Annotated in this window: 73 protein-coding genes and 1 tRNA gene (1 of these 74 only partly in view); 25 read left to right on the forward strand and 49 right to left on the reverse strand. The window is 69.6% G+C overall.

All coding sequences use genetic code 11. From position 1 onward, the window contains the following. From ACXJJV_RS02935 to modA, 11 genes are all read right to left on the reverse strand, one after another. Positions 1 to 128, reverse strand: a 128-nt coding sequence (locus ACXJJV_RS02935; RefSeq protein WP_456466849.1) for a DUF2097 family protein, incomplete at its 3' end; no start/stop codon positions are given. A gap of 56 nt (positions 129 to 184) precedes the next feature. After that, positions 185 to 988: a formylmethanofuran dehydrogenase subunit C gene (locus ACXJJV_RS02940; RefSeq protein WP_456466686.1), complete on the reverse strand. Its 804-nt coding sequence runs from the start codon at positions 986 to 988 to the stop codon at positions 185 to 187. A 14-nt stretch (positions 989 to 1,002) separates the two neighbouring features. Next, the gene (locus ACXJJV_RS02945) at positions 1,003 to 2,745 is read right to left on the reverse strand and encodes a formylmethanofuran dehydrogenase subunit A (RefSeq protein ID WP_456466687.1); all 1,743 of its coding nucleotides are present in this window, start codon (positions 2,743 to 2,745) and stop codon (positions 1,003 to 1,005) included. Positions 2,746 to 2,761: 16 nt separating this feature from the next. Then, positions 2,762 to 3,079, reverse strand: a complete 318-nt coding sequence (locus tag ACXJJV_RS02950) for a hypothetical protein (protein WP_456466688.1) — start codon at positions 3,077 to 3,079, stop codon at positions 2,762 to 2,764. A gap of 135 nt (positions 3,080 to 3,214) precedes the next feature. Continuing rightward, positions 3,215 to 4,465 carry a formylmethanofuran dehydrogenase subunit B gene (locus ACXJJV_RS02955; protein ID WP_456466850.1) on the reverse strand — a complete coding sequence of 417 codons (1,251 nt, stop codon included), beginning with the start codon at positions 4,463 to 4,465 and terminating at the stop codon, positions 3,215 to 3,217. Positions 4,466 to 4,569: 104 nt separating this feature from the next. Further along, on the reverse strand, positions 4,570 to 4,971 hold the full coding sequence (fwdD, locus tag ACXJJV_RS02960) for a tungsten-dependent formylmethanofuran dehydrogenase subunit FwdD (RefSeq protein ID WP_456466689.1): 402 nt from the start codon (positions 4,969 to 4,971) through the stop codon (positions 4,570 to 4,572). 14 nt (positions 4,972 to 4,985) lie between these two features. Next, positions 4,986 to 5,225, reverse strand: coding sequence for a 4Fe-4S binding protein (locus ACXJJV_RS02965; RefSeq protein ID WP_456466690.1), 240 nt, complete (start codon positions 5,223 to 5,225; stop codon positions 4,986 to 4,988). Between the two features lie 81 nt (positions 5,226 to 5,306). Continuing rightward, the gene (locus ACXJJV_RS02970) at positions 5,307 to 6,566 is read right to left on the reverse strand and encodes a molybdopterin molybdotransferase MoeA (protein WP_456466691.1); all 1,260 of its coding nucleotides are present in this window, start codon (positions 6,564 to 6,566) and stop codon (positions 5,307 to 5,309) included. Then, positions 6,550 to 7,239, reverse strand: coding sequence for an ABC transporter ATP-binding protein (locus tag ACXJJV_RS02975; RefSeq protein ID WP_456466692.1), 690 nt, complete (start codon positions 7,237 to 7,239; stop codon positions 6,550 to 6,552). Before ACXJJV_RS02975 ends, ACXJJV_RS02970 begins: the two co-directional genes overlap by 17 nt. Then, positions 7,226 to 8,017: an ABC transporter permease gene (locus ACXJJV_RS02980; RefSeq protein WP_456466693.1), complete on the reverse strand. Its 792-nt coding sequence runs from the start codon at positions 8,015 to 8,017 to the stop codon at positions 7,226 to 7,228. The genes ACXJJV_RS02975 and ACXJJV_RS02980 overlap by 14 nt, the downstream gene beginning before the upstream one ends. Beyond that, positions 8,014 to 8,772, reverse strand: a complete 759-nt coding sequence (gene modA / locus ACXJJV_RS02985; protein WP_456466694.1) for a molybdate ABC transporter substrate-binding protein — start codon at positions 8,770 to 8,772, stop codon at positions 8,014 to 8,016. Before modA ends, ACXJJV_RS02980 begins: the two co-directional genes overlap by 4 nt. Positions 8,773 to 8,899: 127 nt before the next feature. Between modA and ACXJJV_RS02990 the strand changes: the two genes are divergently transcribed. Continuing rightward, entirely contained in the window at positions 8,900 to 9,844 is a 945-nt protein-coding gene (locus ACXJJV_RS02990; protein WP_456466695.1) for a DNA cytosine methyltransferase, read from the forward strand. Here ACXJJV_RS02990 and ACXJJV_RS02995 read toward each other — a convergent pair. Together ACXJJV_RS02995 and ACXJJV_RS03000 are read right to left on the reverse strand one after the other, a co-directional pair. After that, positions 9,841 to 10,359 (reverse strand): 2-oxoacid:acceptor oxidoreductase family protein, encoded by a 519-nt coding sequence (locus tag ACXJJV_RS02995; RefSeq protein WP_456466696.1) that lies wholly within the window; start codon positions 10,357 to 10,359, stop codon positions 9,841 to 9,843. The genes ACXJJV_RS02990 and ACXJJV_RS02995 overlap by 4 nt on opposite strands. 4 nt (positions 10,360 to 10,363) lie before the next feature. Further along, positions 10,364 to 10,747 (reverse strand): cobalamin biosynthesis protein, encoded by a 384-nt coding sequence (locus ACXJJV_RS03000; RefSeq protein ID WP_456466697.1) that lies wholly within the window; start codon positions 10,745 to 10,747, stop codon positions 10,364 to 10,366. 72 nt (positions 10,748 to 10,819) lie between these two features. On the opposite strand from ACXJJV_RS03000, the gene dph2 reads away from it, so the two are divergent. Both dph2 and cbiB read left to right on the forward strand, forming a co-directional pair. Then, positions 10,820 to 11,875 (forward strand): diphthamide biosynthesis enzyme Dph2, encoded by a 1,056-nt coding sequence (gene dph2, locus ACXJJV_RS03005; protein ID WP_456466698.1) that lies wholly within the window; start codon positions 10,820 to 10,822, stop codon positions 11,873 to 11,875. Beyond that, positions 11,811 to 12,734: an adenosylcobinamide-phosphate synthase CbiB gene (cbiB, locus tag ACXJJV_RS03010; RefSeq protein WP_456466699.1), complete on the forward strand. Its 924-nt coding sequence runs from the start codon at positions 11,811 to 11,813 to the stop codon at positions 12,732 to 12,734. Before dph2 ends, cbiB begins: the two co-directional genes overlap by 65 nt. Here cbiB and ACXJJV_RS03015 read toward each other — a convergent pair. The 6 genes from ACXJJV_RS03015 to hisH are packed head-to-tail and all read right to left on the reverse strand — an operon-like array spanning position 12,685 to position 15,692. Further along, positions 12,685 to 13,329, reverse strand: a complete 645-nt coding sequence (locus ACXJJV_RS03015; protein WP_456466700.1) for an ArsR/SmtB family transcription factor — start codon at positions 13,327 to 13,329, stop codon at positions 12,685 to 12,687. The two genes, cbiB and ACXJJV_RS03015, sit on opposite strands and share 50 nt — an antisense overlap. Further along, complete coding sequence (locus tag ACXJJV_RS03020) at positions 13,326 to 13,598, reverse strand: PRC-barrel domain-containing protein (RefSeq protein ID WP_456466701.1); 273 nt, start codon at positions 13,596 to 13,598, stop codon at positions 13,326 to 13,328. The genes ACXJJV_RS03015 and ACXJJV_RS03020 overlap by 4 nt, the downstream gene beginning before the upstream one ends. 5 nt (positions 13,599 to 13,603) lie before the next feature. After that, on the reverse strand, positions 13,604 to 13,963 hold the full coding sequence (locus tag ACXJJV_RS03025) for a hypothetical protein (protein ID WP_456466702.1): 360 nt from the start codon (positions 13,961 to 13,963) through the stop codon (positions 13,604 to 13,606). Positions 13,964 to 13,967: 4 nt separating this feature from the next. Then, entirely contained in the window at positions 13,968 to 14,594 is a 627-nt protein-coding gene (locus tag ACXJJV_RS03030) for an HPr kinase/phosphatase C-terminal domain-containing protein (RefSeq protein WP_456466703.1), read from the reverse strand. A 1-nt stretch (position 14,595) separates the two neighbouring features. Next, positions 14,596 to 15,096, reverse strand: coding sequence for a V4R domain-containing protein (locus ACXJJV_RS03035; protein WP_456466704.1), 501 nt, complete (start codon positions 15,094 to 15,096; stop codon positions 14,596 to 14,598). Then, a complete protein-coding gene (gene hisH / locus ACXJJV_RS03040; RefSeq protein WP_456466851.1) occupies positions 15,093 to 15,692 on the reverse strand; it encodes an imidazole glycerol phosphate synthase subunit HisH in 600 nt (199 codons plus the stop codon). The genes ACXJJV_RS03035 and hisH overlap by 4 nt, the downstream gene beginning before the upstream one ends. Positions 15,693 to 15,728: 36 nt before the next feature. Between hisH and gatD the strand changes: the two genes are divergently transcribed. Then, entirely contained in the window at positions 15,729 to 17,096 is a 1,368-nt protein-coding gene (gene gatD / locus ACXJJV_RS03045; RefSeq protein WP_456466705.1) for a Glu-tRNA(Gln) amidotransferase subunit GatD, read from the forward strand. Here gatD and ACXJJV_RS03050 read toward each other — a convergent pair. Together ACXJJV_RS03050 and ACXJJV_RS03055 are read right to left on the reverse strand one after the other, a co-directional pair. After that, complete coding sequence (locus ACXJJV_RS03050; protein WP_456466706.1) at positions 17,093 to 18,286, reverse strand: methionine adenosyltransferase; 1,194 nt, start codon at positions 18,284 to 18,286, stop codon at positions 17,093 to 17,095. The two genes, gatD and ACXJJV_RS03050, sit on opposite strands and share 4 nt — an antisense overlap. Then, positions 18,210 to 18,983, reverse strand: a complete 774-nt coding sequence (locus ACXJJV_RS03055; protein ID WP_456466707.1) for a DNA integrity scanning protein DisA nucleotide-binding domain protein — start codon at positions 18,981 to 18,983, stop codon at positions 18,210 to 18,212. The genes ACXJJV_RS03050 and ACXJJV_RS03055 overlap by 77 nt, the downstream gene beginning before the upstream one ends. A 28-nt stretch (positions 18,984 to 19,011) precedes the next feature. Between ACXJJV_RS03055 and ACXJJV_RS03060 the strand changes: the two genes are divergently transcribed. Genes ACXJJV_RS03060 through ACXJJV_RS03125 form a run of 14 tightly spaced genes read left to right on the forward strand, consistent with a single transcriptional unit; the run spans position 19,012 to position 29,081 of the window. Continuing rightward, complete coding sequence (locus ACXJJV_RS03060; RefSeq protein WP_456466708.1) at positions 19,012 to 19,839, forward strand: DUF192 domain-containing protein; 828 nt, start codon at positions 19,012 to 19,014, stop codon at positions 19,837 to 19,839. Continuing rightward, positions 19,748 to 20,764, forward strand: a complete 1,017-nt coding sequence (locus ACXJJV_RS03065) for a hypothetical protein (protein WP_456466709.1) — start codon at positions 19,748 to 19,750, stop codon at positions 20,762 to 20,764. The genes ACXJJV_RS03060 and ACXJJV_RS03065 overlap by 92 nt, the downstream gene beginning before the upstream one ends. Next, complete coding sequence (locus ACXJJV_RS03070; RefSeq protein ID WP_456466710.1) at positions 20,761 to 21,225, forward strand: phosphopantetheine adenylyltransferase; 465 nt, start codon at positions 20,761 to 20,763, stop codon at positions 21,223 to 21,225. The genes ACXJJV_RS03065 and ACXJJV_RS03070 overlap by 4 nt, the downstream gene beginning before the upstream one ends. Continuing rightward, positions 21,203 to 21,721 carry an inosine/xanthosine triphosphatase gene (gene yjjX, locus ACXJJV_RS03075; RefSeq protein WP_456466711.1) on the forward strand — a complete coding sequence of 173 codons (519 nt, stop codon included), beginning with the start codon at positions 21,203 to 21,205 and terminating at the stop codon, positions 21,719 to 21,721. Before ACXJJV_RS03070 ends, yjjX begins: the two co-directional genes overlap by 23 nt. A 59-nt stretch (positions 21,722 to 21,780) precedes the next feature. Continuing rightward, positions 21,781 to 22,212, forward strand: coding sequence for a nickel-responsive transcriptional regulator NikR (gene nikR / locus ACXJJV_RS03080; RefSeq protein ID WP_456466712.1), 432 nt, complete (start codon positions 21,781 to 21,783; stop codon positions 22,210 to 22,212). 4 nt (positions 22,213 to 22,216) lie between these two features. Then, positions 22,217 to 23,014 (forward strand): DUF7839 domain-containing protein, encoded by a 798-nt coding sequence (locus ACXJJV_RS03085; RefSeq protein WP_456466713.1) that lies wholly within the window; start codon positions 22,217 to 22,219, stop codon positions 23,012 to 23,014. Continuing rightward, the gene (mfnA, locus tag ACXJJV_RS03090) at positions 23,011 to 24,138 is read left to right on the forward strand and encodes a tyrosine decarboxylase MfnA (RefSeq protein ID WP_456466714.1); all 1,128 of its coding nucleotides are present in this window, start codon (positions 23,011 to 23,013) and stop codon (positions 24,136 to 24,138) included. The genes ACXJJV_RS03085 and mfnA overlap by 4 nt, the downstream gene beginning before the upstream one ends. Next, a complete protein-coding gene (locus ACXJJV_RS03095) occupies positions 24,126 to 24,629 on the forward strand; it encodes a hydrogenase maturation protease (protein ID WP_456466715.1) in 504 nt (167 codons plus the stop codon). The genes mfnA and ACXJJV_RS03095 overlap by 13 nt, the downstream gene beginning before the upstream one ends. Beyond that, complete coding sequence (locus ACXJJV_RS03100; protein ID WP_456466716.1) at positions 24,574 to 24,777, forward strand: hypothetical protein; 204 nt, start codon at positions 24,574 to 24,576, stop codon at positions 24,775 to 24,777. Before ACXJJV_RS03095 ends, ACXJJV_RS03100 begins: the two co-directional genes overlap by 56 nt. A 2-nt stretch (positions 24,778 to 24,779) precedes the next feature. Beyond that, positions 24,780 to 25,445, forward strand: a complete 666-nt coding sequence (locus ACXJJV_RS03105) for an amino acid kinase family protein (RefSeq protein WP_456466852.1) — start codon at positions 24,780 to 24,782, stop codon at positions 25,443 to 25,445. Beyond that, entirely contained in the window at positions 25,357 to 26,424 is a 1,068-nt protein-coding gene (locus ACXJJV_RS03110) for a DUF1786 family protein (RefSeq protein WP_456466717.1), read from the forward strand. Before ACXJJV_RS03105 ends, ACXJJV_RS03110 begins: the two co-directional genes overlap by 89 nt. Continuing rightward, the gene (locus ACXJJV_RS03115; protein ID WP_456466718.1) at positions 26,421 to 27,194 is read left to right on the forward strand and encodes a hypothetical protein; all 774 of its coding nucleotides are present in this window, start codon (positions 26,421 to 26,423) and stop codon (positions 27,192 to 27,194) included. Before ACXJJV_RS03110 ends, ACXJJV_RS03115 begins: the two co-directional genes overlap by 4 nt. 12 nt (positions 27,195 to 27,206) lie before the next feature. Then, complete coding sequence (locus ACXJJV_RS03120) at positions 27,207 to 27,713, forward strand: precorrin-2 dehydrogenase/sirohydrochlorin ferrochelatase family protein (RefSeq protein WP_456466719.1); 507 nt, start codon at positions 27,207 to 27,209, stop codon at positions 27,711 to 27,713. 3 nt (positions 27,714 to 27,716) lie between these two features. Then, the gene (locus tag ACXJJV_RS03125; protein ID WP_456466720.1) at positions 27,717 to 29,081 is read left to right on the forward strand and encodes an AIR synthase-related protein; all 1,365 of its coding nucleotides are present in this window, start codon (positions 27,717 to 27,719) and stop codon (positions 29,079 to 29,081) included. Here ACXJJV_RS03125 and cutA read toward each other — a convergent pair. The 5 genes from cutA to ACXJJV_RS03150 are packed head-to-tail and all read right to left on the reverse strand — an operon-like array spanning position 29,076 to position 32,731. Further along, a complete protein-coding gene (gene cutA / locus ACXJJV_RS03130; protein ID WP_456466853.1) occupies positions 29,076 to 29,378 on the reverse strand; it encodes a divalent-cation tolerance protein CutA in 303 nt (100 codons plus the stop codon). The genes ACXJJV_RS03125 and cutA overlap by 6 nt on opposite strands. A 22-nt stretch (positions 29,379 to 29,400) precedes the next feature. Further along, on the reverse strand, positions 29,401 to 29,979 hold the full coding sequence (locus ACXJJV_RS03135) for a HemK2/MTQ2 family protein methyltransferase (protein ID WP_456466721.1): 579 nt from the start codon (positions 29,977 to 29,979) through the stop codon (positions 29,401 to 29,403). Between the two features lie 8 nt (positions 29,980 to 29,987). After that, the gene (locus tag ACXJJV_RS03140; protein WP_456466722.1) at positions 29,988 to 30,695 is read right to left on the reverse strand and encodes a SagB/ThcOx family dehydrogenase; all 708 of its coding nucleotides are present in this window, start codon (positions 30,693 to 30,695) and stop codon (positions 29,988 to 29,990) included. After that, positions 30,692 to 31,630 carry a 2-phospho-L-lactate transferase gene (gene cofD / locus ACXJJV_RS03145; RefSeq protein WP_456466723.1) on the reverse strand — a complete coding sequence of 313 codons (939 nt, stop codon included), beginning with the start codon at positions 31,628 to 31,630 and terminating at the stop codon, positions 30,692 to 30,694. Before cofD ends, ACXJJV_RS03140 begins: the two co-directional genes overlap by 4 nt. 15 nt (positions 31,631 to 31,645) lie before the next feature. Then, positions 31,646 to 32,731, reverse strand: a complete 1,086-nt coding sequence (locus ACXJJV_RS03150; RefSeq protein ID WP_456466724.1) for a DUF512 domain-containing protein — start codon at positions 32,729 to 32,731, stop codon at positions 31,646 to 31,648. Between the two features lie 54 nt (positions 32,732 to 32,785). Here ACXJJV_RS03150 and ACXJJV_RS03155 point away from each other — a divergent pair, with 54 nt between their 5' ends. From ACXJJV_RS03155 to ACXJJV_RS03175, 5 genes are all read left to right on the forward strand, one after another. Then, positions 32,786 to 33,184: an aconitase X swivel domain-containing protein gene (locus ACXJJV_RS03155; protein ID WP_456466725.1), complete on the forward strand. Its 399-nt coding sequence runs from the start codon at positions 32,786 to 32,788 to the stop codon at positions 33,182 to 33,184. 114 nt (positions 33,185 to 33,298) lie between these two features. After that, the gene (mtrF, locus tag ACXJJV_RS03160) at positions 33,299 to 33,529 is read left to right on the forward strand and encodes a tetrahydromethanopterin S-methyltransferase subunit F (RefSeq protein WP_456466726.1); all 231 of its coding nucleotides are present in this window, start codon (positions 33,299 to 33,301) and stop codon (positions 33,527 to 33,529) included. Between the two features lie 15 nt (positions 33,530 to 33,544). Further along, positions 33,545 to 34,276, forward strand: a complete 732-nt coding sequence (locus tag ACXJJV_RS03165; RefSeq protein ID WP_456466727.1) for a dihydromethanopterin reductase (acceptor) — start codon at positions 33,545 to 33,547, stop codon at positions 34,274 to 34,276. After that, positions 34,273 to 35,814, forward strand: coding sequence for a dihydropteroate synthase-like protein (locus tag ACXJJV_RS03170; protein WP_456466728.1), 1,542 nt, complete (start codon positions 34,273 to 34,275; stop codon positions 35,812 to 35,814). Before ACXJJV_RS03165 ends, ACXJJV_RS03170 begins: the two co-directional genes overlap by 4 nt. Then, a complete protein-coding gene (locus tag ACXJJV_RS03175; RefSeq protein WP_456466729.1) occupies positions 35,811 to 36,305 on the forward strand; it encodes a hypothetical protein in 495 nt (164 codons plus the stop codon). The genes ACXJJV_RS03170 and ACXJJV_RS03175 overlap by 4 nt, the downstream gene beginning before the upstream one ends. Here ACXJJV_RS03175 and ACXJJV_RS03180 read toward each other — a convergent pair. The 17 genes from ACXJJV_RS03180 to ACXJJV_RS03260 form a co-directional block, all read right to left on the reverse strand. Then, complete coding sequence (locus ACXJJV_RS03180; protein ID WP_456466730.1) at positions 36,297 to 37,214, reverse strand: selenium metabolism-associated LysR family transcriptional regulator; 918 nt, start codon at positions 37,212 to 37,214, stop codon at positions 36,297 to 36,299. The genes ACXJJV_RS03175 and ACXJJV_RS03180 overlap by 9 nt on opposite strands. Before the next feature lie 74 nt (positions 37,215 to 37,288). Then, positions 37,289 to 37,747 (reverse strand): aspartate carbamoyltransferase regulatory subunit, encoded by a 459-nt coding sequence (gene pyrI / locus ACXJJV_RS03185; protein ID WP_456466731.1) that lies wholly within the window; start codon positions 37,745 to 37,747, stop codon positions 37,289 to 37,291. Between the two features lie 12 nt (positions 37,748 to 37,759). After that, positions 37,760 to 38,689 (reverse strand): aspartate carbamoyltransferase, encoded by a 930-nt coding sequence (gene pyrB, locus ACXJJV_RS03190; RefSeq protein WP_456466732.1) that lies wholly within the window; start codon positions 38,687 to 38,689, stop codon positions 37,760 to 37,762. A 278-nt stretch (positions 38,690 to 38,967) separates the two neighbouring features. Beyond that, positions 38,968 to 40,326, reverse strand: coding sequence for a hypothetical protein (locus ACXJJV_RS03195; protein ID WP_456466733.1), 1,359 nt, complete (start codon positions 40,324 to 40,326; stop codon positions 38,968 to 38,970). A 125-nt stretch (positions 40,327 to 40,451) separates the two neighbouring features. Further along, positions 40,452 to 40,544: transfer RNA gene (locus ACXJJV_RS03200), tRNA-Pro, on the reverse strand. A gap of 37 nt (positions 40,545 to 40,581) precedes the next feature. Beyond that, positions 40,582 to 40,800, reverse strand: coding sequence for a DNA-directed RNA polymerase subunit N (locus ACXJJV_RS03205; protein ID WP_456466734.1), 219 nt, complete (start codon positions 40,798 to 40,800; stop codon positions 40,582 to 40,584). 12 nt (positions 40,801 to 40,812) lie between these two features. After that, on the reverse strand, positions 40,813 to 41,217 hold the full coding sequence (locus ACXJJV_RS03210; protein ID WP_456466735.1) for a 30S ribosomal protein S9: 405 nt from the start codon (positions 41,215 to 41,217) through the stop codon (positions 40,813 to 40,815). Beyond that, positions 41,214 to 41,699, reverse strand: a complete 486-nt coding sequence (locus ACXJJV_RS03215) for a 50S ribosomal protein L13 (RefSeq protein ID WP_456466736.1) — start codon at positions 41,697 to 41,699, stop codon at positions 41,214 to 41,216. Before ACXJJV_RS03215 ends, ACXJJV_RS03210 begins: the two co-directional genes overlap by 4 nt. 12 nt (positions 41,700 to 41,711) lie before the next feature. Further along, on the reverse strand, positions 41,712 to 42,095 hold the full coding sequence (locus tag ACXJJV_RS03220; RefSeq protein ID WP_456466737.1) for a 50S ribosomal protein L18e: 384 nt from the start codon (positions 42,093 to 42,095) through the stop codon (positions 41,712 to 41,714). Continuing rightward, positions 42,092 to 42,913: a DNA-directed RNA polymerase subunit D gene (locus ACXJJV_RS03225; protein WP_456466738.1), complete on the reverse strand. Its 822-nt coding sequence runs from the start codon at positions 42,911 to 42,913 to the stop codon at positions 42,092 to 42,094. Before ACXJJV_RS03225 ends, ACXJJV_RS03220 begins: the two co-directional genes overlap by 4 nt. Positions 42,914 to 42,918: 5 nt before the next feature. Further along, on the reverse strand, positions 42,919 to 43,341 hold the full coding sequence (locus ACXJJV_RS03230) for a 30S ribosomal protein S11 (RefSeq protein ID WP_456466739.1): 423 nt from the start codon (positions 43,339 to 43,341) through the stop codon (positions 42,919 to 42,921). A gap of 22 nt (positions 43,342 to 43,363) precedes the next feature. Continuing rightward, positions 43,364 to 43,927, reverse strand: coding sequence for a 30S ribosomal protein S4 (locus tag ACXJJV_RS03235; RefSeq protein ID WP_456466740.1), 564 nt, complete (start codon positions 43,925 to 43,927; stop codon positions 43,364 to 43,366). Positions 43,928 to 43,949: 22 nt separating this feature from the next. Next, positions 43,950 to 44,408 carry a 30S ribosomal protein S13 gene (locus tag ACXJJV_RS03240; protein WP_456466741.1) on the reverse strand — a complete coding sequence of 153 codons (459 nt, stop codon included), beginning with the start codon at positions 44,406 to 44,408 and terminating at the stop codon, positions 43,950 to 43,952. Positions 44,409 to 44,501: 93 nt separating this feature from the next. Next, positions 44,502 to 45,101, reverse strand: a complete 600-nt coding sequence (locus ACXJJV_RS03245; protein ID WP_456466742.1) for an HD domain-containing protein — start codon at positions 45,099 to 45,101, stop codon at positions 44,502 to 44,504. Next, positions 45,098 to 45,718, reverse strand: coding sequence for a metallophosphoesterase (locus ACXJJV_RS03250; protein ID WP_456466743.1), 621 nt, complete (start codon positions 45,716 to 45,718; stop codon positions 45,098 to 45,100). Before ACXJJV_RS03250 ends, ACXJJV_RS03245 begins: the two co-directional genes overlap by 4 nt. A gap of 34 nt (positions 45,719 to 45,752) precedes the next feature. Then, positions 45,753 to 46,295, reverse strand: coding sequence for a DUF2096 family protein (locus tag ACXJJV_RS03255; protein ID WP_456466744.1), 543 nt, complete (start codon positions 46,293 to 46,295; stop codon positions 45,753 to 45,755). A gap of 26 nt (positions 46,296 to 46,321) precedes the next feature. Then, positions 46,322 to 46,597 carry a DUF749 family protein gene (locus ACXJJV_RS03260; RefSeq protein ID WP_456466745.1) on the reverse strand — a complete coding sequence of 92 codons (276 nt, stop codon included), beginning with the start codon at positions 46,595 to 46,597 and terminating at the stop codon, positions 46,322 to 46,324. A 126-nt stretch (positions 46,598 to 46,723) separates the two neighbouring features. Between ACXJJV_RS03260 and ACXJJV_RS03265 the strand changes: the two genes are divergently transcribed. Further along, positions 46,724 to 47,353: a PrsW family glutamic-type intramembrane protease gene (locus tag ACXJJV_RS03265; RefSeq protein ID WP_456466746.1), complete on the forward strand. Its 630-nt coding sequence runs from the start codon at positions 46,724 to 46,726 to the stop codon at positions 47,351 to 47,353. 86 nt (positions 47,354 to 47,439) lie between these two features. Then, a complete protein-coding gene (locus ACXJJV_RS03270; RefSeq protein ID WP_456466854.1) occupies positions 47,440 to 47,970 on the forward strand; it encodes a UbiX family flavin prenyltransferase in 531 nt (176 codons plus the stop codon). A 1-nt stretch (position 47,971) separates the two neighbouring features. Here ACXJJV_RS03270 and ACXJJV_RS03275 read toward each other — a convergent pair whose 3' ends face one another. The 6 genes in view from ACXJJV_RS03275 to cas6 are tightly spaced (at most 51 nt apart) and all read right to left on the reverse strand, a layout consistent with a single transcriptional unit that may run on beyond the window. Continuing rightward, positions 47,972 to 48,643 carry a nucleotidyltransferase domain-containing protein gene (locus tag ACXJJV_RS03275; RefSeq protein WP_456466855.1) on the reverse strand — a complete coding sequence of 224 codons (672 nt, stop codon included), beginning with the start codon at positions 48,641 to 48,643 and terminating at the stop codon, positions 47,972 to 47,974. 21 nt (positions 48,644 to 48,664) lie between these two features. Continuing rightward, positions 48,665 to 49,432: a BtpA/SgcQ family protein gene (locus tag ACXJJV_RS03280; protein WP_456466747.1), complete on the reverse strand. Its 768-nt coding sequence runs from the start codon at positions 49,430 to 49,432 to the stop codon at positions 48,665 to 48,667. Continuing rightward, positions 49,429 to 50,475 (reverse strand): SPOUT family RNA methylase, encoded by a 1,047-nt coding sequence (locus ACXJJV_RS03285; protein WP_456466748.1) that lies wholly within the window; start codon positions 50,473 to 50,475, stop codon positions 49,429 to 49,431. Before ACXJJV_RS03285 ends, ACXJJV_RS03280 begins: the two co-directional genes overlap by 4 nt. Before the next feature lie 39 nt (positions 50,476 to 50,514). Further along, a complete protein-coding gene (locus tag ACXJJV_RS03290) occupies positions 50,515 to 51,150 on the reverse strand; it encodes a 30S ribosomal protein S3ae (protein ID WP_456466749.1) in 636 nt (211 codons plus the stop codon). A 51-nt stretch (positions 51,151 to 51,201) separates the two neighbouring features. Then, positions 51,202 to 52,785, reverse strand: a complete 1,584-nt coding sequence (locus tag ACXJJV_RS03295) for a serine--tRNA ligase (protein ID WP_456466750.1) — start codon at positions 52,783 to 52,785, stop codon at positions 51,202 to 51,204. A gap of 5 nt (positions 52,786 to 52,790) precedes the next feature. Further along, a protein-coding gene (gene cas6, locus ACXJJV_RS03300; protein ID WP_456466856.1) for a CRISPR system precrRNA processing endoribonuclease RAMP protein Cas6 crosses the window boundary here: on the reverse strand, positions 52,791 to 53,220 show its 3' portion. It continues 425 nt past the right edge of the window; 430 of the gene's 855 nt are visible here — the last part of the coding sequence; its start codon lies off the right edge, out of view; the stop codon is at positions 52,791 to 52,793.

A 53,220-nucleotide genomic window follows, 5' to 3' on the forward strand; every position in this document is an offset into this window, starting at 1 on the left:
AGGTGTAGGTGGCGTTCGGTGACGTGGAGGACCTCGCCGGGGATGTGGACGAAGGCGTAGTTGAGCTCGACGTGGTCGCCGGGTTCGACGCGTTCGAGGAAGTAGCGGTGGAGTTGGTCGGGGGTCATGCGGAGGGTGCGCACGGTCGGCCCCGGTTGGGTGGTGTGGGTGGGTGGGGAAAAGGCTAGCGGGGGACGTCGTTAAGGGCGGCGTTCAGGTAGAGTTTGCCCTTGACGTCGGGGCCGTTGGCGTAGTCGCCTTGGAAGAGGTGGTACTCGCCGGGGGCCTCGTCGGTGGGGTCGGTCTCGGTGCCTTGGTACCGGAAGGAGGGGAGGATGTCCTCGGCGCGGCCTTGGACGATGATGGTGCCGTTCTCCATCTCGGCCCCGGGTCGGGCGCCGCAGTCACCTTGGATGAGAATCTGGCCGCCCTGCATGTGGATGCCGGTCATGATGCCGGCGTTGCCTTCGATGATGATCCGGCCGTCGGACATCCACTCGCCGATCTCGTGGCCGGCGTCGCCCTTGACGTGGATGCGGCCGCCGCTCATGCCGCGCCATTCGCCGCGGTAGGTGGCGCCTACGTAGTTGCCGGCGTTGCCCTCGACGAGGATCTCGCCGCCGCGCATCTCGCGGCCGAGCCAGTCGTCGGCGTGGCCGTGGATCACGAGGCGGCCGCCGCGCATCTGGGCGCCGGTGTGGCGGCCGGCGTTGCCTTCGATGATGATCTCGCCGGCGGTCATGCGGTGACCGATGAGCTTAACGTGGTCGACGTCGTCGTCAATGATGATGCGGGTCTGGTCGGCCGAGTCGCCGGGTCGGCCTTCGAGGTCGAAGAAGTCGCCGAGTTCGCGCTCTCGGTTGCCCTCGTGCACGGTGAGGCTCAGGATCTCCTCGGGGTCTCGGCCCGCGAACTCGTCCGGCGTGATCACCTCCGCCTCCAGCGGTACGTCGGGTCGCTCCTTCGGCGTTAGAATGACCTCCTTCACGGTCGTCTCCCCCGTTAGAAGCGGTCTCGGGCGTCGATCTCGATACGTTCCTCGCGGGGTAGGTACTCGGGCTGGACCTGGTAGTTACCGAGGTTGACGGAGTAGTAGCGGCGGAACTTGGTCTCGAGGTCGCGCTGGACCTCTTCCATGAGGTCTTCTGGGACCTTGACGTCGACCCAGTAGGTGCGGCCGGTGACCTCGTGGACGACGACGCCCTCCTGGACGACGATCTGGCCGTCCTTGACGACGAGCCAGGCCTGCTCCAGGGCCCGCTCGACCTCGGCGTAGTCCCGGGATGGGTCCACCTCGTCCGGCTTGATGTCGTAGATGGCGATGTGGGCGTACGCGCCCTCGCCGAGGTGCCCGATGCGGTCGGAGAGGCCGAGCATCTTGGCGGGAGCGGCGCGGGTGGTGATGGCGAGGTCGGTCCAGGTGTACTCGCGGTCGATGGTGGGGAGGACGGCGCGCTGGCCGACCCAGTCGTGGACTCGTTCGATCCATTCCTGCCGGTAGGGTTCGCTCATGAGCCAGGTCATGATGCGGGGGTAGCGGTGGAAGGGTCCTCCGTTGGGGTGGTCGGTGGAGATGACGATCTGCCAGGGGTTCTCGGTGAGCAGGGCGATCTCGAGGCCGATGGCCCACTGGACGGAGTGCACGGGGTTCTTGGGGCTGTAGATGAAGGGGACGACGCCGGAGCCGGTCTCGACCTCGACGTCGCAGTTGGCCCATTTGAAGCCGGTGAGCTCGTGGAGTTCCCACTCGAGGGGGCCGTCGGCGGTCATGGTAGTGGTCTCATCGAGGGTGACGACGCCGAGGTCGACGGTGACCTCGGGGTGGCGGTTGAGGTACTTGGCGATGTCCTCGGCGCGGGATTCGAAGGTGGCCCAGGAGTCGCCGCCGTAGGCGTGGAACTGGACGTGGGTGTTGTGGACGATCTGCTCGCGGTCGCCGAGCTGCGGGTCGGGGTCGACGCCGGCGTCGCGGACGGCGTCCCAGGAGCCGAGGGTGATCTCGTAGTTGCCGGGTTCGCCGAGCAGGTTGGGGTGGATGTGGATGGAGTGGGGTAGTCCGAGGAGCTCGTTGATCTGGGCGTAGTTCCGGTAGATCTCGGCGGGGGTGAGTTCGAAGTAGGGGACGGGGTCGTCGAGGCTGTGGACGTTCTCGCCCCAGCCCCAGGCCTCGGTGCCGCCGGGGTTGACCATCTTGATCACGTAGCCTCGGGTGGCGCGGAGGAGCCAGGCGGCGAAGGCGGCGGCCTTCTCGAGCTCGCCCTCCTTGATGTACTCATAGAGGATCCAGTTGTTGGCCATTAGGGTGTAGGCGCCCTGGTCCAGGATGGGGGTGTCGCGGATCTCCTCGTGGGTGTGTCGGGTCATCAGGGGCGGGGTGGCGGCCTCCATCACGGTCGTGTAGCCCATCTGGGCGTACATGTAGCCGGTCAGGGTCGTGGAGGGAACGGAGAATCCGGTGCCGGAGCGGGGTCCGAGCTTTTTGAGGGCGACCTGGAGGCGGCGGCTGTCCTCGGGGCGGAAGATGCGGCCGATGTTGACCTTGGGGCCGGCGACGTGGGCGTGGATGTCGATGGCGCCGGCCATGGTGAGGCGGCCCTCGGCGTCGATGACCTTGGCCTTGGACTCGTCGATCTCGGACGGGTCGACGATCTTGCCGTCCTTCACGCCGAGATCCATCACCTCGCCCTCGATCCCGTTGAGGGGGTCGTACACGCACGCGTTCTTGATCAAGAGCTCCTTGGTCACGGGGACCTCCCCCCAACTAGCACACGATCTTGCGTCGTGAGGGGGCGACGTTGGCCTTTCGTCCGCACTCGGGGCAGCGGGCGGTCATCCCGTCGGGGTCGGGCTCGGGGAGGAGGGAGTGGCAGTGGGGGCAGACCCAGATGCGGCGGTGGGTGCGGCGGCACACCCCCACCTCGCCGAACGTGGGGCGGAAGAGCGGGTCGTCGCGGTCGACCTCGTCTCGCCCTTGGGCGACGTACCTCGCCAGGCGTTGGGTGGCGCGAAGGAACGCGGTGAGCGCGGCCCGGTTTACGCAGTCGGGGGAGCCGCAGTACGGGCAGCGGGGGCGGGTCAAGGGTGTTCCCCCGGAGGGGGTGAGGGTGGGGAAGGGCCCGGGCCGCGGGGGGCTTACCCCCGCTTGACCCCGCGGGGCTCCCCGGGTGGCGGGGTTCGCCCCGCGGGGCGGCCCGGGACCCCGGGAGCTTTGGGCTTACATCTCCTCCACCTTTTCGATGACCAGTTCCAGGAATTCGGCGTCGTTGAGCATGCCTTCGGGCGGGTCGACGATCTTGCGCATGCGGATGGGTACCGCGTCCATGCGGTAGGCGGTGCCTTCCCACTCGATCCCGGCGATCGCCGTGGGCACGTAGACGTCCGCGAGCTCGGCCGTGGGCGTCCACTCGGGGTCCACGCAGATCAGCGGGATCTCGGCCATGCGCTCCACCGCCTCCTGCGGGAAGTGGGCGCCGGGGTCGCCGGCGATGGCCATCATGGCGTCGGTCTCGCCGCGGGTGAGCAGGTCGACGGTGCTGGTCTCGCCCGGGTTGTACCGCGGGTACCCGCGGGTGAAGTCCACGGCGTACGGGTAACCGGTGGTCCAGGAGAGTACCTCGTTGAACCCGGTCACGTTGTAGTGCCCGCGCATCATCATTAGGACCCACTTGGTGTGCTCGTTGAGGTCTCGGATGAGGCAGATGGCGTTGTCGATGTTCCGGTGCCGACCGCGGGACATGGTGAGTCCCATGCCCCAGAACAGGACGCCGAAGCTGGCGTTCTTGAGGACCTCCGCGAGCTCGTAGACGCGCTCGACGGGGACGCCGGCGACCTCCTCCCGCTCGATTTCGACCCCGTGGATGGCGGCCCGGAGCGCGCTGATGAGCTCGTAGTCCTGGTGGGGCGACACGCGCACGAAGTAGTCGGCGACGCGCGAGCTCGCGGTGCGTCGCGGGTCCACGACGATGACGGTGCGGTCCTGCCGGCCCTTGGGTCGGAAGTACCCGCGCGTGAACGTGGTGTACCGGCTCATGTGCCGTGGGTGGGCGTGCATCGGGTTACAGCCCCAGTAGAGGATCACGTCCGCCCGGTTCTTCACCTCGCCCAGCGTGCAGCTGGGTACGCCGACGTCCTGCAGTCCCAGGACGGACGGTCCGTGTCAAACGGACGCGGTGTTGTCGATCACCGCGCCCACCTTCTCCGCGAGCTCGATGCCCTTCTCGTGCGCCTCGACGAGGGTGGAGGACCAGCCGTAGAGCACGGGCAGCTTGGCCTCGGCGAGGATGCGGGCGGTCTCCTCGGCGGCGTCCTCGTAGTCGACCTTCTTCCACTCGCCGTTCTCGCGGATCATGGGGGTCGTGATGCGGTCCTCCTGCGCGTTGAGGATCTTGGCGGCGCCGATCCTGCACGCGTGCCGGACCTCCACGATCTTACCGTCCTCCACGACCACCTCTAGGTCGTCGCACAGCGTTCCTCAGAACGGGCACACCACGTCCTTGACGACCTTCCTGTCCCCCACGTTCTCACCCCCTTTCCGTTGTGGCGGGGTCGGGAGCGTGAGTCTCGTGAGCGTTAGTCCTCCGCGCGGAGGTACGTCCTGCGCATCAGCTCGGACATGTCCTTGATCGGCTCCTCGTCCGTGGGCTCGATCTCGACCTTGACGCCCTTGAAGCCGGGCATGCCGGTGCTGGCGGTGTCGGGGTCGACGACGCGGTTGGCCCAGGGCCCCATGGGGATGAACACCTGGCCGCGGGCGGGCACGTCGACGTCGGCCGCGCGCGCCTCGACCACGATCTCCCCGTGCTCGGACTTGACCCGGACGGGGTCCCCCTCCTCGATGCCGAGCTCCTCCATATCGGCCGGGTGGAAGTAGCAAACGGCCACGGCCTTCGGGTAGATGTCCTCGTCCTTCGCGGTCTCAATCGCCTCGCCCTGCCAAATGGTGCGGCCCGTGAGAAGGAGGAACTCGGCCAAGCGGGCCCACCCCGCTAGGGCTGGACCTCGATGGCGTCGACGGGGCAGGCGAGCTCGCAGGTGAGGCAGGCCTCGCACAGGTCCTCCTCGACGACCCGGACCACGCCGTTCACGACCTTGAGCACGACTTCATCGTCCTCCTCCGGACCCTTGCCGCCCCACGCGTTGGGCGAGTTTCTCGCGTTAACGGGACAGGCGACGACGCAGTTACCGCAGCCGTGGCAGCGGTCCTCGTACACCTTGATCCTGACCAACCCGTCCGCTCCCCGCGGTGCCCGACGTAGCGCCCGATAAAAGGCGAAGGAGGTCGTGGTGCCGTTGATACGAGGTGGACACTACCGGTCGCCCCGGCGCCGCTCCATCCACTCGAACGGGTTCACACAGCGCCTCAGCGGCATCACCAGCGCGCGCTCCCTCCCGCCCGGTGGGAGCACGGCCAGGGCGTCGGCCTCGCGGAAGAGGGCGTAATGGCTGGAGCGGTCCCTCGGAAGCCCGCGCGCCCGACCGTCCTCCAGCTCGACCCGGGCGATCACGCCCAGGGCTTTCTTGCCCTTGACCCCCTCGCACGGGAGCTCGAGGCCGACGATCTCGGGGTCCGCGCCCGCCAGGGCGAGCAGGCACGGGGTCACCCACACGCGGAAGGTGGTGTAGGCCGACGTGGGCCAGCCGGGGAGGGTGAACGCCACGGCGTCCTCGCGGAGCGCCACGCCGAACGGGCGCCCGGGCCGGGCCCGGATCCCGTGGATGAAGTCCTCGAACGCGTCCTCGAGGATCTCCTTGACGTAGTCCCGCTCACCGACGGAGGACCCGCCGGTAACGATCAGGACGTCGGAGCCGTCCGCGGCGTCGACGATCGCGCGCTCGATCTCCGCCGGGTCGTCCTCCACGAGCCTCCGGTCCCGGAGCTCGACGAAGCCTAGCCGCGCGAGCTCCGCCTCGAGCACGGGCCCGATTGACTCGACCACCTGCGCCTCGGACTCGAGGTCCGAGGGCCGCTCCACGAGCTCGCTCCCGGTGACGATCACCGAGACGCGCAGGGGTCGGCGCACGCGGACCTCCTCGACCCCGTGCTCCAGCATGACGCCCACGTCCACGGGCTCCACCACGTGGCCGGCCGGGTACAGGATCTCACCCTCCTCGACGTAGCAGCCCCTCCGGTCCAGGTTGTCGCCCGGTTCCACGCCCTCCTTGATGACGATCTCGTCCCCGTCCCGCTCCACGAACTCCACCGGCACGACCGCGTCGGCGCCCTCGGGAACGCGGGCGCCGGTGTCCACGTACGCCGCCTCACCCGGGCCGACCTTGACCTCGCCCTCCTCGCCGATTCGGGACTCGCCCACCACCCTCAGCCTGGCCCCGGGCTCCGCGTCCTCGGCCCGGACGGCGTACCCGTCCATGGCGGAGCGGGTGAACGGTGGGGAGGGTCGCTCGGCCCGGACGTCGTCCGCCAGGACGCGCCCGGCGACCTCGGGTCCCACCTCCAGCTCCTCGACCTCCGGCGGCTCGACGCGCTCGCGGAGGAACTCGAGGAACCTCCTAGGGCGGGTGAGGTCGTCGGTGTAGACGAACCCGCGGTACTTACGACCCCTCGCCAACGGGAGCACCCCGTCGGAGTCGTTCGAGCGCCTCGTCGACGGTGTCGACGTCGACCGCCCTGCCACCCAGCAACACCGTATAAGAGTCGCCGACGCGTTCCGCCTCCCACGGGTCGTGCGTCACGTAAAGGGCGGGGGCGTCCGACCGCCGGAGGGCCCTCCGGAACCGCCTCACCAGGTCCCGCTTCGCGGCGAGGTCGACGTCGCTGAGCGGCTCGTCCAGGAGCAGTACCCGGGGGTCGGAGAAGAGGGCCCGGGCCAGCGCCACGCGGCTCTGATAGCCGCCGCTGAGCTCGTCCGGGCGCCGGTCGAGGTGCTCCCAGAGCCCCAGCATCTCGACTAGCTCATCCAGCCGATCCGGGTCACCTCGGCCGTTCCTCAGGGAGTAGGTGATGTTGTCCTTCACCGTGAGGTGCGGGAACAGGGTCGGGTGCTGCGGAACGTAGCCGACCCGACGGTCCTCGGGTGGTCGGTCGGTGACGTCCTCCCCGTCGATGACGATCCGGCCCCTGTCGGGCCTCAGTATTCCGGCCACGATCCTCAGCAGCGTGGACTTGCCGCTGCCATTGGGGCCGAGGATCACGCGCACCTCTCCCGGCTCGACGTCCAGGCTCACGCCTCGCAGGACGGTCCTATCGCCGTAGGAGAAGTGCACGTTCTCAACCTTGAGCACGTTGAAATCCCCCGGTCCCGGTCAGCGAGCGTACCAGGGCCACCATGATCAGCGAGAGTACCATGCAGAAGACGCTGGCCGCGACGGCTGCCTCCAGGTCGCCCGCCTCGACCCGGGTGAACACGTAGGAGGCCAGCACCTGGGTCTTCCCGGGCAGGTTTCCGCCGAACATGATCACGGCGGCGAACTCGCTGAGCGACCGCGAGAACGCGAGGAGGAACCCGCCCAGCAGGGCCTCCCGGAGCGCCGGGACGACGACCCTGGCGTAGGCCTGCGCCGGGGTGTCCCCTAGGGTCCTGGCGACTTCCACGAGGTCCCTTCCCACCTCCTCGAGGCCCGACTGCACCGCTCGGGCGGCCAGCGGGTACGACACGAAGAACATCGCGAGCGTGACGGCGACGAGCGTGAACGCGAGTCCGTTCTCGCCCAGCCACCAGAAGTACCGTCGGCCGAACGCGAGTAGCAGCGCGAGTCCCGCGACGGTGTGCGGCAGCGCGACGGGTAGGTCGTTGAGGAAGTCGGCGATCCGGTAGATCACCGAGTCTTGCTTGAACAGGTGGTAGTAGCCGAAGCCCACCGCGGTCGCCACGCCCATCACCGCGGCCGCGACGGCGCACAGGATGGTGTTGAACGTGGCGGACCAGAAGTACGGGTCACCGAACGCCTGCGCGAGCCCCCGAGGGGTCAGGTTCAGCACCAGGGCCACCAGCGGGAACGCGATGAACAGGAAGAACAGGGGCGGGAACAGGGCGCTGAGGAGCTCGTACCTGCCGATCAAGCCGGCTCCCACCCGTACTTCCTGAACTCGTCGACGTGCCGCAGGCAGTAGTTCAGGAAGTCCTCGGCCAGCCGCTCGTTGCCGCCCTTGATCACCGCCGCTCCCCAGACGATCGGGCCCGTCAGCGAGTGCGGGAGCGTCTGCACGATCGGCAGCCCGAACTCGACGGCCACGCTCCGGTAGACGAACCCGGCGTCCACCTGGTCCTTCTTCACCATCGTGGCCACCTGGTTGACGGTGCCCGGCCGGGCCTTCAGGTTCCCGTTCTTGACGATCGTGTCCCAGATCCCGAGCCGACGCAGCGCGCGCTGGGTGTACTCGCCGACCGGCGCCTTCGGGTCGGCGACGGCGACCGTCACGCCCGGCCTGGTGAGGTCCTTGACGTCCTTGATCCCCTTCCGCCGGCCCGTCTTGGACGCGACCAGCACGAGGTGGTCCCTCAGGAACTTCCTCGTTTTCACGGCCTTGCCGGCCTTCTGCAGCTTGACGACGTACTTCCAGTCCGCGGAGAAGAACAGGTCGCACCTCTGACCCTGCAGTATCTGCGCCGTGAGGCCGCCGGACGGGCCGAAGTTGAGCGCGATCTTGACCCCCTTCTCCCGCTCGTACTGCTCGGCCAGCCTGGTCAGCGGCTTCTTCAGGCTCGCGGCCGCGAAGACGGTCAGCTGACGGGACGAGGTGTGGTGGTACCCGATCGCCGCGCCGGCGAGCAGGGCCGCCACGAGGCCCACGGCGAGGGCGGCGCGGGCGTCCAACGGGATCACCCGAATCCTACGGCTGTACGATTCGTACCGCCGTGCGACTCGACGCCGGCCAGATTAAAAGTAGCGGGCGCCCGGGGCGGCGTTGATGAACGCTCAACGGGTGTCGGGGGTGAGCGCGGTGAGGCCCAGGGTGGTGGACCTGTTCTGTGGGGCCGGGGGGTTCTCGCTGGGCTTTCGTGAGGCCGGTTTCAAGATCCTGGGGGGCGTGGACAATCACCCGGCCCCCGCGGCCACGTACCGGAACAACTTCGGGGTGAGAGTGCTGGAGGAGGACATCAAGCGGGTGGACGCGGAGGACATCCTGAGCGAGCTGGGCGATCCGGACGTGGTGATCGGTGGGCCGCCGTGCGAGCCGTTCACGGCCGCCAACGCGGAGCGCCGGCCCGACCCGTTGGACCGGCTCTACGACGATCCCACGGGCCGCCTGGTCCTGCACTTCATCCGGCTGGTGGGGGACCTGCAGCCGGAGGTGTTCGTGATGGAGAACGTGCCGGCGATCCTGGAGGGGCCGCTGGAGCGGGCGCTGCGTAGGGAGTTCGAGCGGGTCGGGTACGATAGGGTGTACTTCAACGTCCTGCAGGCCGTCGACTACGGGGTCCCCTCGTACCGGCGGCGCGTGTTCATCTCCAACGTGAGGATCCGGCCGGAGCCGACGGTGGACCGGCCCCGGACCGTCTGGGACGCGATCGGTGACCTGCCGGAGCCGGACGGCTCGGACATCCCGAACCACGAGCTTCGTCCGCTCTCGCGCCGGAAGCTGCGTAGGATCCGGAGGCTGCGGTGGGGTCAGGCGCTGAACGTCATCAGGGGGGCGAAGGGGGAGTTCAAGAACTGGCTGCGGCTGCACCCGTGGAAGCCGGCGCCGACCGTGATGGGCGGTTCGAGGTTCATCCACCCGTTCGAGGATCGGCTGCTGACGGTGCGCGAGCAGGCCCGGTTGATGAGTTACCCGGACGATCACGCGTTCGAGGGTGGGTACGAGGCGCAGTACGATCAGGTGGGGGAGTCCGTCCCGCCCGCGCTGGCGCGGGCGATCGCGGAGGAGGTGCGGGAGCGGCTTTAGTCGACGGCCTCCCAGCCGGCCTGCACGGCCCGGAAGGCGAGCGCTCCCAGCCGGCCCTCCTCCTCGATCAGGGCCCGCTTCAGGGCGTCCGGCGGGCACAGGCGCTCCCGGCGGCACAGGGCGCCCAGGAGGATGAGCCCGTGCATGGCGGGGACCCGGCGCTCCCGGGCGATTCGGCGGCAGTCGAGGCCGAGCCAGCCGTCCGGGGGCTCGAAGCCGGCGAAGGAGGGGTGTGAGGCGTCGTAGACGGCGCGAGGAGCGTGGGTGGCCGCCCCGAAGCGGCTCACGACGAGGGCGGCGTCCGCCTGGGAGCATCGGTCCGTGGTGGCGATGACCACGTCCGCGTCGCCCCACCGGTACGCCGTCACCCACTTACGGCCCACGCCGCCGTTCGACTGAGGCATGAGGAGCGTCTCCACCCGCAGGCCCCGGTGCTCCAGGGCTCGGGTCAGGATGCGGGCCAGTCGGGTGAACCCGTCCCCGCGACCGCCGACGAGGGCGATCACCCTGGTCAAGGGCTCACCCCCGTCGTCCCAGGGCGGCGGTGACGGTGCGGCCGAAGCGTCGTTTCCCCTCAACGATCTCGTACCCGCGGGCCAAGAGGACCCCCTCGCAGGCGGACCCGGGGAGTCCCAGGAGCTCCTCGGCCCGGGAGCGGCTGGGGGTGGCCCCGGGCAGCTCGCTCTCGCGCACGAAGACGGGTCGGAGGTCGAGCTCTCGGGCCAGCCGGATCAGCGCGCGGCCCGAGGGCTGCTCGGCCTTCCGGCGGAGGGTGATCACCTCCCGTAACCGACCCTGAGAGCGGTCGAGTCCCCACTCGAGCGCGGCCCGTAGCTCGGTCGGGTCCGCCCGTCTTCGCATTCCCAGGCCCAGGGCGTAGGTCTCGTCAGCTATAACGACCACCTCCGATCCGGGGTTGGTGGGTCCCCGATGAGGAGATGCACCTCCGCTGACGCCTCGTATGACGAGGAGGACGTGCCGAGGGTCGCGGAGCGTCTGAACGTGTCGGGCCGCGTCCTGGTGCAGGCGCCGGACGGGTTGAAGGGGATCGCGAGGGAGGTGGCCGACGTCCTCGAGGGTCGGGGCTGCGAGGTGGTGCTGGACGCGGGTCGGGTGTTCGGGGCCTGCGACGTGACCCTGGGCCTGGTGGAAGGCGTGGACTGCCTGGTGCACATCGGGCACTACCCGATCCCGTCGGTGGAGAGGCGGCTGCGGGAGCTGGGCGTTCGGACCTTCTTCCTGCCCACGCGTGGTCGGAAGGGCGTGGAGGAGTGGATGGTGGAGGAGGCGGCGGAGGTGTTGAGGTCGTTGGGGGTAGACCGGGTCGACCTCTGCGCCACGGGGCAGCACGTGCACGAGCTGGGTCGGGTGGCGGAGGTGCTCGAGCGGGAGGGGATCCGGGCGCGAGTGGGTCGGGGGGATCCGGAGCGGGTGCCGGTGCCGGGGTTGGTGCTGGGGTGCAACTTCTCCTGTCTGGGCGGGCGTCCCGTGGTGATCGTCTGCAGCGGTCGGTTCCATCCGCTGGGGGCTCGGCTGCGGACGGGGCGTCCCGTGGTGCAGATCGATCCGGTCCGGGGGGTCGTGGACCCGGAGTCGTTGGAGGAGGAGGTGCGGCGCGTGCTCGCCGTGCGCCTCTCCAAGGTGAGGGAGTTCGATCCGGGCGAGGGGGTGGAGGTGGTGGGGAGCACGTGCTTGGGCCAGCGGAGGGAGGACGTGTTGGAGGCGTTGGGTGGTCCCCGGTGGGAGGTGAGGTACCTGTCGGAGGACGTGCTGCGGGCTGTGCGGTGCGGGCAGTGCGTGTACTGCGGGTGTCCCCGGGTGCCGGTGGACGAGTCGGCGCGGTTTCGGCGGTGGGTGGTGTTGAATCCGGCCGAGGCGGCGCTGGCGTTGGGCGGGGGTGGGGAGTACCGGTTGGACGAGATCCCCACGGACCCGTCGGTGCTGCGGGCGCTGCGGGGTCTGCGGGATGGGCGGGGTGGATCCGCTGCTGACGGCGTACCTGGCGCTGGCCCTGGACCTGCTGCTAGGTGATCCGCCGAACCGGTTTCACCCGGTCGCCTGGACCGGTCGGGTGATGGAGGTCGTCGCCCGCCGGTTGCTGCGGGTGGAGTCCCGGGTGGGGCTCGTGCTGGGTGGTGGAGTGACGACGGCGGTGGGGATCGCCGTGCTGACCGGGTTCTGCGGGCTGTTGCACCTGGTTCCGGTGGTGGGGGATGCGCTGGTGCTCTGGACGTGCCTGTCGGTTCGGGGGCTCGTGGAGCACGTGGTGCGGGTGGGCGAGCGGTTGCGCTGTGGGGATCTGGAGGGGGCGCGGGAGCGGGTGAGGTGGCTGGTGAGTCGGGAGGTGGAGGGGTTGGACGAGGGGTTGGTGGCGTCAGCCGCGGTGGAGAGCGGGTTCGAGAACGTGCTGGACTCGCTGGTGGGGCCCCTATGGTGGTTCTGTCTGGTGGGGTGGTGGGCGGTGCCGGTGTACCGGGCCGTGAACGTCGCGGACGCGATGTTCGGGTACCGGCGGGGCCGGCTGGAGGCGTTCGGTAAGGTCCCGGCGAGGGCGGACGATGCGCTGAACCTAGTGGCCCTGCCGTGCTGCGCCGCGGTGCTCACGGCGGCGCTTCCGTGGTGGGTGGGTCGGGCGTCGGTCTCCGGGCTCGTGAGGGCGGTTAGGGGGGTGGAGAGCCCGTGCTCGTGGTTGCCGATGTACGTGGGCGCGTGCGCGCTTCGGGTGCGGTTGAAGAAGCGGGGGGAGTACGAGCTGGGGCCGGGCGGGAGGTTGCCCGGTTGGAGGGAGGTGATGGACGCGGCGGGCTCGGTATGGGTGGTCTCGTTGGTCGCGCCGGCGGTCACTCACCTGTTCTCGACCGTGATTTCATCCGTTCTTCGAGCCCTTTGAGCGTCCGTATCACGAGGCGCCCCAGGTCCGTGAGCCGGTAGAGGGACTTGCCTCCCTCCGGCTTCCTCTCCACGAGTCCGGCCTCAAGGAGCTTGCTCAGGTGGTAGGAGGTGGAGGACTCGCTCTCCCCCAGCGCCTCGGCGATCGCGCACAGGCACTCCTCCCCGTGCTCGAGCATCCGGAGTATGGTCAGGCGGCGCTCGTCGGCGATGGACTTGAGGAGCGTGGCGAGCTCCCGGGAGCGGTCGGTGGGGATCTCCACGTTCGGTTCGACGTTCCACTCCTTCGGTTGGACCTCGGGCTTGAGCTCGCCGTCCCGGTAGGAGAGGAGGCCGATCCCCGCCCGCTCGACCGCGGTCCTTACCCGGTCCACCTCGCTTTTGGGCACGACCAGGGAGACCCTGGGTGCGCGGCCCAGGAGGAGCGCCGCCCGGCCCAGCTTCCGTTCCAGCGTCTCCCGAACGGCGACCAGGTACGCGTGGGCGTCACCGAGGTCGTAGAGGTCCACGAGCACCCCGTTCACGACGACGAACTCCAGCGGGTCGTCGGCCCGGTCGCGGAGCGCCCGTAGGAGGTCGATCTCCCGGGGTCTCATGATTCCTCCTCACCTTCGCGCCTCCACTCCCCCTCCACCAGCACCGCGTCCTCGATGGCGACGATTCGGGAGTAGGGGATTCGGATCGTGCGCTCCTTTCCGCCGAGCAGGCGGAGCTTCCGAAGCACGCCCGGGCGCTTGGAGTGCCCCACGAGGATCGCGCTGACCTGGCCCGACTCCTCGTCGATCTCCACGTCCACGACGTCCCCGATGCTCCGGGCGGAGGAGTCGATCACGGGCTTCCCGATGATGTCACGTAGCACGCGCACGCCGCTCACCCCCACAGGTAGTAGAGGGCGGTCGACTCGACCGACAGGTGGAGGGCTCGGTGCAGGTACGGGTTTCGGATCGTGCCCAGCAGCGCCTCGTGGATCAGGTCCAGGGTGAAGTGGATGAGGGCGGCGGTGAGGGACATGGTGGTGGGGAGCGCGAGGGAGAGTACGAGGGTGTGGAAGATCAGCTCCAGGATCTCGTGGACGAGCCAGACGAACAGGGAGGAGTGTCGGACGCGGAGGTACGCGCCCAGGAGCAGGTAGTGGTCGCGGAGCGGCCCCCACACCAGTCGGGTGTGGAGCTCGTCGCTGAGGGAGAGGAGGAGGGCCGCGCCCAGCCAGTCCGGGATCGTGAGTGTCAACGGTTCACCTCCTTCGCCTCAGGCTCTCCTGGAGGGCGATGGTCTCGATGATGGTGGCCACGTCCCGGCCGGGGACGACGTCCAGGTGGAAGACCTTGCCGCCCCGCTCCTTGACCCATTTGATCACCTTTCGTTCCTCCTCCGGGGTGGAGGAGACGGTGTCCTCCGGCTTCATGGAGGGGTCGTGGTGCGGGTGGTGGGGCCCCGGGATCATCTTGATGACGACGCCGATCCCCTTCCGGCTGCGCAGCGCCCGGACCCCGTACAGCTCCGCCACGTCCACGTCGACCTTGTCCTGGATCGGGCGGAGCTTGACCTCGCCGCCGCACTCGCACCCCTTCTTCATCCGGAGGGCGGAGAAGGAGTAGACGCGGCCGCACTCTGGGCAGTACAGCTCCGCCAGCGCGAGCCGGATCTCGATCTTGCCGGCCAGGTTCTTCGGCGGACGTCCGATCGGGTACTCGTAGCGCTCGTCGTGCTCCACGATCACCGCGTCGTCGGAAACCAGTCGATGGCCCCGTCGGATCAGCTCGAGTGAGGTCTCGCTCTTGCCGACGCCGCGCGGTCCGAGCAGCAGGACGCCCACTCCGAAGACGTCGACGAGGGTCCCGTGCACGACGACGCGCTCCACATTACCCCCTCCGCCGCGCGATGAACCGGCATGCGTCGTGGCCTTCCGCCACGCACTCCACCTCGCGGACCTGCCACCGGTCGCCGGTGGCCGCCCGGAGCACGCCCGCCATGTACCCCGCCTGGAAGTAGCAGAGCTTCTCGTTCACCGAGTACCCGGCCGCGGTCGCGGACTCGGTCATCACGATCTCGATGCTCCCGTCCTCCCTGGCCTCCGCCTCCTTCACCAGCCCCAGCTGGGTCCGCTTGAGGCTGTCGTGGATGTACTGGAGCGCCTCCTCCAGTCCTTCCACCCCGTGCCGCTCCGCCTTGTAAACGCCGATGTCGAACCCGGCCCGGTAAAACGTGGAACCCGCGCCCCGACCCAGCGTCACCACCATCGAGGCCAACATGTGCCGGACCGCGGACAGCTTGACCTCGTCGCCCAGCGTGGGCCGGGCCTCTTCGATGCCCTCCAGGGACTCCTCCACCTTTCTGAAAATCCTCTCCCTAACAAGCCTCAACCGTCATCCCCGGTGATCACGTGCCTGAGCAACTTTAACCCTGTTGGACCGCTCTTCTCGGGGTGAAACTGGACGCCGTAGACCCGACGGTCGGCGTCCCCGATCACGCTGGGGAACCTCTCACCGTACTCCGTGACGCCCAGCACCACCCGGTCATCCTCAGGCGCGACCCGATACGAGTGAGCGAAGTAGAACATGGCGCCGTCGAACTTGGAGAGCTCGGGCGTGAGCGTGCGGACCTCGTTCCACCCCATGTGAGGGCGCTTGACGGTCTGGGGGAGCTTCACGCAGGTGCCCCGGAACACGCCCAGTCCATGGGCGGACGGTTCCTCCTCGCTGGACTCCATGAGCAGCTGCATCCCGAGGCAGATGCCCAGGATCGGGATGGACCCGACCGCCTCCAGGAGCTCGTCCCGGAGTCCGGTCTCCTCCAGCGTGCGGGTCGCCGCGCCGAAGTGACCCACGCCGGGTAGGATCACGGCGTCGGCGTCCCTTATATCCGCCGGGTCCCGGGTCAGGAGGGGCTCGCCCCCGACCTCGCGGACGGCCCGGTAGACGCTGTTGAGGTTGCCCACCCCGTACTCCACGATCGCCACCCGCAAGCCCGCACCCCCGACACCGGGGGTTGGACCTTGTCGGGGTACCGGGGGAAGGTGCGGGAGTTTCTGAGCGAGCACGGCGTGGACGTGGGTGACCGGGTTCGAGTGGTGCGGGACGATGGGGTGGAGCTGGAGGGCGTCATCATGCCCAGGTCGGAGCTGGGTGACGATCGGCACCTGGTGCTGAAGCTGGACAACGGGTACAACGTTGGGGTTCGGGTGGACCGGATCGAGCGGCTGGAGGCGGTGGGGGAGCGGCGGGAGCCCGGTTTTAGGCCGTTGAAGGTGGAGATCCCGGAGGACCCGTCGCTGCCGAACGTGGTCGTAATGTCGACGGGCGGCACGATCGCGTGCCGGGTGGACTACGAGACGGGGGCCGTGAAGCCGGCGTTCACGGCGGAGGAGCTGGTGAGCGCGGTGCCGGAGCTGCCGGACGTGGTCAACGTCGCGGACGTGCGGGCCGTGATGGACCTGCTGAGCGAGAACATGGAGCCGGGGCACTGGATTAAGATCGCGGAGGAGGTGGCGGACGCGCTCTCGGACCCGGACGTGGACGGGGTGGTGGTCGCGCACGGTACGGACACGATGGCGTTCACCGCGGCGGCGCTCGCGTTCCTGTTGGACGGGCTGCCCGGGCCGGTGGTGCTGGTGGGGGCGCAGCGGAGCTCGGACCGGCCCTCCTCGGACGCGGCGTCGAACCTGATCGCCGCGTGCCGGTTCGCGGGCGAGGGCGAGGTGGGCGAGGTCACCGTGTGCATGCACGGGTGGACGGCGGACGAGGTCTGCCTGGTGCACCGGGGCGTGCGCGTGCGGAAGATGCACACCTCGCGCCGGGACGCGTTCCGCTCGATCGAGTCGCTGCCGATCGCTCGGGTGGACGTGCGGGACCTCCGTAACCCGGAGGTCGAGTACCTGCGGGAGGACTACCGGGAGCCGGAGGACGGTGAGCCGGAATTGTCGGGGGGGTTCGAGGAGCGGGTCGCGCTGGTGAAGTTCGCCCCGGGCATGGGGCCCGAGGTCCTGGACTTCTACGTGGACCGGGGGTACCGGGGGATCGTGCTGGAGGGGACGGGGCTGGGTCACGTGTCGGAGCGGTGGTTGGACTCCATCGAGCGGGCGGTGGACGAGGGGGTGGCGGTGGTGATGACCTCGCAGTGCCTGTACGGTCGGGTGAACATGAACGTGTACCGGACGGGGCGGCTGCTCCGAGCGGCTGGGGTGATTCCGGGGGAGGACATGCTGCCGGAGGTGGCGTACGTGAAGCTGATGTACGTGCTCAACGAGACGGACGACCTGGGGGAGGTGGAGCGGCTGATGCGGACGAACCTGGTCGGCGAGATCGAGCGGGGGAGGGCGATCGGGGGGTTCGAGCCGGCGGACGGGCCGCACCACCGGCTTTAGAACACCTCCACCTTACCCTCCACGAACTCCCGGGTGAGCTCGGTGACGCCGTCCAGCAGCTCCTCGGCGACCCGCTCCGCCCGCCTCACGTCCTCGCGGTCGACGTCGCCGACCAGCTGGACGTCCACGGTCTTCGGATCGTCGATGGGGCGGCCGATCTGGCTCAGTAGGCGGACGTACACCTCGTCCGCGCTCGTCTCCTCGTAGATTCGGCGCGCCATCCGGTGCGCGAGCACGTTGTAGAGCTTGCCCACGTGGTTGACCGGGTTCTTCCCGGCCGCCGCCTCCATGCTCATGGGTCGGCACGGGGTGATCAGCCCGTTCACCCGGTTGCCTCGGCCCACGGACCCGTCGTCGCCCTGCTCGGCGGACGTGCCGGTGACGGTGAGGTACACCGTGCCGCGCTCGTAGTCGTCCGCCGTGTTGACGTGCACGGTGACGTCCGCGTCCGGGGCGAGCTCGGCGACGAGGTCCTTAACCCGGTCCTTCAGCTCCTCTACCACGGAGACGTAGTGGTCCAGGTCGTCGATCAGCCGGGAGACCATGGCCGCGGCGATGGTGAGCTCGATGGTGTCGCCCTCGCGGAGCCCCATGACCTTCACGTCCTCGCCCACCTCCGGCAGCTCCTTCTTGAGCCGGTCCGAGTTGATGAACCGCTCCGTCTCGTAGACCAGCCGCTCCGTCGTCGTGAGCGGGGCGAAGCCCACGCCGAACGAGGTGTCGTTCGCCAGCGGGACCTCCTCGCCGCGCTCGAACACGTCCCTCAGGTCCGCGGACCCGTGCCCGATCTTGGGCTCCAGGACGACGTGCCGGTCGACGTCGAGGTGTCGGACCGTCTCGTCCAGGTACTCGCGGGCGGCCCGCAGGGCGATCGTGCCGACCGGGACCTCCTCGTCGCCTACGTACGCCGTCGCCCGGCCGGTGATCAGGATGTAAATGGGTCGGATGACCTCGCCGCCGCCGAACTCGGGCTTGGCCTCCCCCGCGACCAGCTGGACCTCGTCCGTGTTGTGGTGGAGGATACGGTCGAACCGTTCTAGGTACTCCCGGCACAGGGCCCGGGACACGCTCTCGGCGATCCCGTCGGCCAGGCTGTCCGGGTGGCCCACGCCCTTACGCTCCACGATCTCCACCTTCCCGCCCGTGAACGGGCTCTCGGGCAGCGTGCTCACCACGATGTTCCTCGTCATCCACGCTCGGCCCCCGGGGCGCGCTCCGGGCCGGCACCTCCAGGACCTCCCGGCCTCGATAGTAGAGCCGCACCCGGCCGGATTCTGATAATACTATTACGGGACAGTTCAGCTCCCGGGACACGTGCAGCGCCGTGGTGTGCCGGGCCCCGAGCCCGGGGCGCACGCTCTCGGAGCTGACGTCGAAGATGGCGCCGACGGCCTCCACCCGGCCGTCCGAGTTGACCACGATCGCCCCGTCCAGCCGGGACAGCGCCTTGAGCACGCGGCCCCCCTCCTCCGTCATGACGTTCACGTTCTCCACGCGGAGGGGCAGCGTGGTGCGGTACATCCCGCGGGCCTCGTCGGAGACCACGCACAGCGTGCCCACCCGGTCCCCCTCCACCCCCTCCAGCGCGAGCTCGGTGAGCAGGAAGAGCAGCCGGCTGACGACCCGGTACGAGTCCAACCGGGCGAGCCGCTCCTCCTCGGTCCGAACGGGCCGGTAGGTGACGGTGACCGTCCGTCGGGAGGCCAGGAGGATGAAGTCCCCGGCCCGCACCCCCGCCCGGGCGCACGCCTCCACGGGACCCACGGAGTCCAGCAGGTCCGCCGGGACGCGGATCGTGGGCACGCTCACGTCCGCGTCGAAGTCGGCGACCACCGCTTTAACCTCGAGGCAGGAGACGATCCGCCGGACCGTCCGCTCGATCGACATCGAACGATCCCCCGCGGGGGCCGTCGCGTTGAGGGCCGCCGTGATCAACGAGAGCCGGGGCGTGGTGCTGGCCCACCGGGCCGAGGTGGCGGACACCTTCCTGCGCCGGCTCCGGGGGCTGATGTTCCGCCGGCGCCTGGAGTTCGGGGAGGGGATGATCCTCCGACCCTCCCGCCCCGGCCGGAGAACCTGCGCGATCCACACGTTCTTCATGCGGTTCCCCATCGACGTGCTCTTCCTGCGCGACGGCGAGGTGGTGGACGCCGTCGAGAACCTCCGCCCCTGGCGCGTGTACGTCCCCCGGGAGGCGGCGGAGGAGATCGTGGAGCTGCCCGCGGGCACGATCGAGCGGAGCGGGACGGAGGTGGGGGACCGCGTTCGGGTCGTCGCCGGGGACCTGGAGGCGGAGCTGGCGGTTAAAATTTTGAGCCGCAAGCAGGTCACGAGGAGGCTGGCCGAGGTTGTCATGAAAGCCATCGCCAAGTCCGGTCTCAACGGTGAGGTGTACTACAACAAGGAAACCGGCTGCATCCACGTGTCCGGGGAGGACAAGTACATCGTGGTGGACACGATCAAGGACGTGTTCGGCGACGCCGTGGAGGTGATCGAGGGCCGGTCCAAGCTGCTCTCGGACGATCACTCGCTGGTCGTGATGGTGCGGGACGCCGAGCGGGTCGCGAAGATCGTGCGGGAGTTCTCCCCGGAGCGGAAGGAAAGCCTGGTGTACCGTCAGGAGCCGAAGGCCGTGCGCTGGGGTATGCGGCGTGAGGAGGGAGCGGAGGAAGCTGATGAAAAGGGTGGAGAGGCTGAGAAGGGAGGCGGGCGCGAAGAGCCGGACCGAGCCCAAGGTGGTTGACGTTCGGTGGGAGGACGGAACGCTCGTCATCGTCGGCGCCGACCGCTCGGACATGTCGTACTTCATCGGACCCGGGGGATACGTGGCGGGGCGGCTCCGTGAGGAGCTGGATCTGGAGCGGGTGGTGGTTCAAGCCTGGACGGACCTGAGGACGCGCCTCTACCGGCTGAAGCTGGCGCGGGAGGCCGTGGAGCGGGCACTCAAGCGCGTCCCGGAGCTGGAGCGGATCCTTCACGGGATTCGGCTCGAGCGGGAGCGGCTGCTGGGGGAGCGGCGCTGGGACTTCTGGGAGGAGTGGGAGGGACTGGAGCCGTGCGGGCACCGGATCACGGTGGCCGTCTCCGGGGGTTACGACAGCACCGCCTCCGCGCTCATCCTCCGCAAGCTCGGCTACGAGGTTGAGCCGCTGACCGTGGACCCCGGGCCGATGATCCTCCCGCGGAAGATGCGGGAGAACGTCGAGCTCCTCGCCCGGTGGCTCGACGCCGAGCCCCGGTTCATCGAGTCGGACTTCTCGGACATCGTCCGACGGTCCCTGGAGGAGGGGCGCATCCACCCCTGCGGGCGCTGCAACGACCGGATCCGGAGGCTCGCCGTGAGGCACGCGGGGACCGACGTCGTGGCCTTCGGGGACGGGCTGCCGACGGGGAGCCACTGCGTGCAGCGGGACGGGGACCGACTGAGGCTGCACGTGCCCGCCGCGCTGGCCAAGACCAAGTTCGAGCTGCGACGGCTGGTCGAGGCGGAGCTGGACGGGTTTCACGAGTACCGGTACTCTTGCCCGCTGCTGCACCAGGTGCACGAGCGGCACCCGCACCTCCGCCGCGCCTCCATCCAACGGGTGCTTCGGGAGCTGCGGCACGGGTTCCTGGAGGTGGGGGAGGCGCTTAGATCCATCATGGACATCCTGGGTGGGGAGGGTTGAGGAGGTTCTCCAAGGTGGCCGTAGGGGGCACGTTCGACCGACTACACCCGGGTCACCGTCGAATCCTCTCCGTGGCCCTGCGCCTGGGCGAGCGCGTCGTGATCGGGGTCACCACGGACGCGTTCGTGCGCCGGGAGGGCAAGCGGGGCGTGGAGCCTTACGAGCGTCGGGTGCGGAGGATTCGGCGGTTCGTGCGGGAGCGGGGTGCGGAGGACAGGGTGGAGATCGTGCCGCTGGACGATCGGTACGGGATCACCCTGGAGGACCCCGAGCTCGAGGCGATCGTGGTGAGCCCGGAGACCGAGCCCGTGGCCGTGGAGATCAACGAGAAGCGCCGGAAGCGCGGCCTCGATCCGCTGGCGATCGTCGTCGTTCCCTTCGTGCTGGATCGCGACGGTGAGCGGATCTCCTCGACCAAGCTGAGGCGGGGGGAGGGCGGTGCGCGTTCGGGTGGGGAGTGAGAATCCGGTGAAGGTGCGCGGGGTGCGGCGCGCGTTCCTGCGGTTTTTCCCGGATCGGGAGGTGGAGGTTGAGGGGACGGAGGTGGAGTCGGGCGTGTCGGACCAGCCCGTGGGGTGGAGGGAGGTCGTTCGGGGGGCGCGTAACCGGGCGCGGGGGGCGTGGGAGGAGGGGTGCTACGCGGTCGGCCTGGAGGCGGGCCTGGTGGAGGTGGGGGAGACGCACGTGGACCTGCACGTGGCCGTGCTGAGGGACCCGGAGGGGCGGGAGGCGGTGGGGACCAGCCCGGGCTTTCAGCTGCCGGAGGAGGTGCGTCGACGGGCGCTGGAAGGGGAGGAGGTGGGGGAGGCGTTCTCCGAGCTCGCCGGGGTGAGCGAGGTGGGTCGGCGGTCGGGCGCCGTGGGGGTCCTCTCCTCCGGTCTGGTGCTGCGGGAGGACCTGTGCGAGCTGGCGACCCTGATGGCGCTGACCAGCCTCGAAGCGGTTAAAAGGTGGTGACCACCGGTTGGTGTTACTAAGTATTACCTGAGGGTGGGGAGCGCCGGGGGTGCTCGAGTGTGGAGCGGTCGGGTCGGTCCGAGGAGAACCTGGTGCGCACCTCGGTCACGGTGCCGGAGGGCCTCCTGGAGCGGGTGAACGAGCTGATCGCGTCCGGGTACTTCGCGAGCCGCTCGGAGATCTTCCGGCAGGCGTTGAGGGAGTACCTGCAGCGCATCGAATGGACGGATCGGTTGAAGGGTGAGTACTACGGCGTCCTCTCCTACGTGTACCGTCACGAGCGGGCGGAGCCGGAGCTGGTGAAGGTGCAGCACGATTTCACGGACGTGATCATCACCACGCTTCACGTGCACGTTTCGGACGAGAAGTGCCTGGAGATCCTGCTCATGAGGGGTCCGGGCGAGCGCATCGCGGAGGTGGCGAAGCGGATCCGCGGGATCAAGGGCGTGGAGCAGGCCCGGCTGACGGTCGTGTCGACGGAGGGGGAGTAACGGGTTGGAGGTCTCCGTGCCCGAGGAGCTGAAGGACCGTCGGGAGCTGATGAAGACGCTGATCCTCGCCTACATCGGTCTGAAGCAGCCCCGGGTGCACCTGGGCGAGATCGGGGAGGAGCTGGGCGTCTCGCTGCAGGCCGTGCACAACTACGTGAAGGAGCTCGTCGAGGAGGGCTACGTGGAGAAGCGTGGTCGGGCGGAGTACGCGCTCACGAACCGGGGCGCGGAGCGGGCGATGGAGGCGGTGAACAACATCCGCCGGTTCTCCACCCGGGTGGCGGAGGAGCTGGGGCGCCGGATGACGTGGGCGGCCATCGCCGCCGAGGACATCGAGGAGGGGGACACGGTGTACCTGTACATGGAGAACGGACTCCTGTACGCGTCCAAGAGCCGGAAGACGACGGCCCGGGCGGTGGCGAAGGCGGACGCGAAGGAGGGGCAGGACGTCCCCGTCACGAATATCGAGGGAGAGATCCCGGGGCTCGAGCGCGGGGAGGTGGTGTTCGTATGCGTGCCGAGCGCCCGCGAGGGCGGGACGAGGAAGGCCGACCTGGAGAAGCTGAAGCGGCTGGTCGAGGAGGAGGATTACGACCTGATCGGTGCGGCGGGCACGACCGCCCGGGCCGCGCTGAACATGCTGGAGGTGGAACCGGACCTGAAGTTCGGGGTGATCAGCGGGGCCCTCATCGCCGCCGCGAAGGGGATGAGGGTGCTGGTGGTACTCTCCTCCTCCATGCTGCATCGGGCGAAGAGGAGGGCGGATCAGAGGGGTGTGAAGTACCGGATCGAGTACGTGTGATCCTGGAGCGCGACTCCCGATACTCGGACGGGACCGTTCTGGGATCGATGTGCACGGAGCCCCACCCCGTCGCCCGCCGGGTCTTTCGCGAGGCCCTGCACGTGAACCTGGGCGACCCCTACCTGTTTCCGAACGCCGCCGAGGCGGAGCGCGAGTGCGTCCGGTGGATGGCGCGGGTCCTGCTCGACCACCCGGCCCCGGAGGAGGCCGTGGGGGCCATCGTCTCCGGCGGCACCGAGGCCAACGTGCTGGCCGCCTACGCCGCCCGGGAGGCGACGGGCGGGCGCGAGATCATCGTGCCCGAGACCCGGCACTTCTCCTTCGAGAAGGCGGCCCGCATGCTCCGGATGCGGCTGGTCGAGGCGCCCGTAGACGAGGAGTACCGGGTGGACGTGGACGCCGTTCAGGACCTCATCACCCGCGACACCGCCCTGATCGTCGGGATCGTGGGGACCACCGAGACGGGGTCCGTGGACGACGTGGAGGCCCTGTCCGACGTCGCCGAGGACCGCGGGATCCCGCTCCACGTGGACGCGGCGTTCGGCGGGTTCGTGGCCCCGTTCCTGCGGCGGTACCGGGACCTGCCGAGGTTCGGGTTCGACCTGGAGGGCGTCACCTCCGTCACCGTGGACCCGCACAAGATGGGCCTCGTCCCGCCCCCCGCCGGCGGGATCATCTTCCGGGACGGGGAGCTCCCGCGCGAGATCGAGGTCCACGCCCCGTACCTCTCCGGCGGGGGCTCGCGCCAGTTCACGATCGTCGGGACCCGGCCCGGGGCCCCGGTTCTGGCCCTGTACGCGAACATCCTGACCTTGGGTGAGGAGGGGTACGAGCGCATCGCCCTCGCCTGCTACAGGGAGACCCTGAGGGTCGTGGACGCGGCCAAGGACCTCGGGCTCGAGCCGGCCGTGGACCCGCCGCACCTGAACTTGGCCAACGTGCTGCTGAACGGAAGGGACGCCGCCGAGAGGCTGCTCAAGGAGGCCGAGCGGCACGGCTGGAAGGTGTCGATCTCCTCCAACCCGCTCGGCGTCCGGATCGTGATGATGCCGCACCTGACGGCGGACCGCGTCACCGAGTTCCTGCGCCTGGTGGCCCGGGTGGTGAGGGAGTGCGGGGGCTGAGGGAGACGCTTCGGCGGTCGCTGCCCGACCGGTTCACCCTGGTGGGCCTGGGCAACCCCGCCTCCGGCGACGACGCGTTCGGGTACTACGTGGCCCGACGGCTCGCCCCGCTCCGGGCGCCGGGGTTCCGGGCCGTCCCGGCGGGGGTTTGGTTGGAGAGGCTCCCACCGAGCGACGACCCGGTGGTGCTGGTTGACGCCGTGGTGGGCGGGTTCGAGCCCGGGACGGTCGCCGTCGTTCGGGATCCGGAGCCCGAGTGGTGGGTCGACGGTCACCGGGTCGGGCTGGCCCGGCTGAACGTGCGACTGCTGATCGGGTTCGCCCCCGTTCACGTGGGCCCCGGGGAGCGCATGTCCGAGGAGGCGAGGAAGGCGGCGAGGATGGTGATCAGGGTGGTGCGGGACGTTGTCCTCGAGCGGGTTGAGGGACCTCCTGATGCTGGCCTACGTGGAGGCCCGTCCCTACCTGGAGGACGCCGGGCGGGCCCGTGAGATCGTGGAGGAGGTCTACGAGCGCTGCGACGACGTGGAGTGCGCGCTGAGGGAGCTCCGGAGGTACGAGGAGCGCTCCGACGACGAGACCGAGCGCACCGACGTTCGCATCCTTCGCCAGAAGCTCGAAGGGTTGGCGTCGCGTTGAGGGTGGTGCTCAAGGCCGGCACGGGCGTCGTCAAGCACGCCGGGGTCGTGCGGGAGGCCGTTCGGGACTTCGAGGGAGAGCTGCTGGTGGTGCCCGGGGGCTGGCGGTTCTCGGACGCGGTTCGGCGGGCGCAGCGAGAGCTCGGGTTCTCCGACGAGGCGGCGCACTGGGCCGCCATCCTGGCCATGGATCAGCTCGGCCTGGTGCTCTCCGAGCTCCTGGATCTGCCCTGCACCGAGGATCTTCGGGTGGAGGGGAAGTCGGTGCTGCTGCCGTACCGGGTGCTGCGGGAGCGGGACCCGCTGCCGCACTCGTGGGACGTGACGTCCGACGCCATCGCCGCCTGGGTCGCGGGGCGGGTGGGCGCCGAGCGGGTGGTCTACGCCAAGGACGTGCCGGGCGTGCTGGACAAGCGGGGGCGGGTGCTGCGGGAGGTGCCGGCCGGGGAGCTGGAGGGTCGGTGGACCGCCGTCGACCCGTGGGCGCCGCGGGTAGCGTTAAAGGAGGGGGTGGAGCTGCGGGTCGTCAGCGCCGCGAGCCGGGTGGACCTGCTTCGGGCGATGCGGGGGGAGGAGTTCCGTGGAACCCGCGTCCCCCCCGTGGAGCGCCGAGTGCGTCGTGATCGACGTGGGCGTGGGCACGACGGACGTGGTCGCCTACACGGGTGATCCGGAGTACTCGGCGCGGCTCGTGCTACCCTCAAGGACCTCGGTGCTGGCCCGGCGGCTGCGCCGCCTCCGAGGGTCCCCGCCGGAGGCGCTCGGGCTGGTGGGCCGGCCGATGGGCGGTGGGCCCTTCACCCGGGAGCTCCGCCGGTTGATGGAGTCCGGGACGAGGGTTTACGCGGAGCTGCCCGCCGCGCTCACCCTGAGCAACGACGTGGAGGAGCTGCGACGGATGGAGGGACTGGAGCTGGTCGAGGGTCGGGAGGGGCTGCCGGACGGGGTGAGGACGATCGAAACCTACGACTTCCGCGCGCGCCGGCTGCTCGGGTTCCTGGAGGGGGAGGGGGTGGAGCTGGAGGATCTGCGGTGGGTGGCGGCGTGCGTGCAGGATCACGGGTACCACCCGGACTACGAGTCCAACCGGCGGCACCGGTTCGAGCGGCTGTTCCGGAGGTACCTGGGAGAGGGCGGGTGCCGGCCCGAGGAAATGGTGTTCCGGGAGCGTCCTCCCAGGAGCTTCCCGAGGCTGCGGGCGGCCTACGAGGAGTTGGAGCGGATCGGGGTCGAGCCGCTGGTCATGGACTCGAAGCTGCCGGTCGCCATGCTGGGGCGGGTGGAGTCGGAGGCGGAGCGGTTGCTGGTGATCGATTACGGGACGGGTCACGTGACGGCCTTCCTGTTCGAGGATGAGCGCGTGGTGGGGGTGTACGAGCACCACTCGCGGAAGCTCGACCGGTCCCGGTTCGAGGAGCAGGTCCGGGCGTTCGTGGAGGGGCGGTTGAGCAACGAGGAGGTGTACCGGGACGGCGGTCACGGGTGCTGCAACGTCGCCCCGATGGGGTGGGACGAGGTGGAGGAGGTGATCGGGATGGGTCCCCGGCGCTCCGAGTTCGGGCTGGGCCGGGAGCCTCGAGGAGTCCCGGACCGGATGATCCCGGCCTACGGGCCCGCGATGTACCTGACCGGGGCCGCCGGGCGTTGACGGTGTTCGTGGACGCGACCGACGAGCTGGACCCACGGTGGCTGTTCATGGGGGAGCCGGACCGGATCTACGTGTTCCGGACCGGTCACGCCCCCATGCACCTGCACTTCGAGCTGAAGCGGCTGATCGGCTTCAAGACGAGCGTGAACGGCAACGCGATCACGGGCACGGTGACCCCGGAGGGGTGCCTGTCCTCCACGTGCATCACGCCCTGGGTGGCGCAGCTGGTGAGGGCGCGGCCGGGGGACGACGTGCTGGTCGTTGGCGGCCCGGAGGAGACCATCGACAGGGTGTTCGAGCTGTTCCCAGACGTGAAGGAGGAGGAGCCGGGTGAGACCGAGCCCGTCCCGGAGGCGCGCGGGACCCGGAGGATCGTGATGCCGGAGCGCCGGTGCGGGGCGGCCCGTCGGCACGACAAGGAGCTGAGGGAGATCTTGGAGATGCAAGGGTACGAGATCGTGGAACCCTCGGTGCGGGAGTACGTGTGCGGGTTCGAGGCCGTGCAGCGGACCCTGCTGCGCGGGGAGGCCAGCCTGGGCCTCGCCTCCTCGTTCGACATGGGCAGCGGGGAGTACCTGGGCGTGATCCCGGTGGACGTGCACGGGGTGGTGGGGACACCCCGGCTCAACCCGAGCCTGCGGATCCAGCCGAAGGACGCGCCGGAGCTGGTTCGGGAGCTGCTCCGGATGAGTCCGGAGCGGCGCCGAAGGGTGTACGGCCAGAAGCTCCTCAAGGAGCCGAAGTGGGACCGTAAGATCCCGAACGTGTAGGGGGCCGTCCGAATGCCCTACGTCCCCCTGGTGGTGCGGGTGGACCGGGCGGTGGTCGTGGGTGCGGGGTCCGTGGCCCGCCGGAAGGCCCGCACGCTGGTGGACCTGGGCGTCGACGTGACCGTGGTCTCACCCGACCGGCCGGGTTGGGTGAGGGAGCTGGGCGTGGGCCACCTGCGGCGTCGGGTCGAGTCCCCGGAGAACCTGCCCCCGGCCGACCTGTACGTGGCGGCGACGGACGATCCGGGGCTGAACGAGCGGCTGGAGCGGGAGCTACCGTTGGTCAACCGGGTGGACGTTCGAAATCCCAGGGTGAGGTTCCCGTCGGTGTTGAGGAGCGGGGACGCCCTGCTTGCGGTCTCCACGGGGAAGCCCCGGGTCACCCGGGCCCTGAGGATGCTCGCGGCGGAGCTGATGGGGGAGCTGTTGAAGCGGGCCGGGAGGCTCCCGGAGGAGGCCCGGGATTGGTCCCTGGACAGGGTGATCTCCGAGCTCACCGGGCTGTCTCGGGGCGGGTGAGCGATGGACCTGGAGGGTCTGGCCCTGCATCTGCTTGAGTCCGGGTCCGGCGAAGGGGAGGTTCGGGAGCTGCTGGAGCGGCTCGTTCGGATCTGGAAGCGGGACTGGTCGGAGGAGCGGGTAAGGGAGTTCGCGTCCGCGGTTCTGGACGAGGTAAGGCACGTGCGCCGCGCTCACGGGCTCGACGGGGAGCTGGGGCGGCTACTGCGCCCCCCGTCCTCCGGGGTCACGATGGGAGAGATGGGCGTGGGGTCCCGGGGTGAGGGTGACTTCTTCGTGCACGAGCTGCTGACCCGGCTGGCCGCCCGGGCGGCCGAGGGCGCGCTGGTGTCCCCGGAGGAGCGGGACGACGCCGGGGCCGTGCGGCTCGGGGAGGACGAGCGGGTGCTGGTGAGCGCCGTGGACGGGATGCACTCCCGGCTGAGCGAGTTTCCGTTCCTGGCGGGGTTCCACGCGACGCGGGCGGCCATGCGGGACGTGCTGGTCAACGGGGCGAGGGCGGTCGGGGTGCTGGTCGACCTGCACCTGGCGGACGACGGGGACGTGGGGCGGCTGTTCGACTTCACGGCCGGGGTCGCGGCCGTCTGCGCGGCCACGGGAGTCCCGATCCTGGCGGGGAGCACGCTCCGGGTCGGCGGGGACATGGTGCACGGGAGGAGGCTCGTCGCGGGCGTGGCGTGCGTGGGGGCCGCCAGGCCGGAGGAGCTGACACCCAGGCGGGGGGCCGAGCCTGGGGACCTGATCGTGCTCACGGAGGGGGCGGGCGGCGGTACAATCTCCACGACGGCGATCTACCACGGGTACTACGACGTGGTCCGGGAGACGCTGAACGTGGACTTCGTCCGCGCGGTGGAGGCGCTCCGGGAGGCCGGTCTGCTGCCCGAGGTGCACGCCATGACCGACATCACGAACGGTGGAATCCGCGGGGACGCGACGGAGATCTCCGAGACCGCCGGGGTGCGCCTGGTCTTCGAGGAGGAACGGGTCCGCGACCTCGTGAACGAGCGGGTCATGAAGATGCTCGACGAGCTGGGAATCGACTACCTGGGCCTCTCGCTGGACATGCTGATGGTCGTGGCGCCGGAGGAGGTGGCGGAGCGCTGCGTGGAGGTGCTGGAGGATGCCGGGGTCAGGGCGGACGTGGTGGGCCGGGTGGAGGAGGGGGAGGGCGTTTACCTGGAGCGTGAGGGCCGGGAGGAGCGCGTGGACGTCAAGTTCCGGGAGTCCGCCTACACCAAGGTGAAGGAGGTCATCGGGGAGGAGCACCCGGAGGACTTCGAGGAGATGAAGGAGCGGGTCCGGCGGGCGTGGGAGGAGGCGGAACGAAAGCTGGATTGGGTGCTGAGGCTGCTCCGGGAGCGCTCATGAGACCTGCTCTTTGATCCACTCGAGGAACTCCTCGTGACCGCCCAGCACGGGTACGACCAGGACCGCCGGCACGTCGTACGAGTGCAGCTCCACGATCCTGCGAACCACCCGCTCCGCCTTCTCCGCGGTGGTCTTGACGAGGAGGGCCACCTCCTCGTCCTCCTCCACCTCCCCCTCCCATTCGTACACCGACTCGATCGGCCAGATGTTGACGCAGGCGGCCAGGCCTTCCTCGATCAGCCGTCGGGCGATGCGCTTCGCCTCCTCCCGGTCGCCGGCGGTCGAGTAGACGAGCACGTACAACCGGGCCGCCCCCGCGTCAGGGTCTCAGCGCCAGGACCTTAAGCTCCTCGAAGAACAGGCGCCGTCGGGCCACGGTCTCCACCTCGAACCGGTCCAGGGGTCGGAGGTGCTCCTCCGGGGTCAGCGTGGAGACGACGATCCGGGCCTCTTCCCACTCCACCCGCCGGTCCGCCAGCCCGCGCAGGAAGCGCTCGATCACGGCCGGGTCCTCGGTGGCCGCAGAGAGGGGGTCGTCCCGAGGGAGCTCCCCGGCCGGCAGGTAGGGTGGGTTGAACAGCACCACGTCGAAGCGCTCGCCCTCCACGGGCTCGAAGAGGTCCCCCTCCAGCGCGCGGACCCGCAGCCCGTTCAGCCGCGCGTTCCATCGGGTGCAGAGGACGGCGGCGGGGTTCACGTCGACGGCCGTGACCTCGCAGCCCCGGTCGGCCGCCACGAGGGCCTGGATGCCGCACCCGGTGCCGACGTCGAGCACGCGGTCCCCGCGCGCGACGCCCTGGTGCTCGGCGAGGAGGAAGGAGTCGTCGGAGGGCGGGTACACGTGCTCGAACACGAGCAGCCTCAGGCCCCGGTAGCGCACGGTGTCGCGCACGCGCACGCCCAAGCTCACCGGCGCCCGATGGGGAACACGTACAGGGGGACCGCGTCCTCGGCCCGGATCCCGAGGATCCGCTTCACCTCCTCGTCGTGGAAGGCGCCGACGGCCACGGTCCCGAGGCCCAGGGCGGTGCACGCCAGGTAGATGTTCTGGCCCACGTGACCGGCCTCCAGGGCCATGTACCGGAAGGAGCGGTCGCCGTACCGGGGTCGCAGGACGCGCTCGTACCCCACGATGACGAGGTTCACGGCGGCCTGGCCGACCCACTCCTGGTCCAGGCACGCCCGCTGCAGCTGCAGGTGGAAGTCGCCCCGCTTGACGAGCCCCAGCGTGTGGGTCTTGGGGTCGTACACGTAGATGCCGGGCTCGAGCCCCTTCACGTTCTTGACCACCACGAAGACGCGGAGCGGGTACAGGGCCCCGGCGCTGGGCGCGGTGCGGAAGCCCCGGGGGTCGGTGATCCCCTGCGCGGCCCACAGCACGGTGGAGAGCTCCCGGAGCGTGAGGGGCTCGGGCCGGTACTTCCGGATGGAGCGGCGCTTCTCGAGCGCCTCGGAGAGGGGCATGTCCATCTGCATCGGCTTCGGCAGCTTGACCCGAGCCTTGACCGGGATCTGGGGCTCCCCAGGTCCGGAGAGCATGTACCATCCGACCCCGAGCGCCGTGGTGGCCAGGGCGAGGGCGGTCAGGAGGACAGCCACCAAGCGCCTCTTCAAGCCCGTGAAACCTCCCGGAGGACGCTCATTACCTCCTTGGCCAGCCGGATGGAGTCCTCCTCCTTCTTCATGATCGTGTCCGTGCGGACCACCTCCACGTCCTCGGGCGGCTCCACGTCGTCCCGCTCGTCCATGATCAGCACGTCCGGATCGATCCCCCAGCCCCGGTAGTAGTCGATCAGGCCGCGCACGTTGGGCTCGAACCCCACGGCCCGCATCAGCTTCCCGGCCGGCCCGCTGACGGGCTCGTTCCCGATGAAGGGCGAGACGACCACGACCGGCTTCTCCCGGATGGCGTGCCGAAGGTCCGAGATGGAGAGGATGGGCCCGATGCTGGTCACCGGGTTGCTGGGCCCGATGAGCACGGCGTCCGACCGCAGCAGGTCGTCCACGGCCTCGGAGGGGGCGGACGCCTCCTCCGACCCGTCGTACCGGACGTCGTCGACCGACGGCTGGCCGCGCCGCTCCACCCAGAACTCGTGGAAGTGCATCTCACCCTCGTCCGTTACGATGATCGTGACGACGCGGTCGTCGGTCATCGGGTACACCTTCCACCGGATCCCGAGGCGCCGGCGGAGTTCGTCCACGGCCTCCGACAGCCGCATCCCCTTGCACTTCATCAGGTACGTGCGATACTGCTTGAACGCGCGGTCCACGTCCCCGATCCGCAGCGACTCGTCCACGCCCAACCGTTCCCTCAGGAACTCGTGACCGCGGAAGGAGTCGCCGTCGACCCCGTACCAGGTCTCGTCGTTGACGATGCCGGCCAGGGTGTACAGGACCGTGTCCACGTCCGGGGAGATGTGGAGGCCCAGCAGCTCTCGGTCCTCCCCGGTGTTCACGATCACGAAGAAGTCCGCCTCCAACTCCCGCAGTCCACGCAGCAGCTTGGGGGTTCCGGTGCCCCCGGAGAGCACGCACACGCGGGGTTCCATGCGCCTCACCCCCGGTCACCACGGGGCCGGGGCGGCCAGGACCCGGGCCACCTCATCGGGCGTCCGGCAGGTGATCACGGTGAACCCGAGCGCGGCGAGGCGGCCGATCAGCTCCTCCCGGGGCATCCCGTCCAGGGTCCTCCCGTCGGGTCCGAACATGGCGTCGGGTAGGATCAGCAGCGGGCAGTCGCTCCGAGGTTCCACCCTGCGCACCTCGCGGAGCACGTCCTTGGCGGTCAGCAGGCTGGAGGCCCCGATCACGCCCCCGAACACCCGGTTCTCGACCACCACCAGCTCCACGCTCTCCAGGTTCCGGACCGCCGGCTCGAAGATGGGGGCCGCCAGCTCCCCCACCACCAGGTAGGTTTCCACGTCCGGCTCGGGCAGCTCCGGAGGCTCGCAGGCCGGCTCGCCCAGGAGCGCCCGGATCGTCGGGGCGGGCACCACCTCCAGGTCCAGCTCCCGGTCCAGCTCCCGGGCGGTCTCCCACATCCACCGGAGCTCCTCCTCCGTCGGGAACCGGAAGCCCCGGGCGAGTCGGGTGCCGCCCACGGGGAACACCCGAACCTGCCGGGCCCCCGCCTCCTCCAGCCGCCGGCAGGTCTCGGGGAGCTCCCGGAGGTTATATCCCGGGGTCAGCACCAGGTCCGCGATCAGGTCGATACCGACCTCCTCGAACCGCGGCAGGAGCTCGATCACCCGGTCCGCCTCCGGGTTCCGCATCAGGCGGACGCGCGTCCTCGGGTTGGTCGTGTGCAGGGACAGCTGGAGCTCGTCCAGGCCGGCGGCCGCGAGCGACTCGAGCCGCTCCCCGTCCAGGCCCACGTTCCCGGCCGTGTCCACGACCCGGAGCCGGAGGTCCGGGTACCGGTCCCGGGCGGTCTCGATGCGTCGCTCCAGGTCGGGGTCGTTGAGCGTGTCGTGTCGGGTGGTGCCGACCCGCCCGCCGTGCTCCCGGAGCACCTCGGGCGGGTTCTGCGGGATGTAGCAGAACACGCACGCGTTTCCGCAGGGTCCGGCCCGCTCGGACGGTGGGATGACGGCGAGATCCTCCGGCTCCTCGATCATGTCCAGGTCGAGCTCGTCGATCTCGTGCGCCACGCCCCGCTCGTCGATCTCGTACGGGATGGTGGTCCCCCCGAGGGGGTGAAGGGGTTGCGCATCGAGTGCGAGCCGGTGGTGGACGTTGAGGAGGAGATCGAGGCGGAGGCCCTGGTCTCGCGGCAGCGGCTGTCGTTCCTGGGGGGCGTGGACCCGGAGACGGGCGAGGTGGTCGATCCGACGCACGAGCTGCACGGGGAGCGGGTGACCGGGAAGGTGCTCGTGCTGCCCGGGGGTCGCGGGTCGACGGTGGGGTCGTACGTGATCATGGAGCTGGCCGAGCGGGGTCGGGCGCCGGCGGCGATCGTCGTCCGGGAGGCGGAGCCGATCCTCATCGTGGGGTGCGTGCTGGGCCGGGTGCCCCTGCTGCACCGACCCGACCGGGACCCGGTGGAGCGGCTGAGCACCGGTGACGTCGTGCGGGTGCTGCCCGGCGGTGTGTTGGAGGCGTAGGGGGCTCGGGGAACGCCAGCCGTCGTCACCGATCCGTCGGGCCCACCTCCTCATCGCCCGGTGTCGCAACGTTGAAAAGGCTCCCAGGATTTAGCTTGCGGGGGTGAGCCGGACATGGCCGAGGAGGGCGGCTCCGAGCTGAAGGAGGTCATCATCGGCGCCCCCGCGATGGCGGACACCGACCGCGCCGAGCACTACGTGAACGACGTGCGCGACTCCTCGCAGTTCTTCGGTAGGGACGCCCGCCTGTTCTTCGGACTCAACGCGAACCGGTTCTGGGGCATGATCTGCGGCGCCATCTTCGCCTGCGTGCTGCTGGTGCCCCTGCTGCTTCTGGCCTACTAATCCCCGTTTTTTCGGGTGGGCGGGTTGTCCCTGCGCCTGGGCTGGGCCATCACCGGGGCGGCCCACCTTCTGGTCGAGACGTTCCGCACCATGCGACGGCTCGCGAGGGAGCATCGCGTCAGCGCGTTCCTCAGTCAGGCTGGAGAGGAAGTCGTGCGCATGTTCGGGCTCTGGCGGGAGCTGCGGGAGATCTGCCCGGGAGGTCACTACCGGGAGGTGTTCACGCAGCGCGAGGAGGGGGCCAGCTGCCCGATCGTGGGACGGTTCGCGATGGGGAAGTACGACGCCCTGATCGTCTCCCCCACTACCTCGAACACGGTGGCGAAGATCGTTCACGGGATCGCGGACACCCTGGTCACCAACGCCGTCGCCCAGGCGGGCAAGGGAGGCGTGCCGGTGCTCGTGGTCCCCTGCGACTACGGGGAGCCGGGCGAGGTGATCGAGACCATCACCCCGTACATGGTGCGCCGGGACCGGTGCACCGGGTGCGGGCGGTGCGTCGACGCCTGCCCGAACGACGCGATCGAGCTGATGGACGGCAAGGCCTTCATCCGACTGATCGAGTGCGAGGGCTGCGGCGCGTGCGAGCGGGCATGCCCGGAGGGCGCCATCAGGGGCGGCGAGACGTACCGGATGAGGATCCGGGAGGTGGACGCGCGGAACCTCGCCCGGCTTAAGCGGATGGAGGGCGTCCGCGTGCTGCGCCACCCGCGTGAGATCCCGGAAGCGCTCGGGGAGCTCCGATGAGGGTACTGCTGCTGACGGGTCGCAAGGCGGCGCCCGCGGTCAAGCGGGCCGCGGCCGAGTTCGACTGGGCCGAGGTGCGGGTGCTGCCGATCGACGTGGCCGCCTTGATGACCACCGGGTTCGTGCTCCGGCACCTGCGCGGCGAGGACCTCTCCAGGTACGACTACGTGCTCCTGCCCGGGCTGTTTCGCGGGGACGTCGAGCGCCTGGATCGGGAGCTCGGCGCGGACTTCCGGTTGAGCTCACGGGACGCCCGCGACCTGCCCCTGGTGCTCAGGAAGATGGAGGAGGGGTTCGAGCCCGCCAAGGATCGGCCCGCGTGCGAGCTGCTGCGGGAGGAGATCCTGCGGGAGATGGGACGGCGGCTGCGGGAGGCGGAGCGGGAGATCCCCGAGGACCGATGGGTCGACGTGGGACCGATCCGGATCGCGCGGGGCTGTCGGCCCCGGGTGCTCTCCGAGATCTTCGCCGACGATCGGGACCCGGAGGAGGTGGCCCGGGAGGCGGAGCGTCGGGTGCGGTGCGGGGCCGAGATCGTGGACCTTGGGTTCCACGAGGCCGACCCGGGGCGCGTGTCGGAGGTGGTGGAGGAGGTGCGGGAGAGGGTGGGGAAACGGGCCGCCGTCAGCGTGGACGCGGGCGATGCGGGACTGATCGAGGCCGGGGTGGAGGCGGGGGCGCAGCTGATCCTCAGCGCGGGTCCGGGGATGGAGGAGCCCATCAACGTGGCCGAGGAGTACGAGGTGCCGGTAGTGCTCATCCCTCGCTCCCGGCGGATCGGGCCCGCGCTCCGAGAGTTGGAGGATCTGGTGGAGCGGTGCGAGCGGGTCGGGGTGGAGTACATCCTGGACCCGCTGCTCGACCCGCCCGGTGAGGTGCTGCGGTCCCTCCGCCGGGCGTGGGAAGTGGCGCGGCGGTTCCCGGACGCCCCCCTCTTCTTCGGGGCGGGGAACGTGATCGAGCTGATCGACGCGGACTCGGTCGGGGCCTCCGCCCTGTGCGCGCAGCTGGCCGTGGAGCTGGAGGCCTCGATCGTCTTCACGCCGGAGGCCAGCGGGAAGACGGTCATGAGCACGCTGGAGCTGGCCGTCGCGAGTCGGATGTGCTACTACGCGCACCGGGCCGGTGGATACCCGAAGGACTTGGGCGTGGACCTGCTCGTGTTCAAGGACAAGCACGTGGAGTCGTCGCGATCGTCCGGGGTGCCGGCTGGTCGGTTCGTCCGGGACGCGCCCCGGGACCCTCGGGGTAGCGTGGTGATCGACGTGAACCACGAGCGCGGTGTGATCGTGGCGGAGCACGTGCACCGGGGCGAGGGTGGGCTCCGGCTGGAGTCCGAGGATGGGCTGGAGCTGGGGCTGGCGCTGGTCTCACTGGGGCTGGTCTCCCGGCCGGAGCACGCGGTGTACCTGGGGTACGAGCTGGCTCGGGCGGAGGAGCGGCTGCGGTCCCGGGGTCGGTACGTGCAGGAGGGTGGGATTGAACGGTACGACGCCCTGATGAGGGAGCTGGATCGGCTCAGGGAGGAGGAGCGTTGAGGGTCGTCTCGACGCCGTACTACGCGCGGATCTTGAGGATGGTGGGGCTCGAGGTGGAGCTCGCGCGCCCGGACCCGTCCGAGCTGAGGGAGGTCGAGGCCGACCTGCTGGTGGTTCCCTGGGAGCTGATCGATCGGGTCTCGCCGGGGCGCGCCCGGTCCGTCATTCCGGCCTCGGCGGCGTCCTTCTCCGAGGTGGTGAAGACGGGGCTGCGCGCCTGGGTGCTGGCCGGGGGACGGGACCGGGACCTCCGAAGGTTCCTCGACCGGGTGCTCGACGCGTGGCGAGAGGAGGCCCCGGTCTCTGGCTCGGTGCGGGCCGAGGATCGGTTGGTGAGGGAGCTGTGCTGGGATCTGGGCGTGCGGGTGGGGGCGGGCCGGGTCGTGGCGCCGGACTACCGGGGCGGCGAGCTACCCACGCACGGGTTCGAGGACCCGCTGGAGGCCGTGAGGGAGCGGGCTCGCGCACTCCGTGGGCTGCTGCTACGGTGACTCGAGCTCGGCCTCCTCCAGCAGGAACTCCCAGAAGACCTCGGTGGCGGTCGGGTGCAGCGGGCTCTCGGCCTTGATCGCGTAGAACAGTCGGCGGGGCCGGTCGGAGAGGCGTACCGCCTTGACCAGTCCCGAGGATTCCGCGCGCCTGGCCGCGTGCTCGGAGACTATACTGATGCCGGCTCCCTGGCTGACCGCGGTCACCACGGCCTCGGTGCTGCCCAGCTCCTCCACGACGTTGAAGTCGTCGAAGGATAGATCGTGCTCGCGCAGGTACTTCAGGACCTCCTCGCGCGTGCCGGAGCCCTTCTCGCGGTTCACGTAGTCCTCTCCGATGATCTCCTCCACCGACACGGTGCCGCGGTCCGCCAGCCGGTGGTCGGGTGGGACGACGAGGACGAGCTCCTCCGAGGCGATGGGGACGACCTCGAGGCTCCGTTTACGGACGAAGGCGTCCGTGCCCACGATCGCGACGTCGGCCTCCCCGTTCATCACGTGCTCCGTGGCCTCGCGCGAGTCGCACACGCGGATGACGACGTCCACCTTGGGGTACTCGGCCCGGAACTGCCGGATGTTGCCGGGGATGAGGTAGCCGCCGGGGACGGTGCTCGTGGAGACGCGGACCTTGCCGGAGGGCTCCCGGGACATGGCGGAGATCTCGTCCCGGGCGCGTTCGATGGCCTCGACGGCGTTCTCGATGGCCTCGAGCGCCACCTCGCCCTCCTCCGTGAGTTCCACTCCCTCCGGGGTTCGGGTGAAGAGGCGCGCGTTGAAGAACCGCTCCAGGGTCTCGATCTGGTTGCTGACCGTGCCCTGGGTGATCCCCAGAGACTCGGCGGCCCGGGAGAAGCTCTTGCGGCGCACCACTTCCAGGAAAGTCTTGAAGTAGCTGAACCGGGGGTCGGACATCCCGCTCACCCTCCAGATTAACTAGTACCCGGTATCGACACCCCCGTTCGCTCCGTTAAGGGTGTTGTGGGGGATCAGCGCAGCAGCTCGCGCAGCTGCTCCGCCCGGATCACCCGCTCGCAGTACCGGCAGCGGTACTCCAGGTCGTCCGTGGACTCGCGGATGAAGACCGGCTCCACCGGCTCCCGCTCGTCGTTCGTGATGCAGTTCGGGTTCGGGCACCGGACAATGCCCTCGATGCGCTCCGGCGGCTTGACCTTGAACTTCTCCGCGACGGAGTAGTTCCGGATGATGTTCACCGTCGCGTTGGGCGCGATCAGCGCCACCCGGTTCGCTTCCTCCTCCTCCAGGAACTTGCCCTCGATCTTCAGGATGTCCTTGCGGCCCATCTTCGAGCTCTCCACGTTGATCGCCATGAGCACCGTCGTCCGCTCCACGTCCACGTTCAGGATGTCGAGGATCAGCGGGGCCGTGCCCGGGGGCAGGTGGTCCAGCACCGTCCCGTTCTCGATCCTCCTCACCTTCAGCGGCACGGGCCGGACCCCCTACTCCGCGCCCCCGAGCAGCAGGTCCAGGAGGGCCATCCGCACGACCACGCCGTTCCTCACCTGGTCGAAGTAGCGGGCCTGCGGCAGCTCGTCCACGTCCGGGTCCACCTCATCCACGCGCGGCAGCGGGTGCATGATGATCAGATCCTCGCGCGCGTGCTCCTCGATCAGCTCCCGGGTGATCCGGTAGCTACCCTTGACCCGCTCGTACTCCTCCGGGTCGGGGAACATCTCCTTCTGGATCCGGATCACGTACAGCACGTCCAGCTCGTCCAGGATCGGCCGGACGTCCCGGTGCTCCTCCACGTCGGCCGCGCCCGCCTCCTCGAGCTCGCGCACGATGTACCGGGGCATCCGCAGCTCCTCCGGGGAGATCAGGTGGATCTCGGCCCCGAACAGCGCGAGCGCGTAGGCGAGGGAGTGGACGGTGCGCCCGTACTTCAGGTCGCCCATCAGCCCCACCTTCAGGCCCTCGATCCGGCCCTTCTCCTTCCTGATCGTGTACAGGTCCAGGAACGTCTGCGTCGGGTGCTGGTTCGCCCCGTCCCCCGCGTTGATGACCGGGACGCTGGCGTAGTCCGCCGCGAGCCGGGCCGCGCCCTCCTTGGGGTGCCGCAGCACGATCGCGTCGCAGTACTTCTCGACCGTGCGGACCGTGTCCGCCAGGTTCTCACCCTTGGCGGTGGACGCGGCCTCCTTCCCCACGAGCGAGATCACGTCCCCGCCCAGCCGCAGCATGGCCGTTTCAAAAGAGAGCCGGGTGCGGGTGCTCGGGGAGAAAAAGAGGGTGGCGAGCACCTTACCGGAGAGCCGGTCGTCGCCGCCCCGCTCGTAGACCTCCTCCATCCGCTCCGCGTGGTCCAGGATGATCTCGATCTCCTCCCGGGTGAAATCGCGGACGGAGACCACGTGACGGTCCTCGAGCACGGGAACCCTCCGCGTGACCCGCGGTGAGGGTTAAAAATGTGCGCGGGGTGTGCCCCCGGCTGGAGGGCGGGAGGTCATCGGTGGTGATCGTCACCCCCTACCTCCCGACGCCGCCGTCGGGCTGTACCGGGGGCCCGGAGCCCCGGATCATCGGAACCCGGTCCTCACCGGTCACAGGCCGAGGCGCCGGGCCCGGACCGGCGGGGTGGGTTAAAATACTGCCGGCCGATCGTTACGAGAACCGTAACGATACGGGATTGGGGGAGGGGCGGGGGCGTTTAGACCACCAGGAGGCCCGAGGCGGCCATCGACGCCAGCGCGTTCAGCGTCACCAGCTTGATCAGCCACTCCACGTAGTCCCACAGGCTGTCGATGACGTTCTCCAGCACGCCGACGGTGAGCCGGTTGATCGTCTCCTTCACGTCCTCCTCGGAGGTGCCCACCAGGCTGGCAATGTCGTCAACGTAGTCCTGAGTCGCCTGCTCCACGACGTCCTTGACTCGGTCCAGCACCGCCTTAACGTTGCTCTGGATCACCGACTCCTCCGCCTCCACCATCGGCTCGAACAGGGACGACTGTCGGGCCCGCTTCCGGGCCTCCAGGGCGCTCACGTCCGTCGTCTCCGGGTACTGCGAGGTGTACATCGACAGGTAGAGGCCTGCCAGCTCGTTGAGCGCCTGCTCGACCGGGTCCCGGAGCAGGCCCTTGATCTCCGCCTCCACGCGGCCCAGGACGAGCTTGTCGATGAACCCCCGCAGGAACGGTTTCAGGATCCGGTCGGCGACGAGCTCACCCAGGTAGCCTCCGATGTTCTCCTTCACCGGCTCCAGCAGCTCGGTCAGCTTCGCCTCCTCGACCTTCTTGGCCTCCTCGAAGTACGGGTCGACGATCGTGTCAATCACCTCATCGGCCTTGGGCATGACGTCCTTCAGCACGAGCGCGACGTCCACCTTCGAGGGCGCGTACACGAGGTGGACGCGGTCACCGTCCTCGTGCGCGTGCACCTTGGCGTACTTGAGGTACACCTTGCCCAGCTCGGCCTCGTTCAGGTAGACGTACCAGTCCATCTGCAGCACGGCCGGCCTCAGCGTGACGTCGGCCTCGATCGGCAGGCACAGCATCACCTCCTCGACGTGCTCCTTGGGATCCACCGACGGGGCGATGAACGGGAGTCCCTTGTTCTCGTCGTACTGGCCCAGCACGTCGGCCGCGACCGCGTTGAACTCACCGAAGCCGGGGGCCGACTTCCGCACCGGGGTCTGGTGCTCATCGTACTTCACCACGTACTTGTTGTCCTTGAACTGCAGGTACCCAACGAAGTACCGGTCGGGCACCTCGTAACCCAGGGCGCCGGCCACGTACTCCTCGTTCTTGAGCTTGTCCACCTTGACCTCCTTCACCTTCTCGGCCTGGACGCTCAGCTGCACCTCCTTCCCGTCCACGGTCACCTTGATGGACTTCAGGAGGTTCTGGACGGTCTCCTTGCCCTTGTCGGTGAACTTCACGTAGGTGGGCTGGTACGGCGCGCCGGACAGGTGCACGACCACGGTTTCCGGTACCTGGAAGTACTGGCCCGCCGAGGCGGCGCCGGAGAGCGCCAGGAGGAGTCCCAGCAGGGTGGGGGCGAGGGTCCTCACGCCGTGGGTCACCCCCCCGGCGGGTGAGGGTTTGGGTGACGTTACTACTTTCTTCGCGACATGCGTGCACGGAGGGGGTGCAGTGATCCCGGGGAACGTTACGAGTTTCGTAACGATTCCCGGTGTGGTGGGGCCGCCCGGATTTGAACCGGGGTCCCGCGGCCTCTGGGCGGCCGCTCCCCAGCCGCGGAGGATAGACCAGGCTACCCCACGGCCCCGACGCCGTGCCCGGGCCGGCCCAGGATGTTAATAACCTTAACGGGACAGGCCGAGGCGCGGGGGCGTGTACGGGAGGGACTCCTTGAGCAGGTCCACGTGCGACAGGAACATCCGGCGGCAGCAGTACCTGTGGATCCCCAGCTCGTCCAGGGCTTCCTTGGGGCTCTTGCCCTCCTCCTCGACCAGCTCGACGTACTTCTCCCACAGGTGGGCGATCGGCCGCCCGCAGGTGAAGCACCGGATCGGGATGATCATGGGGAGGGGCCCCTAGCGGTAGCTCTTCTGGCGCCGGGCTCGGGCGCCGCGGCCGCCGAACTTCTTCGGCTCCTTGCGCCTCGGGTCGCCCTTCAGCATGTGCCGGTCGTAGGCCAGGTAGGCGTCCCGGAGGTCGGGGTCCCCCGTCCACTCCACGAGTCCGCGGGCGATCGCGATCCGGGCGGCCTCGGCCTGGCTCATCCACCCGCCGCCCTGGACCTTCACGTCGATGTCCACCTGGCTGACGACGTCCTCTCCGGCGATGATCAGCGGTTCCATGATCTTCATCCGGGCCATCTCCGGCTCGATGATGTTCACGGGTCGGTTGTTGACGCGAACGCGGCCCTCGCCCTCTCGGATCACGGCCCGGGCGATCGCGGTCTTCCGCTTCCCGGTGGTCTGGACGATCCGGGTCACCGCTCAAGCGCCCCCTCGGGGGGTTGGTATCCGAGCTCTCGGGAGAGCTCCTCGAGCGTGACGTACCAGAGGCGGCTCAGCCGGCTCATGTCCGCCTCGGCCACACGCTCGGGCTCCACGTCGGCCTCCTCCACCCACCGGGGCGTGCCGATGTAGGCGCGCAGGCGGCGGAAGGCGTTGCGGCCCCGGGACGTCTTCCAGGGGAGCATGCCGCGCACGACGCGCCGGAAGATGAGGTCGGGCCGGCGCGGGTAGAACGGGCCCTTCTTCGGGTCGCCGCGCTGGATCTTCTGCAGCCACTCCTCCTTGATCCGACGCTTGTCCCCGGTGATGATGGCCTTCTCGGTGTTGATCACGGCGATCCGCTCGCCCTTGAGCAGCCGCTTGGCCACGACGCTCGCGAGGCGGCCGAGGATGGCGTTCTCGGCGTCGATGATCGTCCACTCCTCCGGGTCGACCGGCTTGGCGTGCGCGTACTCCACGGTCCCGGCCCCCTACTCGATGATCCGCACGTGTGAGCCGCGCGGGTTCTCCTCCATCAGCTCGCGGATGGTCAGGCACTCGCCGCCGGCCGCCTCGATCTTCTTCCGGGCCATCCGGCTGAACCGCCACGCCGCGACGCGGAGGGGCTGGGTGAGGACGCCGTCCCCGAGGACCTTGCCCGGCACGAGGACGGTCTCGTTCTCCTGGATCACGCCCCGGCGGGCCAGTCCGTCGAGCTTGCCCACGTTGACCTCGGCCCGCTGGCGTCGGGGTCGGGAGAGGCGTTCGGCCACGTCCCGCCAGATCGGGGCGTTGTGCTCCCGGGAGGCCTTCTTCAGGTCGCGGATGAGCTTCCTCAGTTCGATGTTCGTGGGCCCGGTGGGCGCCCAGGTCATGACTCCTCACCCACCTCGCGCTCGAGGTTCTCCCTCAGCGACTTGAGCTTGTGCTCGAGCGCGTCGAACGCGCGCTCGAACACCTCCTTAAGGGGCATGGACCCGTCCGTCTCCACGTTGAAAACGAACGCGTCGTCCCGGAGCCGGAGCTTGATCGCGCCGTTCGTCGCGCGCTCGTACTCCTTGTACATACGACACTCGGGGAGCCGGTCCTCGTCGAGGTGCACGATCTCGCCGTCCTTCACCTTGATGATGCCCTGGGGGCACTCGTACGTGATCTTCTCCTCCTTGAGCCGCTCCTCGTCGATCTCCAGCTCGGGCAGGCCCTTGTACCCGACCGCGCTGACCGGCTTCCACTTGGCGTGCTCGAGGCCCAGGCCGGGGACGGCGATGGCCTCGAGTCGGAGCCGCTGCTCCTCACCCACCTCGGTAATGAGCGTGTCGGGGAAGGCGGGCTCGACGCCCGGGTGGTCGAACTCGAGGTCCTTGGCGTAGACCTTCTTGGGCCCCTCCACCTCGAGCTCGGCGCGCACCTGGCACTTCTCGCAGCCCTTGCCGCCGCAGTCGCAGAGGTCGGGAAGCTCGAACTGGTCGATGTCGTCGACCTTGAGCGGGATGAGGCCGAGGCGATGGGCGAGCATCTCGTCGTACATCGGCGTGTCGTTCTCGTAGATGATGACCTCCTCGATGCGCAGCGTGGGAACGAGGGTGTAGAGGGCGCGGCGGATGGTGTTGACGAACTCCGGGCTGGTGTCCTCGACGATGAAGGTGGCGCGCTCGACGTCCAGCCGCTCGTAGTCGTAGAGGCGGACGCGCAAGGGACTCAGACCCTGCGTCCTCTCTTGCCGCCCGGCCGCCGGGTGCCGTCGTGCGGGATCGGGGTCACGTCCTCGATCCGACCGATCTTCAGCCCGGCCCGCGCGAGGGCTCGGATCGCCGCCTGGGCGCCCGGTCCCGGCGTCTTAGGCCCGTGACCGCCGGGGGCGCGCACCTTGACGTGGACGGCGGTGATGCCCTTCTCCTTGGCCTCCTCGGCGGCCCTGCGGGCCGCCTTCATCGCGGCGTAGGGTGAGCTCTCCTCACGGTCCGCGTCCACCACCATGCCGCCGGAGCAGCGGGCGAAGGTCTCGGCGCCGGTCAGGTCGGTGATCGTGATGATCGTGTTGTTGAACGAGGCGTAGATGTGCGCGACTCCCCAGCGCTCCTTCTTTTTCTTGCCCTTCTTCTCGCCACCCTCCTCCGCCATCGCGATCACCCCGGGGCGCTACCTACTCGGAGGATTCGGCCGTTTCCTCGGGCGCCTCGCCCTCGATCTGGGCCCGGAGCGGGTGATCCTCGTCCCGGAGCGGGGAGTACGGCGAGTACTGCACCTGGTCCTCCTCCTCTCGGGTCACGAGGTAGCTGGGCACGGTCACGATCCGGTCGCCGATGGCGATGTGCCGGTGCACGATGAGCTGCCGGGCCTGCAGGGGGGTCTTGGCGAGGCCCTTGCGGTAGACGATCGTCTGCAGCCGGCGCTCGAGGACGTCCTCGACGCTGAGCCGCAGGACGTCGTCCAGGGTGGCCTCCTCGGGCGGCTTGTCCAGGATGCCGAGCTCGTACAGCTTGCGGAACAGGGCCTCGCGCTCCCGCTGGGCCTCCGGTCCGGTGGCGGCCATCAGCCGCTTGGCGCGGTCGCGCCACCGCTTGAGCTGCGTCTGGTGCTTCCAGAGCTCCCGCTTCCGGCGCAGCCCGTACTTGCGCATGAGCTTCTTCTCGTACTCCAGGCGCTCCTTCTCCCACGGGTGCCGGGGCGTCTCGTACTTCTTCCTCGGCTTCTTGGGGTCACCCATGGGGCCGAACCCCCGGCCGGGGCTACCGCTGCTTCTTCTTCACACCCACGGTCTTGCCGCGGCGGAAGGAGGACTTGGTGCGCTGGCCGCGGACGGGCAGGCCGAGCTCGTGCCGGATCCCGCGGTAGGCGCGGATCTTCTTCAGGCGGTCGATGTCCTGCTTGACGGTCATCTCCAGCTCGGCGCCGACGAGGTGCTTGTCCTCGCCCGTCTCGTAGTCCTTCCGCCGGTTGTACATCCAGGAGGGGATGTTGGACTCGCCCTTGGACAGCCTCTCGATCTCCTCCTCGATGCGCTGGATCTCCTCGTCGGACAGCTCGCCCAGGAGCCGGTCCTCGTCGATTCCCAGCTCCCGGCAGATCGCGTACGCCATCCGGATGCCGATGCCCTTGATACCGGTGAGCGCGTACGGGACCTTCTTGTGCCCGTCCAGGTCGACGTCCGCGATTCGAACGATGGGTTTGATGTCCTCCTCCGCCAACTCCGGGCCCCCCGGCCGCCGGATTCGGTGCTCTTAAAAAAGTCGCGGAGGTCGGGTAAACCCCGTCCTCCTCATCGAGGGCTCGGCCGACCCCTAACTCCTCATCTCCGTCTCGTCCCGGAACCAGTCCAGGAACGCGAGCAGGCGCCGGGCGCGGGCCCGGGCCAACCTGCGGGCCGTCTCCGTGTGCATGAGCCGGGGCAGCCTCAGCAGCTTCTCGTGGAAGTGTCGGATGCCGTCTTCGAGGCTGGTGCCGCGCTCGCCCACGACGCAGAAGCACCGGGCGATGCCCACCGCGCCCATCGCGTCCAGGTTGTCCGCGTCCTGCAGGATCCTGGCCTCCAGGGTCCTCGGCTCCGGGCCCGTGGAGTACCGGTGCGCCTCGATGGCGTGCACGACGTCGTCCAGCTTGTCCCTAGGGAAGCCCAGGGAGGGCAGCACCCGAGCGGCGATCCGGGCGCTGACGCGCGCGTGGTCGCGGCCCGTGCGCTCCTCCTCCGGCCGGCCCACGTCGTGCAGCCAGGCGGCGGCGAGAAGGACCTCCAGGTCCGCCCCCTCGCGCCGCCCGATGAACTCGCAGAGGGAGACGACGCGGCGGACGTGATCGTACCCGTGGGACGGCGGCACGTCGGGGCCCCGGAGCCGGCGACGGACGAACGCGGCCAGGTCCCTCTCCCAGGGGAACGAGCTCACAGCTCCAGGACCACCGCCCCGCCGGGACCCGGGTTCACGATCCGGGTGTCGCCGAGCTCGTCCTCGCCCGCCGCCTCGTGGATGTGGGCGCAGATGTGCAGCTCCGGCCGGTACTCCTCCACGATCCTCCGGACCGCCTCGCTGCCCACGTGCTCACCGGACTCGACCCGGTCCACCTTCGTGTCCTTCGGCGGGGCGTGGGTCAGGAGGATGATCGGCTCGCTGGCCCGGTCCATCAGCTCCCGGAGCCGGGACTCCAGGACCCGCTCCTCGAACTCCAGCGGCGTGTCGAACGGTGTCGGGTTGGAGCCGCCCATCCCCACCACGTCGTAGTCCCCGAGGCGCTTGCGCTTGAGGTGAACGGACACGCCCCGGGTGTCCAGCACGCGGACGACCTCGTGCGTGTCGCAGTTCCCGGGCACGGCCATGATCTCCTGACCGTGCTCCTCCAGGACGTCGACGATCTCCTCGGCCACGTGCGCGGGGTCGTCCAGGTTGAAGTCCGAGACGTCGCCCGCAACGAAGATCACGTCCGCGTCCTCGTCCGCGGCCTTCTCGGCGACCTTTTCGGCCTTCTCCACGTCCCCGTGAAAGTCCGCGGTCGCGATCCCGATCACGCGATCACCACCCCGGGCGGCCGTGGGCGGTCGGTCAGGACTTATTGGTTTTGTCAGGCGCGTCCCGGCGCTCCAGCAGCCTCCTCCAGGACTCCGGAAGGTGCCGGATCGACCGCAGCGCCCGCTTGACGGCCTCCCGGTCCCCGAACACCTCGATCCTGGTCCACTCGTCCGCGTACGTGATGATGGCACCCGACTCCTCGCACACGTCCTGCAGCCGCTCCACCTCCACCGGCTCCGGGAGCTCAACCCGGGCGAACCCGTCCCCGGCCCTCGGCACGGGCCGGTGGGGCGTGGGGATGAACCGGGACCGGGCCGCCTCCTCCCGGAACCGGGCGGCCAGCTCGTCAACGCGCTCGGTCCACGAGGTGAGCCGCTCCAGCAGGTCCTCGTGCTCCCGGCAGAGCTCGGCCAGGCGGCGCTGGGCCCGGTCCAGGTACTTGTGCGCCTTGGCCAGGGTCTTGGGCCCGGTGTGGGGGTCGAACTCGTGATGGTGAATGATCACCCGGGCGATCTTCAGGTTCTCGATCACCTCGGTCGGGACGTCGACGCCGCGGGACCGCAGCTCGCTGACCACCTCGTGGAGGGCGACCCACTGGGCCTTCAGCGGCTCAGCTCCCTCGCGATCCTCTCCCGCGAGTCCCGTGATAGTCGGGCCCCCAGGTCCTTCTTCAGCAGCCGCTCCACGTCCTCCGGGGAGTCCACCTCCTCCTCGAAGATGACGTAGTAGCTGGAGGTCCCCTCCACGTTGAACAGGAGGAGGTAGGGGTCCCGGTCCAGGTCGACGTCGGCCAGGGCGGCCTTGAGCCGGGCGAAGTCCTTCAGGTCATCGCTCAGCTCAGAGTAGCGCGAGCGTCCGAGGTACTTGGCCACGAACACGGGACGGTGGCCCCGTCGGGCCCGGACGCCGAGCGCTTAAGTCGGGCTCGGTTCGGCGACGGCCGTTGTCATCATCCGGGGAGCGATCAGGATCCAGGCCCTCTCCACATCCGGGGGGAGCGCGGCGTGGCCTGGCCGCTGTCGCTGCTGGCGGCGGCGGTGCTGGGGACGGCGTACGGACCCATCTCGGTGCTGCTGGCGCTGTTCGGGGAGGTCGCGGTCGGCTCGGCGGCTGGAGGGCTGCCGAAGTCCGTCTCGATCGCGGTCGTGGCACCGGTGATCGAGGAGCTGTCCAAAGGGATGAGCTTCCTGGTCCTCCCGGGGCTCGTCGCGAGGGTGCTGGGGGCACTCCTGCGGCCCGCGATCCGGAGGGGCGAGGACTCGCTCCTGGGCAACGCGGCCCGGTTCATGGTGGAGGCGGTGCGAGAGAGCGGTCGGGGCGTGTCGGGACCCCTCGTGCTGGGGGCGACGACGGCGCTCGTGTTCGGTACGATCGAGAACTTCTTCTACGCGGTGTGGAGCCTGAAGTTGGGGCCGCTGGCCCCGATCGTGGTCGGGGTGACCCGGACCTTCGTGTCGCTCCCGGTGCACGTGCTGGCGACGTCCTCCTTCGCCTTCCTGTACGGGCTGGTGTGGAGGGTGGTGGGAAGCAGGTGGGTGGGCGCGCTGTCGGGGTACGTTTCGGCCGTGCTGATCCACGCGGCGTTCAACTTCTCGATCCTGTACCTGAGGTACAAGGCGGTGCACGCGAGGTGACGGTCGGCACTTAAAGGACTCGTCATCGCGGGCCTCGGTCCGCCCATCACTCCTCATCCTCGCCGCCGGGGAGGCCGGGCTTGCGCGTGTTCATAGGGGTTACGGGAGCGAGCGGTCAGGTCTACGCGAGGCGGTTGGCCGAGGTGCTGTTGGAGGAGGGGGTGGAGGTGGAGGCGTGCGTGACGCGGGCGGCGGAGCGGGTGATGAGGCGGGAGGGGGAGCGCCTCCCGAAGGGGGTGCGGCGCTACGATCCGGAGGACCTCTCCGCCCCGCCCGCGAGCGGAACCTACCGGGTGGACGGGTACGTGGTGTGCCCCTGCTCGCTGACCACGCTGGCGAGCGTCTCGGCGGGGATCGGATCGGACCTGGTGAAGCGGGCGGCGATCGTGGCGCTGAAAGAGGGGCGCCGGCTGGTGCTGGTGGTGCGGGAGACCCCGTGGCCGGCCTCTGCGCTTCGGGCGGCGCTGGAGTTGGCGCGTGAGGGCGCGACGATCCTGCCCGCGTGCCCGGCGTTCTACCACCGGCCCGAGGACGTGATGGATCTAGTGGACTACGTGGTGCAGAAGGTGCTCGACGCGTTGGGGCTGGAGGTGGACCTCGTTCGGTACGCGGACTGACTCATTCGGTGGGGATGAACTTCCGGTACGGGTCCTCTTTCAGGAGCCTGCGCAGCTCCTCGACCGTCAACCCCTTCATCCGGTCCCCGAAGAAGTCGCAGCGTCCCGGGGTGACCCTGCCCTTGCGCTCGAGCTCCGGGCTGCTCACGGTCACGTTGATCTCCGCCTTTGCCCCGCCCGGCGTGCGGACCTTGATGTTGACGTAGTGCTCGGGGATGTTCAGGGGTTTCCCGCCGCGCTCGGTGATGATAACCTCGTCCACGTCCAGGATCTCGATGCCCGCCTCCTTGAGGCGCTCGATCACCTCCTCGGGGTCCGTGGTGCCGAGCACGGTGATGTCGATGTCGCTCTCCCGCTTGATGTTCCCCCGCCAGACGCTGCCGATGAGCCGCGGGTCGAGGTCCTCCAGGGCCTCCATGACCTTGAGCGCCTCCTCGCGGAGCCACTTCAGGCGCTCGAGCTTGCGCTCGCCCTCCAGCTCATCACCGATCCGGTCGAGCTCGATCGCCACCTCCCGGTTGGAGGGGAGGATGTCGACTCCCAGCCGCCGCGCGGCCAGCTTCTTCGCGTCGATGTACTCATCCACCACGCCCTCGTAAAGGAGTCGGGCGGCCTCTCGGGCGACCTTCTTCCGCACCCACTCCAGCTCCCGGCGGTTCAGACGCTTCTCCACCAACGTGAGGGGCCTGCCCCTTTAGCGCCCCTCGACCCTCGAGGCGGCGCTAACCAGCTCCCGGACGCGGTCCACGTCGACCGGGTTCTCGGTTACCCCATCCCGTTTAAAGTAAGTTCCGACGATGAGGCCGGAGGCGCCGCGCTTCAGGAACTCCCCCACGTTGTCCGGCGTGACCCCGCTCCCCACCAGCACCCGGTCCACGACTCGGGCCACCCGCTCCACCTCCTCCGGGTCCGGGGCGGCGCCCGTGGCGCTCCCCGTCACGATCACCGCGTCCGCCAGCCCGCGCTCGACGGCGTCCCGGGCCACGTCCTCGATGGGCCGGTCGTCCAGGGGTCGGCCGTGCTTGACCTTAACGTCCGCGTACACCTCCACGTCCAGGCCCAGGCGCTCCCGCTCTCGCTGCACCTCGTGCGCCACCGGTCGTAGGATCCCTTGGTCCGTCGCCACCGCCTCGACGTAGGCGTTGACGCGGATGAATGAGGCGCCGGTCGCCGCGCAGACGCTGAGCGCCGCCAGCGCGTCGTTGCGGAGCACGTTGACGCCCACCGGCACGCTCACGCTCTCGATCACCTCCGCGACCGCCCGGGTCATGCAGGCCACGGTGACCTTCGGCACGTCGTCCGGGTGGTACGGGGCGTCCCCGTAGTTCTCCACGAGCACGGCGTCGACGCCGCCCTCCTCCAGCCGGGAGGCGTCCCGGACGGCCCGCTCAACGACCTCCTCGATGTCGCGCGCCCGGGGGGATCCGGGCATCGGGGGCAGGTGCACCACGCCGATGATCATCGGTCCCCGCCGCCCCGGGTGGCCTCGAGGAACGCGTCCACGAGCGCGGTCACGACGGAGGGTACCACGTGCTCGGTGGCGAAGGTCACGCCCGGGCAGAGGTCGAGCACGTAGTCGCAGGCGCGGAGGACGCCGCGGGGGAGTCCCTTCCGGGATCCGGCCAGGACGACCACCTCGTCCCGCTCGGCGAGCTCCTCGCCCAGGTCCTCTCGCACGTGGGTGTAGGGCTCGCCCTTGGGGTCCGTGCCGATGAGCAGGGCGTCCCGCTTCAGGCGGACGAGTTGGTAAAGATCGTAGAGCAGCAGCTCGGTGCGCCGGAACTCCCGGCCGTAGGACTCGCGCTGCACCTCCATCCGGGACCGCACGCCGTCCCGTAGGCCTCGGAGGAAGTGGAAGAGTTCGACCGCGTTGACGGGCTCGTGGGGGGTGACGACGTAGGCCTTGAGTTCGAACCCCTGGACGGCCCGGCCGAGGCGCTCGCCCATGGAGTAGGCGGCCTTGGGGTCCCCCAGGTAGGGGATCTGGGCGAGGACGGTCTTGGCCAGGATGGGGTCGGCCTCGGGCTTCCAGGGGGGCAGCTTTTTCCACTCTTCCTCGCCGGGGAGGATGGAAACGTAAGCCGTTTCTGAGATGATCTCCACCCAGACGAGCCTGTCCGGGTCGTCCAGGTCCACGCTCGCCCCGGTGGCCCGTCGGACGGCGTCCCCGGCGCGCTCGTTGACGTCCAGGCTGGTGAAGTCGTGGTCCCCGCGTCGGATGGTGCGGACCGCGAAGGTCTCGTCCTCGGAGATGCGGTCCCGGGCGAGCTCGGCGGCCACCTCGGCGATCTCGTCCGGGTCGGCCCGGCACTCGCGCTCGATCGGGATGGCGCGCTCGACCTCGGGGATCCGCTCGAGGTCCTCCTTGGAGACGTCGCCCCGCACCAGGACGAGGCCGAGGTAGCCGTGGGGTCGGGTCTCCGTCTCGACGTCGCCCGCCTCCTCCTCGATCCGGCTGGCGGCGACGTTCTCCAGCTCGCGCTGGGTCTTCACGAGGAAGCGCATTCGGCCCGCGCCCGGGAGGGTTGGGTGCCGGGGCGGGGGTCAGTAGCTGGCCAGCTCGGGGTCGGCCCGGTCCCCGACGGCCTCGTGCGGGGCGAGGCCGGAGGGTTCCTCCAGGACCTCGGTCTTCCGGATCTCGGCCTGCCGGATGGGGTAGATCTTCCAGGCGGCCTCCTTGATCTGCTCGGGGATGCTCTGCTCCTCGCTGATCCCCAGGCACCGCTTGATGAACTCGTCGAAGTTGCACTCCTTGGCGTTCTCCTCGATCACGCGGAACATCTCCTTGCGGATGGCGCGCTGCTGGGAGGTCTTCGCCCGGCGGGTCGTGAAGGCCAGGCCGGCCACGCGGACGCGGTACCCGTCCTTGGTGACGACGTCGATCACGCCGTCGATCCGGCTCGTGCCGCGCCGCACCAGGCTCCGCACGTAGTCGCGCATGAGTCGGTGGCCCTCGAACTTGGAGTAGGCGGTCGTGCCCTCCACGTCGTAGATGCGGAAGAACACCTTGATGTGGTGCTTGGTGATGTCATCGAGCACGTCGCCGAGGGTGGTCTCCAGGACCCGGTTGATGACCTTCTTCGGGTCGTCCGCGGGCGTCTCACCGACCTCCACCCGGTCGAACATCTGCGGGGCCAGGATCGTGTACCACTTCTTCTGCCGCCACTTGTCCCGGACCATCCTCACACCCCTCGGCCGGCCGGGCGCCGCCGTTCAAAAAAGCCTCGGGAGCTAGCCCGGCCACGTCACCGTCTCCGGCACCTCGGGGAGCCCGCCGAACCGCTCCTCTATCCTCCGCACGATCGGCTCCGGCCAATCCTCGGGATCGAACCCCCGCTGCGCCAGGAGCCCGACCGTCCAGCGGGTGAGCCCGAGCCCGGCGCACCCCGTGAACACGGTCCGGCCCGAGCGCTCCTTGATCCCGAACCCGTCCACGAAGTGCTCCCCGTGCACGTTGAACGAGCCCACCGACACCCACGCGTCCTCCTCGTCGCGGGACCCCTTGAACGGGAGGTACACCTCGAACTCGTACGTGGGCACGTCCGGCAGCTCGATGTCCCGATCCTCCAGGAGCCGGCCCTCCAGGTAGAAGGGATCGTCCGAGACCACGACCCGCCACTCCAGCCCCAGCTCGTCGGCCGCCCGCTTCGTCGCCTCCAGCAGCTCCTCCCGGATCCTCTCGGCGTCCTCCGGCTCCGCGATCCACACGTGCTCGATCCGCTGGAACTCGTTCACCCGCTCCAGCCCCTTCGCGGCCCCACCCTCCCACCGGTACGTCCAACCGCTGCAGTCGTAGAGCTTGATCGGCAGCTCGTCGGCGTCCACCACCTCCCCGCGGAGCAGCTCGTAGAAGGGCTCGCACTGGGCGGGCGCGAGCACGTAGCCCGGGTCCCGGAGCTTCTCCCTCAGCGAGGACAGCGTCTCCTCGTTCAGCTCGTTCCACACGTAGAGCTCCCGCTTGAAGTCGTCGAACAGCTCGGGGTCCCGCTTGGGCGGGCAGACGTAGTACATCCCGTCCGGCAGCCCGTGCAGGTAGCGCATCCGGAACATGACCTCCAGCGGGATCAGCTTGGGGAACAGGGCCGGCTCGAAGCCCAGCCGGCGCGTCACGCGCTCCAGGAAGAAGTCCCGCAGCGCCTCCAGCAGCGCGGCCATCGGCGGCGTGTAAATCCACTGACCGCGTCCGGGGAACTCCTTGACCCACCCCCTCCTCAGGGCCTCCTCCGTCACGTCCCCCTCAAACCGCACCTCCACCGGCCCGCTCTCGTCCACCACCGTACCCGGCTCCAGCTTCGTCACCCGCTCCGCCAGCTCCCGACCACCCTCCTCCACCGCCCACCGCACGAGCCGGATCACCCGATCCACCACGTGCCTCCGCAGCAGCTCCTCGCTCAGATCCCGGAACTCCAGCTCGACCGCGTTCCCCTCCACGCGCACCTCGTCCGCCACCGGGACGTACCCCAGGTCCTCCGGCACCTCCCCCTCGAACTCCATGCGAACCCGGTACCGCTCCACGCGCAGGCCCCGAACCCCGACCCGGTGCTCCCGGCCCAGCGTCTCCGCCAGCCGCTTCCGAACCCGCAGGGCGGCCTCGTGCGGGCGCAGGTACCGGGTCCCGCGGATCACCATCCGAACCTCGTCCGGGGAGACCTCCCACTCCAGGATCTCGCCGCCCTCCTCGCCCTCGGGCACGCCCCGACGGAGGAGGTCCTCGTTGGCCTCGCGCACGAACGCCTCCACGGTCCCCTCGATCTCGCCCGGGTCCACCTCGCGGGAGAGCGTGAACGTTACCTCCGCCTCCATCTCCAGCAGCATCGCCCTCACCCGCCCGGCGGGTGGCACGTGAGCGCGATCCGGCCCAGGCCGGCCGTGTTCATCTTGCCGACCCCGTACGCCGCGGCGAAGGATAAAACCTCGCCCGCGCGGGCCGGCGGGTCCGGGGGCAGCTCGTACACGAACGTCCCGACCACCGCCCGGAACTCCTGCCGACCGATCCGGGAGGAGCGGCGGCGGAGCGTCCGCAGCCGGTAGCTCATGCTCACGGTGCGCGCGCCCTCCGACCACCGGATCAGCTCCCGGGCCTCCTCCCGGGTCAGCCCTTCCTCCCCGAACCGTCGGCGGAGCATCGTGAGCCGGCGGGCCGCGTTCCTAACGATCATGTGGAACCGGGGCACGCGCGCCCTACCCTCGTGCACGAGGTAGGTCGGAGTGAGCGTGGACACGACGATCAGGTCGCCCTCGGGCTCCAGC

The sequence above is a fragment of the Methanopyrus sp. genome, assembly GCF_053997775.1.

What these genes read in the sequence shown, in the direction of transcription:
- ACXJJV_RS03235 (WP_456466740.1), bottom strand. Translation starts at nt 43,927, where the DNA reads ATGGGTGACCCCAAGAAGCCGAGGAAGAAGTACGAGACGCCCCGGCAC.
- ACXJJV_RS03285 (WP_456466748.1), bottom strand. Translation starts at nt 50,475, where the DNA reads ATGCGCTTCCTCGTGAAGACCCAGCGCGAGCTGGAGAACGTCGCCGCC.
- ACXJJV_RS03290 (WP_456466749.1), bottom strand. Translation starts at nt 51,150, where the DNA reads ATGGTCCGGGACAAGTGGCGGCAGAAGAAGTGGTACACGATCCTGGCC.
- ACXJJV_RS03295 (WP_456466750.1), bottom strand. Translation starts at nt 52,785, where the DNA reads ATGCTGCTGGAGATGGAGGCGGAGGTAACGTTCACGCTCTCCCGCGAG.
- ACXJJV_RS03015 (WP_456466700.1), bottom strand. Translation starts at nt 13,329, where the DNA reads ATGAGACCCCGGGAGATCGACCTCCTACGGGCGCTCCGCGACCGGGCC.
- ACXJJV_RS03280 (WP_456466747.1), bottom strand. Translation starts at nt 49,432, where the DNA reads ATGATCATCGGCGTGGTGCACCTGCCCCCGATGCCCGGATCCCCCCGG.
- ACXJJV_RS03180 (WP_456466730.1), bottom strand. Translation starts at nt 37,214, where the DNA reads ATGTCCGACCCCCGGTTCAGCTACTTCAAGACTTTCCTGGAAGTGGTG.
- ACXJJV_RS03205 (WP_456466734.1), bottom strand. Translation starts at nt 40,800, where the DNA reads ATGATCATCCCGATCCGGTGCTTCACCTGCGGGCGGCCGATCGCCCAC.
- ACXJJV_RS03170 (WP_456466728.1), top strand. Translation starts at nt 34,273, where the DNA reads ATGAGGGTACTGCTGCTGACGGGTCGCAAGGCGGCGCCCGCGGTCAAG.
- ACXJJV_RS03230 (WP_456466739.1), bottom strand. Translation starts at nt 43,341, where the DNA reads ATGGCGGAGGAGGGTGGCGAGAAGAAGGGCAAGAAAAAGAAGGAGCGC.
- mtrF (WP_456466726.1), top strand. Translation starts at nt 33,299, where the DNA reads ATGGCCGAGGAGGGCGGCTCCGAGCTGAAGGAGGTCATCATCGGCGCC.
- ACXJJV_RS03220 (WP_456466737.1), bottom strand. Translation starts at nt 42,095, where the DNA reads ATGACCTGGGCGCCCACCGGGCCCACGAACATCGAACTGAGGAAGCTC.
- ACXJJV_RS03055 (WP_456466707.1), bottom strand. Translation starts at nt 18,983, where the DNA reads ATGTCGATCGAGCGGACGGTCCGGCGGATCGTCTCCTGCCTCGAGGTT.
- ACXJJV_RS03050 (WP_456466706.1), bottom strand. Translation starts at nt 18,286, where the DNA reads ATGACGAGGAACATCGTGGTGAGCACGCTGCCCGAGAGCCCGTTCACG.
- ACXJJV_RS03125 (WP_456466720.1), top strand. Translation starts at nt 27,717, where the DNA reads ATGGACCTGGAGGGTCTGGCCCTGCATCTGCTTGAGTCCGGGTCCGGC.
- ACXJJV_RS03100 (WP_456466716.1), top strand. Translation starts at nt 24,574, where the DNA reads ATGCTGGCCTACGTGGAGGCCCGTCCCTACCTGGAGGACGCCGGGCGG.
- cofD (WP_456466723.1), bottom strand. Translation starts at nt 31,630, where the DNA reads ATGGAACCCCGCGTGTGCGTGCTCTCCGGGGGCACCGGAACCCCCAAG.
- ACXJJV_RS03120 (WP_456466719.1), top strand. Translation starts at nt 27,207, where the DNA reads ATGCCCTACGTCCCCCTGGTGGTGCGGGTGGACCGGGCGGTGGTCGTG.
- cbiB (WP_456466699.1), top strand. Translation starts at nt 11,811, where the DNA reads ATGGGCGGGGTGGATCCGCTGCTGACGGCGTACCTGGCGCTGGCCCTG.